This window comes from Brucella sp. NBRC 14130 (assembly GCF_040371715.1).
In the GTDB taxonomy this organism is placed as follows: Bacteria; Pseudomonadota; Alphaproteobacteria; order Rhizobiales; family Rhizobiaceae; genus Brucella; species Brucella intermedia.
This window is the reverse complement of sequence record NZ_BAABTE010000007.1, coordinates 227106-269047: the sequence shown is the minus strand read 5'-3', so window position 1 is coordinate 269047 and position 41942 is coordinate 227106. Positions and strand designations below refer to the sequence as shown.

Genomic DNA, 41942 nt, shown 5'->3' with positions numbered 1-41942 from the left:
GTCGACAAGCGCGGCCTTCTTGTCATGCAGCTTCAACTTGATCCCGCCGGTAGAATTCTGGCTGATCTCTGCGATAGCCGCCGCCGTGTCGTCGTCAATTTCGTCGCTCGATACGAGCTGCACGTTATTCGTGACCACATTCTTGACGACGAGCACGTCACCGCCATCGGGATTGTCTTCCTCGGTTACGAGCGAACCATGCCATTTGATGGCTTTCCGAATGTCCGAAAACCCGATCTTTGCCAGCTCTGCTAGAACTCGCTCTTTGGTGATCGCGAGCTTGTCGATGGCCTTTTCAGTGGCCTTGCGCTCTACCGTTTGTTCCCATTCGAGAAGCTCACTCACCCGTTTTGAAATGCTTTGTTTCCGCTTTAACGTCGCAGCATTCCCGCGGTTCGGTTTAAAGCCTGCAATCCTGTATGCTTCATCCGCAGTCTTTCCCTTTGCGAGCTCTTGCGCAAACGCTTCATGACGGGCATTTTTCAGAACAGGCATCGGCTAACCTTGGGGATTCGAGTATGGCGAAATGCGGACATTGCAATCATATCGGGACTAAGCTAACGGAAATATCTCCGTCAGGTGGCCGCTATAAAATGATGGCTGTTTGCTGTTCTAGCTGTAGCGCTATTCTTGGTGTTACCGACTACTTTAATTCCGGGACGCTGATACAATCCGTTGAGAAGAAGGTCGACACATTGAGATCAGAAGTTGGCTTTGTTAAATCCGCAGCGAATCAAATCCTGGACCTCCTGCGCAGACGCTAAACGGCCGCGAGGCTGACCCAGAGGCACAATCGGCGGCATAGCGATGCTACCGCCAAAGAACCCACGAACAGACGACAGCAGAGCCATCGCCGCGGCAGCAAAACCAAAGCGCATATCGTTCTCCGATTGTTGAAATGAAAAAGCCGCCACCCGAAGGCGACGGCAAGCCGATCTTGCTGACCGGGGAGGAATGTTAGATTTTCTAACTTTGCTCAGAACGGGCCGGACGCTATCCCGGCTATCGGGTTCTAGTGCTACCCGCAACTGCTCTCTGCGCTTCTGCGACTTTCAGCGCCGCCGTTCTGATTAGTTTGCGAGATACCCATCTCTAGGCCTGCGATGCGCTTTCCGCCATTTCTTGCACCGTTCCAGCTTGAAGATGACGAGATCATCCCAGCATCTGCTTTTCAGCAATTTACGGTTCTTGGCGACATAACGCTTTAACTCTCGCGGTCCCTTCATGGCTCTCCGCTGTCTCAATCCCTCATGTCTCGCGCTACCCGGATAAGTGGGGCGGTACTGCATGAGGGCTGACTATTGATCCTGCATTTAGATATTTGCATTATCCTGATGGGAACAGGAGGCAGCAATGTATCAGATCAAGGTATTGGAACTCTTAGAAGACGGAACTTCACGGCCATACGAGTTCACCGAACTCGAAACCGCTCAAGAGTTTGTCCGACATGCCACGTTTGACCTTAAGGTATGGATCGAAGGCTACAATATCTTTGATCGTGACGACTTCTTGAAACTCCGGTCAATGCCGCAGGATGAGGCCATCCCGTTTTGATTGGTGCGCTAGTCGGACCCTTTCGGGCGAGGCTCTCACAACATCTTTACGCCACCATTAACCGACTACGGCTATCTTCGCTGGCCGTCAGCTACATGCGAGGAACGGACGGGGCTTCCCCATCCTTCACGGCTTTCACCGCCTCGCATTCTGTGCGAGCCTATCCGTAGACAGGGCGGGAATGAGTGTCTCCCTCTCGCATTCCGTTGAGGCGTTGCCTCGAATAAGTTTCACCGGGATCACTCTAAACTATCTGGCAACAGCTTCTGAGGCTAACCCGGTGCCTCCGGTTCCTTGCTGACTACTCTGTGGATTTGCCAGCCACAGCTACCCTCAGCAAAGCATCAGGCGTGGAGGAACCGCCCATTCGTGCCGCTCTCGCGGTATCTGGCGCTGTGGGAGGATTTGCACCTCCCGGCAACCGGTTGGACATTCGGTCGCCTGCTACTTGCACTCGCATAAAATTAAAACCAATGATCCTGCATTCGTTTCAGGAAGCCTACTTCGATCGGATGGCCGGATGCGTCACCAATCACTGAATCAATGTTGCAATGGGGACAAAGGGCCGTGTCATCGTCATCAACCCATTCTGTGATTGCACCCGGTTCGAATATTTCCAGACAGTAGAAGCACCCGCACTTCCCGCTGGCCTCAATCTCAGGTCGGTGATGAATGGAACGCTTATGAGCTTCGATAATATCCACTTTTGCACTCATAAAAAAACGGCCCGAAGGCCGCCTTGCAGAGTGGGCGCGCCTTAAGCGCAAATCACCACATTACAAAATATAGTGTAATTCGCTTAAGCGGGCAACTACCTATCGCGTTTTATAGCCCCAATGCACAGCCAATTCTTCGAGGCCATCTTTGATATAATCGCTGAATGTCGTTTTCTCGCGCTGCGTCGTTGCTATATCGGCAATTTCCATGCCCTGCCCTACGACTTTGATCATGATATCGAAGGTGCGTTTGCCGAGAACCGGCAGGCAACTATTGAGATGTTGCGTTGCCTCGACCACACGATCAGGCAACGGATCAATTGCCTTGCCGCCGTCAACCTGAACCCGGCCGTAGTCGATAGCAATGGCACCCTTTGCTCCTGACTGCTCCCAGTACATACGGAAACGTCCGGCAGCAGCCCACTGCGCGTCATTGATATGACCACGAGCATAAAGAGTGCCGACCGCGCTTTCCCGGATATTGACCAACGCTTCAACCTTGATCGGATTCGACCTGGAAGGGTGATGCGCCGGGTTGAAATGAGGGTTCGGAGCTTCGCGTACACGTACTGTTGATTTCAGGCTGCCCGGCTCATCATGCTTACGCCGCGCCACTTTAAGCGCATCGCGCAATCTCTTGTCTGCAATCTTTCGCTGTTCAGTTATCGCCGCCATGTCTGTTCCTCGTTGACCTGGTTATGCTTGAACGGGATCGTCTCGGAACTCGCCGCACCAATGATCCCGTTTTGTCAGATTTGATGTTGAGCGCGGCAATGAGCATGAAGTCATGCCGAGTCCTGCCGCCGCGTCATGGTTCTGGTTAGGAGGGAAGCGGACACACTCGCCAACTGTCGCGCTCACCCAACGCCAGTAATCGCAGCCAGCACAGCAAGGGCCAGTCTTTGCATAGAAAGCGTCGATGCTTTTCTGTGTCTGGACTTTCGCCGGTACGTTGCTGACCACGTAGAGCATCGCCTGTCCTATGCTGCTTGCTTGTGCGCCGCGCTGAAGGGTTGAAGCCCCTGCGCAATGCGGATTTCATCTGCCAGCGCGATAAGCCCCGGCATGGACATACGTCTCCACTGGCCTTTGCCACGACGAACCTTGACGCCTCCGTGGGGCACGCCGGCAACCTCATAGCCATATTCAGCCAAGAAAGGTGCAAGCCCGTGGATTCCGGAAGACGTTCCCTGCTCGAACCGGCGGGCGCCATGCTTGGCGAGGTATTCATTGATCAAAACTGTTTCAGGCTTCATACGAGTTCTCCATGCGGAATGAATGTTGCCTTCCGGCGCTTTGAATGGCTGATTGCGGTGGAAACGAGCTTGTGAGCATCCGCTTCGGCAATCCCCATGATCTGGGCAATTTCCAGCGTGTCCTTGCCCGATTGCCATAAGCGAAGAGGCTTTCCGTAAATGGCGTCCTTCTCTGCCAGGTATCGGCTGACTGACTGGTCTGTGTGATTGTGGTAAGCGGCAATCATGCGGCCCTCGCCGGTCCGTAAACTGTTGCGGTTTTTGCCACCCAGAGAGAGCCAGCAGGATATTCATGCTTCGCTCTGGAAACCCATGTCCCGTGATCAATGCCAACTGCCAGCACCTCACGGCCCTGTGTTTGGTCGGTCTTTGTGTGGGATTTGCTGTAAGCAATCGCTTCGGCCCGAGCCTTCTCGACTTCCCTGACATAGGCCATGTTGTCGAGGATCGGCTTCATTACCCGCTCGCATTCCCGGCGAAGCTCTGGCGGCGACGGCATGAACCCGTGCTGTAGATCGGAATGCCCCTGGATGATGTTCTGGACGGCCACTTCGAGGCTGTGCCGCGAAACACCATGCAGCGCCCGGAAATAGACCTCTTTGAACAGTTTCCGGTCACTTTGAACCCGAGAAGGCAACGCGGAGAGGACGTACATTGCCTTCGAAATATCGTCCTCCGTCACCAACATCGAGTAGGTCTGATGCGTAGCTATCTGGTTCATCTCGTAGAATTCCTCGTTCGCGCAGTTCGTCGGCCCAAATGTCTGTGGCTGTCTCACCACGTTTGGGAGGAGGCTCGCGTCGGGTTGAAGATTTGCGGTTTTCCAGCCATTCAGGCTCAAACCCCTGCCAGCCGGAGGAAATCATCATGTCCACAGCGGCATTCGGGTTCTGACATTTGGCGAATTTGCCAGCGAGAAGCTGCGCTGCTCGCACGGTCATTGGCTTTTTTATCGCCTTGCGATGCTCGATCACGGCTTGAGCGTGATCTTCGTCAACTACCTTCATCAATTCGCTTTTGACGGAAGGCTTCTCGGGCGCTTGCGCCTTAACATCTGAACGAAGTGAAGATGTATTATCTGTATCTGTATCTGTATGGTCGCACGGTGGAGATTTTAAGCCGTTGTTTTTATTGGGCTTGGACCTGTTTTCGGCCTGTTTTTCCGTGAATTTTCTCGTAGTTTCGAGTTCGATAACTGCGCGTTTATTCGTCACAAACTCGCCGTTAATTTCGATTTTGCCCATGGCAATGAGTTCACCGCGCAGTGAGTTCCACTTGCGAAGCGTGCAACCGAGAAGGCCTGAAATGTAACGGGCGTCATCGGGAAGATTTCCGCCCTGCATGTAGATCAGATCGAGGACAAGGCGATAAGCTGCCTTAAGCTCGAAAGGCATGCCAATGGTGCCTTCAATGAAGTCTCGCGGATATGCCTTGTAATATGGAAGACCGTTCATGCCGCTTGCGCCTCCTGGGCGCGCTGCAAGATAACGACGCATTCCTCTTTCAAACCCGCATCCCACGTCATTGTGAGGCGTTCGCAGAGGCTGTCGTTTTTGATGACCTTGTAATGCTGGAGAACGTCCAGAAGCGCTTTCATTCGGTTGTCGAGGTCCATGCGCTTATGCGGACGCTTCAAGGCAACCTGAATGCTGAATGGGCCTTCGATGAATTCGTTCTTGCCATTGAGGAAATAGCCGCAGTCACTGCGCCACTTCGCATATTCCGGCGATAGGCGGCGTGTTTTGCCCCAGCCGACATAAATATCCCAGACAGAGGGAGGGAATGGGAGCGCGAGCTTGATCATGCCGCCTCGCCTTCTGCCTTACGGGCGATGGCATTCCGGTAGTCCTGAGCAACAGCTTCAAGGATTTCAACGTCAACTCGGCGGTTCTCAAGCTCATGATCTGGCCGCTTGCTCTTACCTTCGCTGAAGTCAGCGAGCCACCAGACCTTTTCATTCTTGATCTTTTCGACGCGAGCAAGTTTGTCTTGAAGGGTAATCGTCAAAGTTCACCTCCAAAAAGTTCGCCCTGTCTGGCGTCCTTGCGATCAAGCATGCGCAGGATGGTTTCGCCGCGATGCCCCTTGTCCCAGACGAACCAAGCGTTGAGCATTGGTGGAGAGCCTTGGCCGGTGAAATCGATCTTCCAACGCATGAGGTAGACCCGAGCGGCGGGGAACCGGCCCCAGAATGATGCAAGACCGCCAGCACCGGGCCACGTCCAGTTGAGCAGCAGCGCCATATAATCGACATCAAGCGTATCCAGCGCGTGGTAAAGCCATCGTGCTTTGCCATTGCCCCAGCCGCATTCTTGAAATGGCGGGTTCGTCACGATGGCCGGAGCCGGAGCTACCGGGAACTCATAGAAGGACCGGATATCCGCATCGCAGCCTCGGTCTATCAAATCCGATGCACGAACGACCAGCCCGAGCGATTCCATTTCTCGGACCATTGCGCCGTCGCCTGCTGCTGGCTCCCAAATGCAAGGAAAGTCGCGCAGTCGCTCAATCTCCGCATGGAGAAATGCGCGTGTAGGTTCCGGGGGCGTCGGATAAAAATCGTCTTTTTCACGAACAAGGGAATCGGCCTTAACAATCTCGCCATCGAGCATGATGTGAACTGGCTTGGCCTTATTGCCCGTCGCTCTGAAAAGTCCGCGTGCTGTAGCCGTCATTACATCCTCCATGCGAAATAGAGGCCGATCAAACAGACCAGCAGGATTGTCAGGAGAGTTGAGAGAACAGCGGCGGCGAAAGGGTTCATCGTTCACCCTTCTCTATTCGCGTCGGGAAGGTCTTTTCGTCCCTCTGCCGCTGCGTCAGCCTTAACCAGTACTGGCGCAATTTCTGCCACGCTGCTTGCAAAAGGCGTTCCAGCCAGAGCATCCGCGATGCCAAGAAGTTTCGAATTGCGCGCATGGGCTAGTTCCCTCTCAGCCGCATAGGCTTTTTCTGATGCTTCAAGCGCCGCTTTGTAGGCGCGAGCGATGGCCGCATATGCGGAAACAGGCATATCTTTGATTGATCGATAGCGGAGGCGATGCATCCAAGAAGCTGGAGCGCCATACATGCGCTCAGCCCGGTGCATTGCAGCGTCAACGGTATCACCCGGCCCCCGGTAGGTGCTTTGAAGGATGAAATCACTCATCCCTCTGGCGCTGCTGACAAACTCGACACTCATTTTGTCAGATCCTTCAAAACCTTTGTCGGACATTGCAAAGCTCTCCAGCTACGTTTCAGGACAGCAAAGAGAGGCTGAGACGAAACGAGAGCAGGAGTTGAGGTTTGGAGCACATCGGGCATGCCGCATGGCGCGTTTTGCAGAACGCACGAAAAGCAGCGATTGCCCGAAAAGAAAAAGGTGCGGGTACCGAAATGCACAGCGCAGAGGGGGTTCCAGGTATTTCTGCCTTGAACGCTGCGCTTCGCCCGGAGGCACCCGCTACCGTCGAATATCCGGGCGAACGGAAAAGATCGCGACACAAAGGACGCTCGACGGGTTCTTGAATTGGAGATTGAGCGAGGCTTGTTCCTCATCGCCGCCCCTCGCTCGAAAAGGGAGCCTCACCGCGCTTATTGAAGGCGGTGAGGCTTTCTTCGTCAGTGTGGGAGGAGTTCACCAACGAATGAAAATTCTGCAATGCATGTGCGTGCGTGCGACCGCTCGCGCTCCTGCCGGTCTTACGGCAAGAGGCGATGAATGTTCCATCATGGGTTGGGAAAACGGTCGCGGTCATGGCTTACGACATCCCCAAAGCGTCCATGTAGAGTTGAAGCATGGCTTCTTCCTCTTGACGCTCGTGGTCTTCCTTGCGGCGGAGGCGGACAATTTCGCGGACAATCTTCTTATCGAAGCCGCTGCCATTGGCTTCCGCGTAAACTTCCTTGATATCTTCGCCTATGGTTCTTTTTTCTTCTTCGAGGCGTTCAATTCGCTCAATGAATGCCCGAAGCTGGCCAACGGCAATCGTCTGCGCTTCCGATGTGATATCGTCGCTCATTATAGGGTTCCTGATAGGGTTGATGGTTGCGGTTGTCGCGCAGAGGCTCGGACCTCCTTGCGGGATCGGTGTGAGGCGAGCCACACATACGTGACGCCCTTTAACCCTCGCTTTGAGCACGCTGAGACGACCTTATCCCAATGCTCGGGAGCGATACTGTCGCGCCGTCGCATTTGCCTTGCTGCCTCGTATCCGCAGCCAACATCCCGGGCGAAATCTGAAATTTTGCCCCAGCTATCAATCAGGTCGGTAATGGTGTCTGGCGTGTTCATCATGATTGCATCGTACATAACGTACGACCGTTTTGCAACACAAATCGTACACTATGAACGACAATAGTAAGTCATAATGTACGAATGGAACCGAAAGACCGTTTGAAAGAAGCGCGAATTAAGGCCGGGTTTGAAACCCCGAGTGACGCCGCGCGCGTACTTAAAGAAATCAACAAGAACACCCTGATTAGCAACGAGAACGGCAATCGTCCGATCTCGCGCAAAGCTGCCGAAAAATACGGGGAATTGTTTGGCGTCGATCCCGGTTGGATACTTTTCGGTGAAGGCGGCTCACCTGAAGATAAAATTAGCGGGGCAACACAGATCGAAGCCATGTTGCGCCGCATTAAAGGGTTGAACGATCAAGACATTCTTGTCGTGATGAGCGTCATAATGAACGCAATTCGCGTGAATGGCGACGAACAAGAACAAATTCAGCTTGATGATCAATCTGGACAGACCACTGACCACCATAAAGTGAAGCCATAGTCTCAGCTAACTCGTTAGCCTTGAACTCAGCCTTTCTCATTGCGGTGAGAAGACCACCATTCAGCGTGGCAACGCGCAATAATTCCAGCCTATCACCTTCCTTGCCCGGCTGAATGGTTACGAATTTAATCATTCATTCCTCCCGCCGCTATATCTTTTCCATTTCTTCGACTTCTGGCGGCAGTCTGTCGCCATGAGCGAAGATGAGCTTTGGTTCTTCATAATCGCCGGTATCTGCATCACCCTTATTCACAAAGGCAATGACAGCAGGCTTGATCGAAGCCAGCTTCTCAGCAACTCGGCGCGCGTGTCCTAGGTCTTTTGCCAGAAAAGGTGCATCGGCGTTGAGTTTGCCCTTCGGTGCCTTGCTATAGGCTTGCACCACATACTGCGTTTGCATGCTCATACTCGTTACTCCCTGTACGCTTGTTATGTGCGACAGGATGACTCAGATATGAGAACGAAACAAGAACATTCTTGACGAAGCGTTAACGGCGTTTTGTCGCCGCTAGATCTTGTGTGAGGGCCAACCGGACCTACACAACAAGATAGCAAAGTTACGCCATCATTGATGTAGGATGCATCACATTAATGAGTCGGGGGGACGCACATGAATGATCACGAGTTTGGAAATCATTCTACAGATCTCAAGTTATCACTTGTCGAGGGCTACCTGAAAGCCTTCACTACGGCCTTGCGAGAAAAGTTTCCTGAACTCTGGTATATTGACGCTTTTGCCGGAACTGGTGTGAGGACGGTGAAACATGAAGCCATAGATGGTGGCTTTTTCCCATCTACAGATGAGCGGATCGAACACCGTAGAGGCTCTGCACAGATAGCGATAGATATAAAACCCGCCTTCGATCGCCTCATATTTATCGAACAAAAGAAACGCCATTATCAGGCTCTCTGTCAACTTGCGAGCCAATATCCCAACCGCAAAATTGATGTAGTGCGTGGAGAAGCCAATTCGATGATATTGGAGGAGCTCAAGTTACGCGATTGGCTGGGAAAACGCGCAGTTATGTTTCTCGATCCCTATGGAATGGCCGTAGACTGGGCAACATTAGAGGCAATTCAAAAAACTGAAGCGATCGATGTATGGTACTTAGTATCTCTGTCTGGCATTTTTCGCCAGGCGACTCGAGACCCTGACAAGCTTGATGCCGGAAAGAAACGCGCCCTCATTCGCATGCTGGGAACAGATGATTGGATGAATGAATGGTATCAACGCCCAAAGGTAATGGATTTACTAGGCGAAATTGACCCGCGCGTCCAAAGAACGGCTGATGTGGAAGCGATTGAGTTGTACGTCAGAAACAGATTATCAAAGCTCTTTCCAAAAGTCTTGAAACCCAAACGTCTGTACAACGACCGGGGCGCCCCGATCTTTTCCTTATTTCTGGCAATCTCTAATCCAGAGCCTAAAGCTATTGGACTTGCTACTAGGATCGGCAACCATCTGCTAAAGCCCAACGTTTGAAACAGGAAGCTCATCCCACGTTTTATTTCGATAGGTTCGACCGGTCGCTTTCTTGTTCTTTCCGCCCCACTGCTTAAAAAAGAATGCTGCATCAGCATCGGTGCACTGATCAAATATTTCGTCAATCCAAGACGGATGCATCGGGCGAGAGTTTGGACCGCTTTCCCCACCGACAATAGCCCAATGGATTCCTTTGAGATTACCGCCGGCAACAGAGCCTATAAGCGGCTCGTAAGATACAAAACGCACAGCCGCTGGAACTTCCCGAAGTTCATCAAGACGATGCAGGACACGCGCATCTTCCACGCTTGTTCCCAGCCAGACATTGGGCAGGATTTTAAACCCGTCTTTACTCAGTATCTCAGCCATGCGATCTGGGCGCTTGGTGAGTATCTGATATGTGTGACGACGAGTACGCGCCATTACACTCCACACTTTTTGTATAAAATCTTCTGGCACATCAGTATGGAACAGATCAGACATCGAGTTCACAAAGACGCGGCGAGGCTTTGACCACGTTTCAGGGATAGACAAAGCCTTATCGTCTAGAACGATTTTACCAGTCCATTTTGCACGTCCGCCTGACTTCCGCGTGGTGCCGACATACTTCTCAACACCCATGGCCTCCAGACGCGCCGCCATCCGCATTGCGTAACAGTTGGTGCACCCAGCGGTAAGGATTGTGCACCCAGCGACTGGATTCCACGTTGCGTCCGTCCATTCAATCGAAGTGTCAGCCATCACCCGCTCCTATCATTGCTTTATGGTTAACCGATGGCGGTTGACGAACAGTAAATTCGACCACCTTGGGTGCACTGATTCTAGCACCACCGCTACTCACTTCAACGCAATTCGTACAAATTGCACGCTGATCGTACATTTTGTACTTGACGCGTGCTCGTACGTTTTGTACGGTTATCCCAACAAACGAGTTGGGAGTTTCCAAATGAACATTGCAGTTCGACTTACACATACCGACTTTGCCGATGCCCTTTCTGGGCTGACGAACTCCGTCAAGAAGCCGCGTTTCCTTTCTGACGTACTGGAAATTAAGCAGGCTCGCGGCGATGACGATATTGCCTTCTTCAAGCTGCAATGCCGCATGTTTCAGTCCCGCTTTGGCGCGACGATTGAAGGCGCTCACAAAACAGCCCTCAAAGGTGACGCGGCCCTGCGCATCTTCGCTGAAATGCTTGAGGAGTTCATGTGATGCCGGACCACCTGACAGAAACCGAGGTCAGGCGGCTGATCGCTGAAATCGAGTATCGTCTCAAGACTGATCCCCACGTCCCGACCCGTCGCTATCTCGCTGAAAAGCTTTTCGAACTCACCGACCTTCTACAGGAACAGGAAGGGATTGCAGCATGAGCAATGTTTCGCACGCCCTTCTACGCCAGAAAGATGCGGCCAAGATCATCATCGCTCAACTCCGCGAAGCTGGAGTGGATGACGAGGAAAGCGTGGGGCTCGCTATCGAAAGCGAAACCAACCTTTTGGAGGCCATATCCGAGGCTCTCAACAAGATCGATGAGAATGATGTTCTTGATGCCGGACTGACTTCAAAGATCAACGAATTCACAGAACGCCGTTCCGCGATCCGTAAGCAAACCGATTTCCTACGCGCTTCCATCGAGCAAGCAATGCTTATTGCCGAACAGGAAATGATGCGTCTGCCATCAGCTACGCTGACGTTGCGAAAGGTAAAACCGGCCCCGGTTATTGAGGCTGAGGCGGATATCCCTTCTCGGTTCTGGACGCCGCAAGAGCTTCCAGCGCCCAAGCTCAACAAGAAATCACTGCTCGAAGCGCTCGAAGCTGGAGAAATTATTCCGGGCGCGCGCCTCGACAACGGCTCTGTGAGCCTGACTGTACGGAGGAAATAATGGGAAACGTTACCGTTCTCGAACATACGCCGAAGCAGATCGCACTCGTTAAGCACACGATTGCCAAGGACTGCAATGACGACGAATTCAATCTGTTCATGGAGGCAGCGCGGTCTTATGGCCTCGACCCTTTCCGCAAGCAGATTATGCCGCTCGTTTTCGGCAAGAATGCCAAGGATCAATCCAAACGGCGCATGTCGATTGTCGTCTCTCGCGACGGTCTCCGCGTCATTGCTCAACGCTGCAAAAACTATCGGCCAGCATCGGAGCCGGCTGAAGTTGTCTTCAACGATGAACTGAAATCGGCAACGAACCCAAAGGGCATTGAATACGCCCGCGTTTATCTCTGGCAGCAGGACAACAAGGGCGAGTGGTTCAAGGTCGTTGGCGAGGCTTACTGGGATGAATTTGCCCCGCTCAAAGATGAGTGGATTGATAATCCCGAAACTGGTCGCGGCGAAAAGACTGGACGCCAGATGCTCGACACTTCGGGCAACTGGGCAAAAATGCCGGTCGTCATGATAACCAAATGCGCCGAAGCTCAGGCTTTGCGTGCTGGCTGGCCAGATCAATTCAGCGGCATCTACGTTGAGGAAGAACTGGACCGCGCAAAGACGCTTGATCTAACGGCCTCTGAAATTGTCGCTCATAATGAGCAGGAAGAACGCGCAAAGCGCATCGGCGCTCACAACGCAATCACCGTCACTTGGGGCGATGGCTGGCAGCTGGAAAATGTCCCAGTAGGTGAGTTTGCAGACCGTGCCGCTGACTTCATCCGATCTTCCAATCCGGAAGATGTTCGACGCTGGCAGGACGCAAACAAGCAGCCTTTGCAGGCGTTCTGGGCTAAAGCCCCCTCCGACGCGCTTGAATTGAAGAAAATCATCGAAGCGAAGCTGGCCGAAAAACCTGCTCGTAAGACGGGAGAGGCAGCATAATGTCCAGCGCTCCTATTCTCCTGTCATGGGATGGAGAGGCCTTCTACCCGGCCTCCCCTTACTGGGCATCCCGCGCAGATCGCCAATTTGTCGTTGGTGAAACTTACAAGCTTGTCGAGCACCACGACCGATCAGAAGCGAGCCACAATCATTATTTCGCTGCCATCGGTAACGCTTGGAACACACTGCCTGACCACCTTCTGGCTGAATACCCGACTGCCGAGCATCTGCGCAAAAAGATGCTGGTCAAATGCGGATATGCCGACGAACGCACAGTCGTGTGCGCCAGCAAGGCGGAAGCCGAGCGCGTAGCCGCATTTATCAAGCCGATGGACAACTACGCTGTCGTGATTTTCCACGAAGCCGTTGTGAAGGTCTACACCGCGCAGAGCCAAAGCCTCAAGGCCATGGGCAAGCGTGAATTTCAGGAAAGCAAAGAAGCCGTTCTCGCAGCAATCGATAGGTTGCTGGGCGTGGAACCCGGCGCAACCGCGAGGGCTGCAGCATGATCCCCTCTTTCATTGCAAAATTCTTCAACTGGCTTTTCCCCGAACCGGAGCGCCGCGACCTTCAGGCCGAGATTAACGCCAAGATAGCGGAAATCGAGACGGCCAAGCGCCAGCATCGCCCGCGAAGCCACCTTTACGACGAACTCAACGGCCTGATGGCCGAGCAACTGGCCGAAGAACTCGGCTATGCGAGGCATTGACATGGCCCGGAAAGAGTTCACTCGAAAAATCCGCACCGCCGCCATCGAACGCGCTGCCGGTCACTGTGAGAAATGCAAGGCCGCTCTCAAAAAGGGAGAGGCCGAAGTAGACCACATCCTGCCTGACGTTCTCGGCGGCGAGCCGGTATTGGCCAATGCGCAGGTGCTTTGCCAGCAGTGCCATGCGGAAAAGACAGCAAACGATATTCGCCGCACCCGTAAGGCCGACCGCCAGCGCGACAAGAACAACGGCGCGATCAAGCCTTCTTCCAAGCTGGCGAAAACCATCAAAGAGCCGAAGCGCCTCACAAAACAACTCCCTCCCCGTAAGCGCGACATATTCGGTCGCCCTGTTAGCGAAGGTGCGCGAGCATGAAACTCTCATCTGATTTTGCACTTCTTGATGTGAAAAACGGCAGGAAGAAACTCGCCAAGCATTTTAAACAGCGCCCCCGCCTTGGTGAATGCCCTGAAACAATGCGCGTCCCTGTGATCATCCATGGGTATATCGATGGCGTATGGGGCAACGATGATGGTGTGAGCCAAGAGTTTGAAGTCATTGTTCAAAAGCTTGAGGTCCAGCCATGACCACAGTACCTGACGCAGCGGTAGAGGAAAAGGCTGCACTGAAATTCAAAGATTATTTGCGCGTATGGATGGCAAGCGAGCAGTCAGAGCTTGGTACTCGTATCAACGATCTGCGTAGCAAGGCGTTCAAATCTAATTCAAAGGAAGATCGAGAAGCCTACTTCGAGGCGTTGAGCCTTTCTTTTCAGCGCGGCGAAATCGTTGTTGCTGATGCCCTCACAGCCGCATTGCCTCACCTACCTGGGGTGGGTGTGAAGAAGCTGGAGTGGCGGAAATATCGAAATGGTGATGCCGAAGCAGTGACGCCGTTCGGAGAAATCTACACAGCATATGTGAACGGATATTGGCGCATTACCCGCAACGGGAAGGCAGGGAAGTTCATCAAGGCAACCGGGTGTGAGGATGTAGACGCGGCGAAGGCAGGCGCACAGGCCGATTATTCCGCTCGCATCCTCTCCGCGCTTGAGCCATCCGCAGCGCGTGAGCTGGCGTTGGAGGAAGACTTCGCCACGATCCGGGTGGTGATATATTGCTACGAGGGTGATAGCGCACAAGCGTTTGAAGCTCAGAAGGCACTCACCAAGATCGAGAACGCCATCCGCGCCCTATCCTCCCCGGACCATGCCGACGCCGGTAAGGTCGAGGGGGGTGGGTGGTTGCCGATAGAAAGCGCGCCTGATCATGAACAGGGGCCGTTTCTAGTCACGAACAATCCGAAAGCACTGAACGCCTTTGGCCGTCCGAGCCATGTTTGGTGCGTCGGCAGCATTCATAAGGAAGACGATGGTTCCTTCTGTGCATTTGATGGCTACCGGAAAATACACGATTTGAAGATGTTCGCGGTTGTTTCTGCACCTTCTCAGGAGGTGGCATGATGTACGTACTCATTATCTGCGCTGGAATTTCAGCTATGGGCTGCGGTGTTTATGAGCGCACACAGCCGATGACCCGCGAAGATTGCCTTCTCGCACTCGATCATCTGCGCTTTGATGTAGACAACCCCGGCTCAAGTCGCCGCTCTGCCTATGCCTATTGCGCACCTACCAGCCCATCAGGAGACGACCGTCATGGCGAGTGAACTGAAGCCGTGCGGCGGCTGTGGTGCAACCAGTGACCGCGAACGCTGCATAGGATGCTTGCACGATTTCGGAACTCCTGAGAGCGCATGGGTTCGCCCCACCCCCGTTGCTCCCGTATCGCCGGATGCTAACGGCAAGTGCGGGGAGTTGGTGACGGTGGCGTGGTTTCAGCCATCACAGCGATGTTGCGATAATGGTTGGATGGAAGCAATGGCGTGGCAGGAAGGTGAATTTAGCGCGCCAGTCGTCCTCCGCTCGCAGGCTGAGGAGCTATTAGCATCTGAAATCAGGCGTGAACGTGATCTTGCTGCAAAGCAACTTTCCGAGGTCGTTGACCGTATGTCAGACGACTACCTCGCCTTGAAAGCCGAACTTGACCAAGCTGTTGGCGTCATAGAGGACAGATCGTCTGAGTACGAAGCCCTCGAAGCCAAGCTCGCGGCGGCTGAAAAGGCGCTGGAGCCGTTCGTGTCGTTCTTCAATGAAGCGATGAAGGGCTTCACCGAAGGATACGCAGAACGAACACCGTCCGATAAGCCCGTGCTCGGATGGAATAATGCTTATCTGCTCATGCAGCATTTCATCGAAGCCCGCGCAACGCTGGGAGGGAAGCCGTCATGAGCCAGCCGAGCGAAACGGAAATCCAGAACGCCATCGAATATGCGATGCGCCGCGAAGGTGTGACTGAAATCGTGCCTTCAGAAGACGGTGAATACGAGGTGGAAATCTACGAAGCCTCCAGCCTGACGCCGTTCGTCATGTGCCTACTTCGAGAATTGAAGGTGATTTCATGACCCAGCCCCTCATTACCCGCCTCTCCAAGCTAGACGCGCCTGACAGGGGGGTGACGGAAGCCGAGCGTGAGCAGTATCGTAAAGAGTACCGTGAAGCCGTCCGCAACTGCTGGAAGGATGACGCCGCCCTCTTGCGCGCAAAGGAGGCCAGCAAATGACACCCAAACCAGGCAGCAAGGAAGCAACCGAACTGGGATGCACCTGCCCTGTAATCGATAACGGCCATGGGAAAGGATACATGGGCGGCGTGAAGGACAAGGACGGGAACATCATGTTCGTCATCAATGCTAGTTGCTCGATCCATGGCGAGGAGGCCGGCAATGCCGAGTAAGGAACACCTAGCGCTCAAGTTCGACATTTGCACGATCTTGCAAAGCGCCAAACCAGATGAAACGGTGAAAACCGCCGGTCTCATCCTATCCACCATCCGCGCCGCTCTACAGGAGCCGACAGCGAGCTTCGACCCGGAAAAGGTATCATATCATAATGGCATGACACGGCTCGACTGGTGGCGCGCCATGCTCGCCGCCTCCGCACTTGGGGAGCAGAGCGAATGAAGCTGACAGCACCAAAGAAATTTTCAGACAGGCTCAACGGTCTCCCTGACAATGCGCAAAAGGCTTGGGAAGACGCCTTACAGGCCTTCCGTGAGGCTCAGACCATCGGCCACCCAGCCTATTTTTATCCAAGTGAGGGGTCATGCCAAGTCCTGAAAGGATCGAGCAATGTTTGATCTTCCTTGGGTGATAAGCAAGCCGTGGAATATGGCTGTAGCTGGCTGCATAGGTCAGGCGATGACCGGACCATGGGCCTTCAACAACAAGTTCCTATTCGGTGTGTGCGCTCTGATGGTCTTTCCATTCGTCATCGGAGTTGTTCGCCAAGCCCTGAAAGGCGGAGACCATGGCTAAGCTGACGGAAGCAGAATTTGCGCAACAGTGTGCATTCATCGCTAAGAACGCGGCAGATTGGGCATCGTCAATCTTAGAGATCGGAGAAGCTCTGAATGATCCTGCCCGGTTAACAACTGTGTGTCGCTTCACAGACGAAATGCGTCAACGGCTTGATCATCTTGACCGGAAAGCAGGCCGCGCCGCACTGCGGGAAAGAGAACCGAAATGAATAAAGATCAGCAAGAAAAGTTCGCAAAACTGTTAGCATTGAGCGCAGTCCGCGAGGCGCAGATTAAAGCCAACCCGATCCCCTTCCTCAACAAACTTGCTGCTGAGAATAGCCGTTTGCGAAAGGCCATTGAAGAGGCAGTGTACCATCTCAACGGCGCATCATCGTTTGACCTTGCACAAGACATTGCGCCGACACGCCCGGCGTCAATGGTGGAGACTGCGCTAGAACGAAACCGAAAAGCGGAAGAAATTCTTGCTGAGGCACTGCGGGAAAGGGAGTGAGGATGTCACGTTCCGCCCCAGTTGTTGCCGCCGCCCGTTACTCGGTACGCGTTGATGTGCGAGACGAGAAGCTGAACCTTCTTCGCTCCGCATTTCGAGCAACGCAACTTATGCGCAAGGTCTTTTCTGAGCGCGCCATGATCTGGGCCGAGCTTTTCAATCAGGGTATCAATGTCAAGCCGCTTACTGTGGTGGCACCCGTTGCAGTACGCGGTAATCAAATATCCATACCGTTTGCAATCTCCCAATGTCGCGTTCGTGCTGAATATCCGCATGACAGCCTCCAAGGCGGCACGGATTACAGCAAGAACATTCAGAGAACAAATCACATCTTTCAGGAGGTGCGAAAATGAGCCTTCTCACACCGGAGCAGGCAGCAGAGGCGCTTTCGATATCTCACCGCCAGCTGATCTATTTGACAGACGATGGCGAACTGCCGTTCATTAACATTGGTCGTGGTGCGCGGAAAATCCGCCGCTACGATCCGGCAGATATCGAGGCATTTAAGAACCAACGGAAGAAAACAGAATGTCAGTCTACATCCGAAAAGACAGCAAGGACGGAACGTACACCTACGAGTTCCAGATACGCGGTCGTAGATTTTCGGGCAACACTGGCAAAAAGTCGGAGCGAGAAGCGCGCCAGATAGAAAAAGCTAAGAAAAAAGAGGCTGAACTTCAGTTAGCAGAAGAAGCCTCTTTCAGCGCAGACGATCCGACATTTGAGGTCGCCGCGTCCAAATACTGGCACGAGGTCGGCCAGCACCACACCAACTCGGACAATACGCTTTGGACGCTGGATTGGTTGAGCAGCGCTATCGGGCGACGGACGCGCCTGAGTAAGATAACTGATAGAACGGTAGCCGAGCTTGTCGCGAAGCGGCGTAATGAACTGGTTCCCAATCGAAAGGTAGCGCAAAGGATATCGCCTGCGACCGTCAACCGGACGATGACCCAGCCCTTGCGGGAAATCATGCTTCGCGCGGCGAACGTCTGGCGCGTCAAAACCAATCCTATTGACTGGTCAGAGCACTTACTGAAAGAAGAAGGCGAGCGCATCCGCGAGGCTTCGCATGTCGAGGAAGCCCAGATCATGAGCGAGCTTGAGCGTGGCTATGATGTAGCCGTTCGCTTCGCGTTTCTAACGGGATGCCGGCGAATGGAAATACTCGGCCTCACATGGGATAAAGTTGATTTCTTCGGCAGGACATTCACTGTTTTGGGGAAGGGAAAGAAAGAACGCATAATCCCGATGTCATCGGCAGTTTTCGAACTGCTATGGGGAGAGCGCAACTATCACGAGGCAAAGGTTTTCACCTTCGTGGCGAAAAGGACGCTGAAGAAACCGGGGCTTATCCGGGGGCAACGATACCCACTCTCAGAGTCCGGCTTGAAATCAGCTATGCGCAGAGCGATTGCTGATGCTGGTGTGAAGAACTTCCGGTTCCACGACACGCGGCACACGGCAGCTACCCGCGCCTTGCGCGCAAGCAATCTGAAGGTTGTTCAAAAGCTACTCGGGCACTCGGATATCAAGACGACAACCAAGTATGCTCACGCCATGGTCGAGGATATCCGTTCAGCCATGGATGCTATGAAACCGGCTGGCGACGAATCCTCAATCAAGCCGAAAGAACGGAAAGCAGAATAATACTGAGAGGCGCGGAACAGAACGAGAAAACCCGTGGGGATTTCCGTGGGACTTTTGGTGCCGAACTGTTTCACGCCGTGCATATGTGTGCATTTTGTTCTTTTTTGAGGTTTTTAGACCTTGCGGGAAAATCCTTTATATTCTAAGGCTTTCCCCGGCTCGGAGCGTAGCGCAGCCCGGTAGCGCACTTGACTGGGGGTCAAGGGGTCGTGGGTTCGTTATACGGAGTCAACGAAAGTGTTCATCACTGAGCTTTTTTCCTTCGGGCAGTAGCGCAGCCCGGTAGCGCACTTGACTGGGGGTCAAGGGGTCGTGGGTTCGAATCCCGCCTGCCCGACGGAAAGAAGCTCAGTGATATCAATTATTTACCCAATTCGTTGATGCTCATCTTTACGTTACCCTAAAAAGAATGCTCGACTGTCGAACGACTATCTGCACGTGTCCGACTGAACGGAATATCCGGAATCCGGTTGGACTGTACACTTGCGGATAACTTATTGATAAAAAGAGATAATTTTTATTCTTCGTCGCCCAAAAACAGTGACTTGTTCTCTGTTGAACACTTTATTGCGTTATTGGACGGGCTACAACCAACAATTGGGCATTGCGCAGGCTCTGATGCAGTTCCGTTTTGATGGTCTATGCTATTTCTACTATTAGATCCCATCGAAATCCGTTCAATCCTTGTTCCCACTTATAACCAAATGGATTGCAGATAATTCGGCTTCGTCCAATTTGAATGTCGAAAGCATGATGCGTGTGCCCGCAGATCCATAGAGCGGGTGCTAGTTCAGAGTGGAGGATGTCATCGAAGGCATCTGATCCGCACGCAAACAAATAGTTGCCGATTGAGTGTGCATAGACTGGTGGTGTGCAATCAGAGTGTGGCATGTGATGTGTGAGAACAACCGTGGGACCAGTAAAATGTTCTGTTAGTTTTTGCCGAATGTAAGCGGCATCTGACAGGTGTAGATCGAGCATATTTTCGGGCGTGAATGACTTCCCGTTTTTCATGCGGATCGCACGGAAGTCATTCAGTATTGCTCGCGCTTCTTGCATTCGCCGCGCTAGATCAGACTTTAGGGAGAGATTCATCTGAAAATCTACCCATAAGCTAGCCCCAACGAATCTGATGTCGTCGATAATCACCTCGTCCTGATCAAGGCAGTAAAACCGCTGCGGCCACTCCAAAGAGAGGGCTTCGATTGTCTTGATCGTTTGCCTGTCACTCTCCAAAGACCGTTCTCGATCATTCATGAGCCATTTGTTCTGATAGAATTCGTGGTTGCCGGGGACATAGATGATGGGCTTCTCATAGTGCCTGATCAAGAATTCCAGCGTGATGTGAAGGTCAGGCGCTGCATTGAGATCGCCCGCAATGATGATCATATCGCATTCTGGCGCGTTCTCACGCGACGGATAGTCGACTTCTTGCAGTTCATGGTGGACGTCAGACCAGATCCAAAGTTTCATTCCCTTATCCCTTTGTTGTCCGCAATTGCCGACAGTTCTCATGCCAGATTTCCTCTGGCAGGCGCTGACGTCTTTCAGCTTGTACGCAGCGAAACTCAAACTGCGATGTCAGTCGGCGACGTGCAGCACGATGTACGTTTTTCTCAATTACCGATGTCTTTTTGGCCCAGTCGGTAAAAGCGGCTGAATGTGCGAGCGTAGTTTCTGTCGAGATCGAGAAGCCAAAGTTCTGAAGTGATGCCATTAGGCACGATTTGTCCGAGCCGAGGATGTTCGAATAATACACCCTCTAAGCAAGTTGCGCGGCGTGCGCTGAGCTTCCAGCATGTTATGGCTGGAGAATTTGAAAGTTGGCGCTCATCTGGATGTTCACCGTTGAATATGCGTTCAAGATCCGTGACCAAGGCCTTCAGCATATCGATTTCGATTTCCAGTTGTTCGCGATTGTATTTTCCGTTTTTGATTATGACAGCCATAATAAGATCCTGAAGAATGAAGAAATGAGGGGCCATTCGGGCGCGCTACAACGCGCCCGTGAAATGGCGTTTCTTGTTCAACGTGTTTGATTAATGTTGCGAGCAAACGCTGAACCGTTCAGCGTGGAACATGCAACAGTCGGAGAATGGCTCAGGAGCCCCGCTTACTGGGTTTGATCTGGAACGAGTGTGTGGAAGTGCAATTGTTTCGCTCGTGTCAGTTCTTCGTGCGCCAAGCGATGAAAGATCGAATTGAGCTGTCGATGCTTTTCCATCTCACTGCCGGAAAGGCTGTTACTAAACCAAAAGCTCAGCATGTGTCTTTGCTGTCTCTGTATTTCCAGCACGTGTTGTGCAGTACCCGATCTACCGGTTAGCTGGTCTAAATCGTGAAGCGCCCAAACGCCTTCCAGATATTTTGTCTCGCTGAGTAACGGATCTATAATGACGAACTCTGTTCGTTCTATCTCAACGCCAAAGTACTGTGCCGCCAAGCGAGGCAAAAAGCCTGCGAGCCTCGCCTTGTCTTCTTCGTACTGAATTAGCGCAATTCGTTCAGCGCCAATACCGTAGGCGATATGAATATAACGCAAGCATTTTTGTTGCTTATCGTAAACGATGAGATCGAATGCAAAGCCGCCTGATAAATAAGTCGGCGTCAGAGTAGGCTGATAGTGCATAATGCCCTCGGCTTCTTCCGAAAGAGCGCCCACCAATTTTCTCATGCTCCTGGATGATATTGGAATTCCTGACGTTGTTGTGGAAGTTCTTTCATCAGCTACCGAAATTATACTCTCAAGGTAACCAATGATTTTTTCTCCTTCGCTCCAGATTGCGTAACGAAAATATTCGTCGACACGCTCCGTACTCTGAGGATCGCGTTCTTGCTTGTTAATGCGATTGTGAAGTTCACTTAGCTGCAATGCCGCATTCAATCCACGTCCTGGATGCCGTCGTGGAACTTCATTTTTCATAAGAATAACATGACCGATTGGGGAGTTTTCAGGCATAAGTTCTCCTGTCCGGCACATGGGCTACATGCGCCAAATTCGATGTGAAACCAGTTTAAACGATGACGTCATCGACGGACAAAAAGGGGCAATCCGCCTAATCATCAAATCTTTAACTCACTGATTCGGTGTCTGTGTGAGCAATAATCTGGCTTATGTCAGAATTGCCAGAAATAGGCAATTAAATTCCTAAATATGGCAAATAAATACCGATTTAAGGCAAATTAGGGGGTGTAGCAGTTGCATACTCCCTGAATTAAAAGAAAAGGATGGATATACCGATTGCACTTTTGCGAGCCGCAAGACTCGCACTCGATTTAAGTCGAGAAGAGCTCGCCGCAGAAGCGGGGGTAAGCGTGCGGACTATCGGAAGCTTTGAAAGAAATGCAGGCGTAAAAATTGAAACTCAGCGAAAAATCCAATCAGCCTTAGAACGAAAAGGTGTAACCTTTATTTATAGAGATAAATCCAAGGGCTTCGGTTTAATAATGCCGAAAAGCTGGCCTACATAAATTTTAATTTATTTTAGCTTTTTCATAAAAGATCGCCGCCCTTAACTTTTATGGGCCGCCAAACATAATGCTCGTGAGTACGTTCAAAATCTGGCCATTCCAATGTCGAATTGCAATTGGAGGAGTCGCAGGTCGTGCATTTAAACTTGAGGGTATAGGGGTTGCTTCCGTGGCCAAAGATCGATGCGAGATCGCTGGCCAGAAACCGGGCACTCCGTTTGCAGGTACGGCACTCGGCCATTTCGAACAATCGATGCCGTGAAGCCTGTCCAAGTGTTTTAATCGTGCTTGTCATGCCCTAGGTATAGAACAAAACACGAACACCGATAAAGGACTATTTCGACGAACCAATTAGATCTGCGACCAATCGCGGTACAAATTCGCGAGCTGTCCGACCTGCACCGATTAATGTCGCAGAAGCCGCACCCGTCCAGTTGCCATAACCAGCAAGCCATAGCCGAGGCTCTTTGATGGATCGTTGTTCAATGACTTGAACCCGTCCGTTCGGTTCAACAACGCCGAGGGCTTTCAGGTGATCCGTTGCAGGGCGAAATCCTGTGCACCAGATTACCGCGTCGATTTTGGTCTCTGTTTGGTCAGCCCAAACGACACCATCTTCTGTAAATTGCTTAAAGGGGCGTACGGCGTTCAATACGCCTCGGTCGCGCGCGGCTTTTACCGGAGAGACCATAATAATGTCCCCAATTGTTGTATTGGCGTCGACATCTCCCCGTACGCGTGCACTGGCGTTTTCAAAAAGCACTCGGCCGTCAATTTCGTCAGGCAGAAACACTGGCGGCGTCAGTGTCACCCAAATTGTTTCTGCGACGGTACTTAAATCAGCGAGAATTTGTGCCCCTGAATTGCCTCCGCCAACAACAAGCACACGCTGGCCAGCAAAATCATCGGCAGTTTCATAATGTGCAGAATGAATCTGAACGCCTGAGAACAGGTCCTTGCCGGGGTAGTCGGGGACAAACGGTTTCGACCATGTCCCAGTGGCACTGATAACCGCATGGCAGGTTCGGCTCGATCCATCCGCCAATGTAACCCGAAGAATATCATTTTCACGGGTGACAGATTCTACCTTGTGTGGGCGTTCGACAGGAAGCTTATAGCGTTCCTCATAACGCTGAAGGTAGCTGATCACTTCATCGCGCGTAGGATAACCATCTGATTCCCGACTGGGAGGCATCAGCCAGCCAGGGAGCGAACTGAAACTGGCAGGTGAAAAAAGGCGCAGAGAATCCCATCCATGCACCCATGCCCCGCCTGGTTCGTTGCCGTCATCCAGGATAGTGAATTCTACCTCAGCACGGCGGAGATAGTACGCAGCCGCAAGCCCGGTTTGACCTCCACCGATTATGATCACATCGTGATCGATTTTCGGGCTAACCATGGGTACCGGAGTATTCAGATTTAATGTCACGCTACCTATCCCCGCCAATGTACCATTACAAAGACAATCAATTGCAAAACGGCTTATGATGCCACCTTGGCTAATCGGGCTTTTTCAGCCTCATTTTCCAGTCGGACCAATAACCCGAAGGCAATGAGCGAGGATACGCTACAAACAATAACGATTGCGAGCGCCGCCTTTACACCCAAATGCCCCATTGCGAATGCCATCGCAAATGGAGCCATTGCTGATACAATAAGCCGTGCCGACATTATTTTACCTTGCAATGCGCCATATCCTTCGCTTCCGAACAGCGAAAGAGGCAGCGTCCCTGACACTATACTGAAGAGGCCGTTACCAAAGCCGAACAGACAGGCAAATATTAACGCCGCAGCTATGAATGGAGCGCCGAGCATCAGGCAGGTGACTGCAAGCGCCATTAGTGAGGAAGAAATGATCGCGAGTTTGATCGGAGCAAGGTTCTTGCCGCCGATCATGTTTATCAGACGGCTGGTCACCTGGGATGGACCAAACATCGCCCCTATCAAGGCTGCCGATCCTGCAAGACCAAGGCCTTTCAACATCGGAATCATATGAACGAGGATAGCTGCTGCGATCAACGATTGAAACGAAAGACCGATTAGCAGGTACATCAGACCTCGCCGACGAAAAAGCCTTGGCAGCGTCCCTTCAGTTATCGTGCGCGATCCATTCGCCGAACTTGTACGAGCTTTCGACGCGAGATTTCGCGCTAGCCAAAAGTGAACTGGCATACAAAGAGCGAAATGAAGACATGCGAACAGCAGATAAATTTGCTGCCATGTCAGCCATTGCTGAAGAGAGGTGGTGATCGGCCAAAAGATTGTCGAGGCAAATCCTGCAATCAAAGTCAGGTAAGTGATGCTGCGCTGTGCAACCGTTGGTGCAAGTTGCACCAGAAGAACAAAGGCCGCGCCGTACTGCACGAGGTTCGCGGCCACTTCGATAAGCGTCAGGGTTGCTGCGAATGTGACCGCATTGGGTGAAAAGGCACTGGCGACCAACGCAGTGGCCGCTATTATTGAGCCAACGGTCATCACGCGACCTGCACCGAGGCGATCAATGAGACGTCCCATCCAGGGTGCTAGGAAGCCCCCCGTCAGGAGAGCGACCGACAACGCTCCGAATATCCATTCGTTCGAAACAGAGAAATCTTGCGCCATAGAGGGCGCAAGAATGCTGAAGGAATAATATAATGTGCCGTAGCCAATATTCTGGGTCAGTCCTAGACCGACAATGGCGGCGATAGGAAGCCGTTGGACGCTCATGATGATTTTATCGCCATAGTTTTACAGTTTAACGGCGTCAAAAAACTAAACCCGCATCATGCGCAACATTGTGAGTTAGTTGGGCCACAGCAGGAACTGGCTCCTTTTATTTGCTCTGCCAGCCACCGATCTCTGGGTTTGCAGCTGGAAGGACGTGCCGTTAAAGCCACTTCAAAGGTACCGTTGGTCAGAAGCGGTGCAGTTGCGTAATAAAGTGCCATGGGCTGCTTTCCATCGCTGACTTCAAATGTGAGCCTGGCACCGGGTTCCAACTGGACGTGCTTCGATACTTTGTGAATGATTGCTGCGAATTTCGCCGCTGGCATATGGCTTCGGTCGTCTTCGTCTATGTCCCAGAGCTGAACAAACATCTCTGACCATGCTTCCGGATTAGCGCCACAATCCAGAGCAGAGAACTGACCTGCCTTGACTTCGGTAACATGATAGCCGGGTTTCGTTGGATGTCCTTCATAGAAGAACACCAAAGGTGCCTCTGGTGCTTCTTGCAATCCATTGAGGAGATCGTCGAGGCTGATTTCAGGCGATACGCTCTTGTCGATTACGTTCATGTTCGGTATCCTCGATTCAATAATTCAAGGATTGTTGAAATATGGATGACCGTCAAGCTCTTTTATCATTTGCAGCACTCTCACAGGAAACGCGTCTTGGCATTATCAGGACATTGGTCGTTGCTGGACGAGAGGGACTGGCCGCAGGAGCAATTGCGGAACGCATGGGCGTATCTCCGTCAAATGTCAGTTTTCATTTGAAAGAACTGGAAAGGGCGGGATTGATATCGCAACGGCGTGAGTCACGCTCGCTCATCTATGTCGCCAATTATCAATCCATGGCCGATCTCATCAAATTTCTGATGGAGGACTGTTGCGCGGGCGATCAGATCATTAAGGCGACTGTGGAGGAACCAGATGGCTGCTGTACTTCTGGGCAGGAAACGGAAGCTGGGTCACTTCGCTGAAGCAGACCCATTTGTTTCAAAATGGCTGGCATATTGAGCGCTCGCGCAACAGGATGTCTTGCGAGACGCTCAATCTTTTTCTGAATTCATATTGATTTCAACGAAACACGCTTTTCGAGTTTGGCCGCTTCTTCCTTACGCTCGCTATAACGGTCTGTGAGATGATCCGAGATGCCACGCGTCAGAAGTGTAAACTTCATCAGTTCTTCCATTACGTCCACTACGCGATCATAGAAGGATGAGGATTTCATCCGTCCAGCGTCGTCGAATTCCTGCCACGCCTTTGCGACGGATGACTGGTTTGGAATGGTGATCATTCGCATCCAGCGCCCCAGAATGCGCATCTGATTGACAGCGTTGAAGCTCTGCGATCCCCCTGAAACCTGCATCACGGCCAGAGTTCGGCCCTGCGTCGGACGAATTGCTCCACCTGGCAAAGGAATCCAGTCGATCTGCGATTTCATGACAGCGCTCATGGCTCCATGACGTTCTGGACTGGTCCAGACTTGCCCTTCTGACCAAAGCATTGCCTCACGCAATTCCTGAACCTTCGGATGCTCTGCCGAACCATCGTCTGGCAAAGGAAGACCATTGGCATGAAAGACACGCGTTTCAGCACCCATCGCATCGAGAAGGCGCTGCGCTTCCAGGGTCAGAAACCGACTATAGGAACGATCACGAAGTGAGCCATAGAGCAAAAGGATACGAGGCTTATGCTTTGGAAAGTCGGCACGTAGAGCATCGAGGTCTGGCAATGCGAAGGAATTCTGATCGAGGTTCGGCAGGTCCATGTCAGCGGGACTTTCTTTCATAGGTGATGACTTCTCCGTCCTCTTTGGTGAATGACGACACCGGGTTTTCCAGAATGTCGAGAACCAGTTCTGACGGACGGCACAGTTTGATGCCAAGCGGTGTTTCCACGATTGGGCGATTGATCAGGATAGGATGCGCCATCATGAAGTCGACCAGTTCATCATCGGTCCATTTGGGATCGGACAATCCCAGTTCGGCATATGGTGTGCCCTTCTCGCGAAGGAGTTGGCGAGGCGTCATCTGCATTGCTCGAAGCAATTCAACCAGTCGTTCTCGCGACGGCGGATTTTGCACATATTCGATGACGACAGGCTCTTCGCCGCTGGCACGGATCAACGCCAATGTGTTGCGTGACGTGCCACAGTTCGGATTGTGATAGATCGTAACTGACATCAGAGTTTTCCTGTTTCGGTGACTGGCTTTTGATTGGAACCGCGTTCGTACCAACCCTTTGAGCGGTTCACGATCCAGACGACCGAGAGCATGACGGGCACTTCAACAAGAACGCCAACCACTGTTGCGAGCGCCGCGCCAGATGAGAAGCCGAAAAGGCTGATTGCTGCTGCTACTGCCAGCTCGAAGAAGTTGGATGCACCAATCAAAGCTGAGGGACCGGCGACGCAATGTTGCTCGCCTGAAATGCGATTCAACAGATAAGCGAGGCCAGAGTTGAAATAGACCTGGATGAGGATCGGGACGGCCAGCATCGCAATGATCATAGGCTGTGCGATGATCTGCTCTCCTTGAAATGCGAATAGCAGAACAAGTGTCGCCAAAAGCGCAATCAGGGACAGAGGCTGTAGTGTTCTGAGCATTACATCGAAAGCTCGTTCTCCACCGCTGGCGAGAATACTTCTGCGCAGGATTTGCGCGATAATCACCGGAATGACGATATAGAGGACAACCGACAGAACGAGCGTATTCCACGGGACAGTAATTGCCGACAGTCCGAGCAGTAGTCCGACGATAGGGGCAAATGCCACAACCATGATCGCATCGTTCAGTGCGACCTGCGACAGCGTGAAATGCGGCTCGCCCTTGGTCAGGTTGGACCAGACGAACACCATTGCCGTGCAAGGGGCGGCTGCCAGAATAATCAGTCCAGCAATGTAGGAATCGATCTGGTCTGCAGGAAGATAAGGGCGAAACAGCCAGCCGATAAATAGCCAACCGAGAAGTGCCATAGAGAACGGTTTGACGGCCCAATTGATAAAGAGCGTGACGCCGATGCCACGCCAGTGCTCAGTGACCTGTCTCAATGCGCTGAAATCGATCTTCAGCAACATGGGAATGATCATGAGCCAGATGAGAATGGCGACTGGAATGTTGACTTTGGCGACTTCAGCAGAGCCGATTGCATGAAATAGTGTCGGAAAGAAATGTCCAAGAGCTACGCCTGCAACAATGCAAAGAGCCACCCAGATAGTCAGATAACGTTCGAATGTGGACATCAGTTATTCTCCACATTTGTCTGTGTGCTACCTTCCATGGTGCCGATTTCTTTCAGATGATTTTGAAGCGCCATGCGGTCTATCATGGCGTGGGGAAGGCTCAGGAATGCTGATATTCGGTTCTTCAGAAAACGGGCCGCCTGTGCAAAGGCGCGCTGTTTTTCTGCTTCATTACCTTCGACAGCGGCAGGATCCTCAATGCCCCAGTGGGCTGTCATCGGATGGCCAATCCAGACAGGACAGGCTTCTCCGGCAGCGTTATCACAAACCGTGAAAATGAAATCCATCTGAGGGGCGTCGGTACCTGAAAACACGTCCCAGCTTTTTGAGCTCAGGTTCTCGATGGAATAGCCGAGAGCGTCCAGTTCCTTGATTGCGAGAGGATGAACGTCGCCTTTTGGCCGACTACCAGCAGAATAGGCGTGAAAACGTCCTTCGCCGTCTTTGTTCAGAATTGCCTCGCCCAAAATTGAGCGTGCGGAATTGCCCGTGCACAAGAAGAGCACGTTGTAGACCCGATCCGTCATTTTATCAGTCCGTTTGTGTAAGGCCGAATTCAGCGGCCTTGTGTTACTGGGTGGCCGTTTTTGGTTCGCAACAGGGTGTCAGGCTTTTTATAAGAGGTGCGCAGAGCTTGGCACTGCCGCCACAGCAGTCCTTGATCATGAAAAGGGTCAGTTCTCGAAATCGGTCGAGATCAGCGCGATAGATGATCGAGCGGCTCTGACGTTCGCCCCTTACGAGGCCTGCACGCGACAACGTCGCAAGGTGCGCAGACATTGTGTTCTGCGGAACATCCAGAATGCGTGCCAGTTCCCCTGCCGGAATACCGTCAGGTTCATGCTTCACCAGCAGGCGGAATGTGTCGAGCCGTGTTGACTGAGCGAGGGCAGCCAGTGCTGCAATTGCGTCTTCGTTTTCCATATATCTATAATACCGGATATATGGAAAAGGTCAATAACCGAGTTCACGCATTAAGGCTGCAACTATAGTCAGAGCATCGCCAACAACCGGAATCCAACTGAAGAGCAATGCTCGTCAATTTTGCTCATTATGCAGCCGCCTTGGAGGGCCGAATCTTATTCCGCCTGAGTGCAACTTGTCTAAGAGTGATCGATTTTCATGCCCGAACGGTAGCGTTTGAGTTAGAAATACACTCAACAGATTCGAATCGCGCGCGGGATTGCGGTGGAAACAAGTAAAAATAAGCAGCAGGAAAAAGCGGGCAGCATGGCGGTTTTCCATGGAAGAGCAACTGGAGTTTCTCCATGGAGAGTACATTGGAGGTTCTCACGACCAGGAAGTCTGGACGTGAGCCGCATCGGCATTGGCCGGACGACGTCAAGGCCCAGATCGTTTCCGAGAGTCTTCGGCCCGGAGCGCAGGTAAATGAAGTCGCAGAACGGCATGGCCTGAAGCCGAACCACCTGTCCACCTGGCGAACGATGGCGCGGCAGGGTAAACTGGTTCTGCCTGCGCCCGAGGATGCGGTAGAGTTCGCAGCGGTAATCGTCGATCCACCCGTTGTGGAACCGCCCATCAAGAAAGCCAGCCGTCCCGAGATCATCGTCGGGTCCGTCACCATTCGGCTGGAAGAAGGCGCATCTGCCGCCCGCATAGCCGCTGTCGCGCGTGCCTGCGCGGTCCCGGCATGATCTTTCCATCGAACCGCGTTCGGATCATTGTGGCGACAAAGCCCGTCGATTTCCGCAAAGGCCACGATGGACTGGCGGCGCTGGTCAAGAACGAGCTGCACAAGGACCCTTTTACAGGGACGGTCTTCGTATTCCGGTCCCGCAAGGCCGACCGATTGAAGCTGATCTACTGGGATGGCAGCGGTCTAGTAATGGCCTACAAGCGGCTCGAAGAACACACCTTCATCTGGCCGGGCATCAAGGATGGCCTAATGACGCTGGGCCACGCACAATTCGAGGCGCTGTTTGCGGGGCTCGACTGGCGTCGCGTCCGTTCCGTAGAGGCGAGATCGCCGGACGCTATCGAATAGATGCGGCACGATGACTCGGGCGGCAAATTCCAACGGCGAAGCGACGCTGATTTTGATAGACTTCGATCATGTTGGACGCCACCGATCTTCCCGACGATATTGCTGCGCTGAAGGCGATGCTGATCGCGGCGCAAGCGCGTGAAGTTCGCAAGGATGACCGGATCGAGCGTCTGGAGAAGCTGGTCGCCGCTTTCAAGCAAGCAGCATTCGGCCGCAAATCCGAGAAGGCCGATCCTGAACAATTCGATCTCGCATTGGAGGACCTGGAAACGGCCATCGCGGCCATCCATGCCGAAGATGAAGCCGATAGCCCCTCTGAGAAGCCGCAGCCTAAACCCCGTGCCACCAATCGCGGCTCCCTTCCTGCTCATCTTCCTCGCGTCGAGGAGATCATCGAACCAGAAAGCCTGATCTGTGCTTGCGGCGGAGGCCTGCACTGCATTGGTGAAGACGTCTCCGAGCGGCTGGATGTCATTCCGGCGCAATTTCGCGGCCTCGTCACGCGTCGTTCTAAATATGCTTGCCGTGCCTGCACCGACGGCGTTTCTCAGGCTCCAGCGCCTGCAAGATTGATCCACGCCGGGTTACCGACGGAGGCGACCATTGCGCATGTGCTGGTCGCAAAATATGCCGATCACTTGCCGCTTTACCGACAGGTCCAGATCATGAGCCGCCAAGGCGTTGATCTCGACCGCTCCACGCTCGCCGACTGGGTCGGCCGAGCAGCATTCGAACTCCGCCCGGTCTTCGACGCTCTGATCGCCGACCTGAAGCGGTCCACCAAGTTGTTCATGGACGAGACCCGTGCGCCAGTCCTTGATCCTGGCTCCCGCAAAACCAAAACTGGATACTTCTGGGCGCTGGCCCGCGATGACCGACCGTGGGGCGGAGGTGCTCCGCCTGGTGTCGCCTTCACCTATGCTCCAGGTCGCGGCGGACAGCATGCCGAACGGATATTGCAGGGGTTCACGGGCATCCTTCAGGTTGACGGCTACGCGGGATATAATCGGCTGATCGCGCCGGATCGTCTCGGTTCCGACGTCAAACTCGCCTACTGTTGGGCGCATGCAAGGCGGAAGTTGGTCGAGGTCACCCGCACCGGTTCGACGCCGATTGCAGAGGAAGGGGTGAAGCGGATTGGCGAACTCTATCGCATAGAAGCAGAGCTGCGTGGTCTCGACGCCGACGCTCGTTTGGCTCGACGGCAGGAACGATCAGCGCCATTGATTGCAGACACGCGGGACTGGCTCACGCATCATCGTGCCCGCGTCGCTGGCAAATCGCCGCTTGGCGAAGCGCTTTCCTACATCGCCAAATACTGGGATGGCCTTTGCATCTTCCTGACCGACGGTCGGATCGAGATCGACAACAATACCGTTGAGCGGACCATTCGGCCGATAACATTAAATCGGAAGAATGCTCTATTTGCGGGACACGATGCAGGAGCGGAGAACTGGGCGACAATCGCCTCGTTGATCGAGACGTGCAAGCTCAACGCTGTCGATCCGTTCGCCTATATGACCGCCACGCTCACCGCCATTGTCAATGGTCACAAGCAGGGCCGGGTTGACGAACTCCTGCCGTGGAGTTTCACCGCAAGGTGAGATTTGCCGAAGAAGTCATCCCTCGGCAAAGGCCGATGAACTCAGCTTGAGATCACCCTACCATGGCGTCGTGTTCTCCGGTTCGACGAACGTCCCCGATGTCGTTGCAGTCAGCGCATACTGCACTGGCAGCCTTGCTCCTTCCTCGGGAGTCATATTGCCGTAGCCGGTCAGGTCGGTCTTGACGAAGCCGGGGCTGACCGAATTCACGATAACGCCGGTCTCTTTCAGTTCCTGGTGCAACTGGATCGTCAGCATGTTCAGAGATGCCTTCGATGCGTTGTAGCCGATGAACTGCTGCGAATAGTATGTCGATGTCGGATCGCCGTTCAGTGTTAGCGAACCAAGCGAGCTGGACACGTTTACGATGCGCCCGGCTGGTGACGTACTCAGCAGCGGCAGCACCGCCTGTGTCACAGCCAATGCGCCGATGAAGTTGACTTCCATCACTCTGCGAACAGCATCAATGGCCGCACGGCTGGGAGGAGCGTCTGCAAAATCAAAGATGCCAGCATTATTGACCAGGATGTCCAGGCGGCCATACGTCTCTGCAATAATCTGGGCTGCAGCAGTGATGCTCCGTTCGTCCGTGACGTCGAGCTGGACGCAGAAGGCATCAATGCCCTGCGACTTCAATTCTGCGGCCGCCGTAGTGCCACGATCCACATCCCGTGCACCGATCACGACCCTGACACCAGCCATGCCGAGTTGACGCGAGACTTCCAGACCAATGCCCTTATTGCCGCCAGTTACGAGCGCGACGCGTTCTTCCTTCATGCCTAAAGCCTTTCTTAATCTGCATTTTCAGTCATGATATGAAGAATTGTTCAGTTTGAGGATTCGCTTTTGATCTCTTCCGCACCACAAGCCTTGAAGCCCCGGAAACGACCGCAGCAACGACGCGCTTCGGCCACCCTCGACGCAATTTTCGAGGCAACCATTCAGCTTTTGGTAAAAAACGGTCTTTCGCAACTTACCACCACACGCGTCGCCGAGCGGGCGGGAGTGTCGGTCGGCACGATGTACCAATATTTCCCCCACAAACAGGCTCTGATCTATGCCGTCAACGAACGTTATCTGGAGCTGCTGGCCGAAAGGATCGAAGCCACTTGCCGCGAATGTCAGGGCAACCGTTCAGGCGACATGATCGAAGCGCTAATCGAAACCTACTGGAAAGCCAAAACCGATAAACCGGATGTTACGCGGGCCCTGTACCGATCTGTCGTGGAGATGGACAACGAGGCATTGATATCTGCCTTCGCGGCACGGACCGACGCGGCAGTTACCACCATGCTCGCAAGCGCTTCCGACAACGACGGTTCCGATGCAAGGTCGAATACGCGCACGCTGGTCACCATCATCTTCGGAGCGGTGCGAAATTCCTTCGAGCGAGGCCATTCCGGCGATGTTGCCGAGGACCTACGCCGACAGCTCGTGATCATGTGTCGAGGTTACCTTGAGAGGCATGTGAGATGACTTCCTCCAGACACCCCTAAATGCGACTTCTGGGCGAGATACGGTCAAGGTGATACCGAGACATCGCTTACGCTGATCCTGCATCGCCTTGTCTATGGTTCGGGTACCCGCAGTCTCGCGATGGAGACTTAGGAGGGCGCTCGCCATGAAATGTGCAACGTTGCTATTTCGGCTGGCATAGTTTGCACACGCCGTAGTTTTTCCGATACCGGACACACCGAATACAATTATAAGTTTCGTATTGAGCATTACCAGAACGCTAGTTGATCATGAAATCCGGCTTTTCTCCGCTCGTCCTTCATGTACATATAAGATTGAGGGGGCGTGAAATTATCCAAAACTTCTTTTGGATCAATGTACTCCTCATATTCACGAACTTCCCCTATTTTTAAAGCGTAAGCAATCTTTCGTTCAGAAAAATACTGATCGAAAAAATCTTTTGTGATGCCAGAACCTGAATGAGTTTTCTCCCAGATTTCATCGGGTGCGTCCTCCAATATTGTATCAATATCAAATTCTCCGACAATTCTCCCGACGGGCATTGTGCAATAAACGACCACCGTTGTAACATCTTTTCGTGCGAAGACTTTTCTTCTAAATTCGAATGTTTTCACGCCCTTGAAGATGTTTTCAACGTGCTCTGGATTAATCGATAACAATACCTTCATGGACTTTCCCCAATTCGATGATCTTTTGGAATTGAGCCTCACTCAAAGGCTTTAAATCCCAACGCGGCTGCTCTGGTACATCGGCCTGCTCCATGAGGTCTCCGCGTGTGATCCGCTTATTAAATGCAACATTATAGGTCATCTTCACTGTATAGAGCCTGCTCCATGAGACGTACATGTCTTTAAGCTCGTCCTCAGTAAAGACGCTGTGCGGTTTGGTGTACTCAAGGAAATCATCGAGGGAAGCAAAATCTTTTCGTCGATGGGTTTCCTCCACAACGCAAATTGAAGTCGCGACCGAACGGTAAAATGCTGGTCCCTTGTTGTCCGATGTCCTGTACATAATAACCGCATCTCCCTTTTTCATACGAGTTAGCGGCAACTTTGCGACATAGATTTTGTGAATGGTGTTTGTATAGGAAACGTCCTGAACGATCTCTTTGGGTTCATTGTTAAGAATAGAATCTGGCAAGAAACGTGAATGAAATTCTGGATAAACTGCTAGAAGCCATAGCTTTGCATCCGAAATTCTAATGAATGGGTAGGATTTCAACGTATCCGGTGAGTGGTCTGTTAACGAACGAGACAAAACCAGTTCGACGCCGTTTTTTGTTGTTTTAGTACCAGTCTGTTCAAAGCCATAACGAGTAAACAAGTTTATCAGGCTTTCGTGTACATCGAACACTGTCACATAAATTCCGGTTGCCCCGACATCTAAAGCCGTGTCGAATATTTTCTTGATGACTCGTTCGCCGAGCTTAGTCCCCTTGCCCTCAATTTTCAGCGTACCCACTTTCAGCCAGTGACCATCGGAAAGATGCGGATCAACGTCGGTAACAGCGCCGTGTTCCGACTTCAGATAGATCATGCCGCTAAGATGATCATGCTCATCTACAACGACATAAACGTCTTCTTCTGCCTTGGCGTTAAACCAAACCGGGAATTCGTCGTAGCCCGCCTTCAGACTGTCGAAGAATGGATCGTTAAGCGATAAATTTTTGAATTTTGTCAGTAAAAGCGTCCGCGCCATGAATCCCCCCGTGATCGACGCCAGTGGCGAATAGCATTAATTGTGAGTCTATCGGCCTATTCTATAGCAGCAGCACCTTGCAGGACCCTTGTCCACTATATATTGCGTTAAAGTTGTAACGCTGAGGCCGTCACTACGAGAATAAGATAGAACGCGGATAGCGAAGACAACAGGATCTTTTTGCGACGCACGGTTCAGCCACACCATGGATGTAAAGACCAGTTCCGTCGCCTAAAGCGGCCATCATAAAATTGACGCCATACATAAAATGGGGCTGAAAAATTGGGGTCCGGGTTATCAGCCGTTCGCCATTTAGCTCCCCCAATGCTTCTGATAATCTGGTCCTTTCGATTGTGGCTGCTGAGCCTTTTCTGGGTGAGTTATAATTACTGGTAAAGGTGCAGGAAGATCGGGGCCGACAATGATTGCCTCACCTTGAGCCAGCGATGGAATGAACGCGGCCGCATCACGATCTAGATCGCCGCATGCTCTTTCAATTGTCTCCCGGTCGCGATCATTGGTGAGGCGATGTACAAAAAGTGTTCCTAACTGGCTTAAAACGTCGGTCGGAACATCTCTCGGTCGTTGCGTGGCAATCGCAGCCGTTAGACCATATTTTCTGCCTTCTTTCGCAATCAAGCCGAATGCATCCAGTGACACACGATTAGTCTCATCGCCTATTGAACGGCCCACAAATTGATGAGCCTCGTCCAGGAAACAAATAAGCGGGCACTCTTTAAACGCTTCTTCTCGCGCCAAATTGAGGAGATATCTACCGATGGTATTGAGCAATATCTCGCGAGTATTATATTTGAAACTAACGTGTTCAAACGATAACAAAAGCGCGTTCTGTTTTGGATCTTGAATGAAATTCTTAATAATTTCGCACACATCTTCTCCTTCGTTGGAGAAGATGCACTTCATTTCTGATGATGAAAGATAATTTTCGATTCTGACATTCAACGAGTTACAGAACCCTAGTGCCGCATCATCTACCTTGCCGTAGAATCCATTAGCGTTAGCGTCCTGAGAACTGTGCTTGACGCATTCCTCTCGCACTTGGGCAGAAAGTAGGTGAATATCGAAATCGCAGAATTGCGAGTCCAGCTCGGAAGAATAATTGATCAGGGCCTTGCTGATGACGTTCCGACTTCGCCCAATTTTTCTGATCGTTCCACTTTCCCTTATTTCTATGAAATGATTGTTCTCTTCTAAGTATATTGTGTTGCCATTATCCTGCTTTTTTGCACTAAACCTTAGCGGATTACGCTGTAATAGCGCCGCTAGTCTGAGATTCTTAATGGCGCTTCGTAAATTTGGACCTTGCATTTGTGTTGATGGCGTCAAGAGACCATACAAATCAGTTTCCGAAAGATGTTTGTAAGGAAATCTTACAAGCGGGTGTTTTGCATCGCCCTTCGAGAAACGGTATTCTTTTGCACCAGTAATTTTCCCCTCAAACTCACCAGTTGGGTCGAACAATATACATTTGCCTTTGAGGCGCACCACTTCGTTGACTAGCCGCGATACTGTCCAGCTTTTCCCACCACCTGTTGCTCCAAATATGCCGCAATGCCTGCCAAACAGTTTTTCCGGCGGGATCATAATATGGGCGTCATTTAGTCCAGAAAGGCGTCCCAACTCGATGAGGCGTTCTGCTCCTTTCCCTTCTTTTGTCTCCCCTGAAAGAGCACATTGGATTGCTGACGCGAGCGCTTGCCCCTCGGCCAAATAAGCGCTGTCTCCGATCCTCGGCTGGGTATTAATGCCGCGAGACACCTCTTTCGTCGTTTTATCAATTGTGGCCAACAACTGGGCGCGGCCTTGAGGATCGGTAACGATTTCCTGGTCCAGTTGACGCTCTAACGCTGAGCGTTGTCGCTCCGGAACGATGACTTCAGTCAAACGACCGAACACTATGGCTGCATCGCAATCAATAAAAAGGAAGTCACCTGTAGTTCCTTTGGCGAGTCCCCGTTGTCCGCTAATGGCCAAACCAAGCGGAACCGTCAGTTCAACAGACGCGGCCCCCACCCGGGTTACGGTTCCGACACGTTTATTGGGATCGATCAACGCATAATCGTTTGTTGCAATCATTACACGCCACCCAGTTCTTCCAAGCGCATTAGAAGCCTCTGGCGGTCGGTTTCACCGGATACGGAAGGAATCGCGTCTATCATATCTTCGAAGCGACCGTTCAGTATAGTTAGTCTGGTGTCTCCCTGCTGGACCAAGCGCATCAATCGCGCTTGATATTTATTCAGCTGCGAACCTACTGCTTTCAAAGCGTGTTCTGGTTGAATGTCATCCAACTGCTGCTCTGCGACAAACCTAGGGTCAACGAGTATTAACTTCAGCGAAAGGTTGGATTCTACGGCTGACCAGATCGGTGAGCTTATATGATCGTCTGCGAAGCCAAAACCTGCGATGAAGATAGTAGTATCTGGCTCTCTTAATGCAGATTGAAACGCGGCAAACATATCCAGATAAGGAGTTTCGAAAGCCTCTTGATACTTTGTAGACCTCGGATAGATCAGAACCGGAGTTAGGTCATTTCCTTCGCCTTTAGCTCGCCGAATAACTGCACCATCTGATCGTCGCCTCCAGTCGACGGAGCCATGCATTTTGTACAAATGAAAAACGCTGTCGATGTAATCGGACTTTGTCCCAGACGATGACCTTCGTACGATATCTGTTTGAAAATAATCTCTATTGAAACGTTGTTCGGCACTATGTGAAAATCCGTCAATAAAAACAATGCCTAGCCGCGCTCCAGCTTCTTCCAGACAAAGATCATAGTTGGTTGTAAACAGCTTTACGCGCGGTTTCTCAGCACTTCGCTTTGAAAACTTTCTCAGCAAATTCGAATGAGCGGGCAGGGATGTTTTCTCATCCACGAAACCAACCTCGTTCAGAATAGCGGTTTCGGCTTTCGAAATGAAATCTGTAAGTATCGAGACTTCAGAATCCGGCTGCTGAAATTGTTCGTCAGTGGCCCTAACGCTTAGCAACTCCAGCTTCATTTTGCAGAGACTGAGCAGCTTTTCGATATTGCCTGCACTTGTGTCATCCGGTTTAGGCGGCGGCATGCCGAGTAATTCTTCGGCGATGTCGTCGAAGCTTTGGCCGTTTTTAAGTTTTTCTTTGTCAATTTTATCGCGGACAGCTCTCCACAGTGTCGCCATGCCAGGGGCTTGCCCCTCAGCGCCGCTAGAATTCACAGCGGAGAAAGATGCGCCCGACCCCAAGAGAAATACGACATTTGTAGAATTGAAGGCATTGCGAAGCGTCTCTCCAACCCTGTTCTTCGCTCCAGGGATTGTCCTGCTACTTGGTTGGTTGGGATCCGCAGGTAGGTCTTCCCAAGCGAGCCACCTGTCTTCGCGCGTGTATAAACGCAAATACTCGGCCATACCCGTCTTTTTTTTCCAATAACCGGTCATGCCCCCTCCGATTCGATCACGCAAACTGGACGCCATCTTCCATCATTTATTCGGGCTTAGTAAGGCGCAAAGAGCCTTCCTGTTCGCAACCCAAGCAACAGATAAATGAAAATAGCAAATCTTATTAGCGCCGAGCAAAGGGCCTCATGATCATTCTCGCAACTGGGCGCGAATGATCATTGATTATTAAGAAGGGGAATGATTTAGGAACTCTAACGAAATCACGTGAACGGTTTATCTAGAGTTTCACTTCGGACAACGAGTTCCTTTTACCCAACTTCACACATGCTTGGGCGAGTTCATGTTCCAGCCGTTCGCAGCGCTTTTCCAGCTCCCAAACGTGTAACGATGCATCGTGCAAGCGTGTAGCCAGAACGCTAACATGACGCTCAAGGATTACCTTATCCTCACGAAGAAGTTTGACGAGTTCTGCAGCTGATGGTGGACGCTCGTCCAAAAGACCCTTGTTCATTGCCGCCAATACTGCTTCCCGAACTTCGGGAAACCGGCAATTTGCGGAGCCGATTAATGTTCTGCTTCTACCTGCTTCGCGCGCAACTGTAGCAATAGTAACGCGCAAACAGCCCCGGTTTGCAAGCGCAACATTTCGGTCATCTCTCGGGTTACCACTTTTTATCCGATTAAGAGCCTGCATTAATGCAATCTCGGCATCAGACTTTTGTTCCTTTACTTTCTTAGTGATTCTCATTGTGGATCCCCATTCCGACTTCATCGAAAGTCCCGTTCGCTTCGACGCCGAACCTTTGAAGGATTACCATCGAAGTGAGGACCGCTTTCGCAGCCACTGCGGAGGCTGCGAACTCACCGGCATTTCTATTCGCTTCGTACACGACCAAATTTCTTTTATATCTCGCGTGCCAGAAATCGAGATTATCGGAGAAAACCAGGAAATTTGCACACTCACAACACACTCCTGGCCGTCTCTCGCCGTAATGAGGATGTCGTGCACTGAGGTCGAAGCTCCCTTTTGCCGCGTAGTGGCAACGGGCGCGTTCACAAAGAAATAAGCAATTTCCCCATGGTGACGGCCAGACACGGACGTCATCCTCCTTCAGCAAACGCGCTAGTCTTGAGATACGCTCGTCTTCGGTACCATCAGTACCAATTAATTGTTCAATTACATCCCGCCTTTCATAGATTTTTTCAGTCATGTTTCCGGCCGCTGGACGACCGTTCACGACATCAATTATGAACTTTGAGGCTGCATGGGTGGCTTCATCATCAATAAGCCCGAGCATCTCAGGATCTGTACCCAAATAACCCCGCTCTGTCATTGCAATCGACATATGCTTAAAATGGTCGCGCACACCGTGGATCAAACGAGCGTCTGTGCGAACCATATAATTAGCGAAACTCTTACGCCATTGATGCGTCGATACCCGCCACGACCGTAATTCGGGAGGAATTTCTACATTCTCTTTGATCCACCGGTTCTGAGAAGCACGCAGATGTCCACTTAAGACCCGATCAATCGAATCTGCATTTCGTGGGAAACCCCGACCGTTTTTTAATGAAACAAGCAGCTCCTTACGATTAGCCAAGTCTCGCCAAGGTTGGAAAAGTCTCCATAATACTGTGATGGCTCTAACTGCTGGTGGGATATATTTCGACCCCATAGGCCGAGAACCAGCGAGCCAAGTAGCATCTACAAACTCATCTTGCTGCTTAAATACCCGTCCGCGCAAATGGAAGAGTTCGGTCAGCCCACTTATAGAAGGAGATGTGTTGACACAACTCGGCCAAAGGGCCCCTTCTTTCATATCGCCAGCGAGAATTCCGCAAATCTCACTAATTCTGAGCCCGAGCATTCCCTGAATGGCTATTATCGCCGCATCTCTGACTTTTCCAAATAAATCTCGAAGCTCATCTATAGCTGTATTTTTCGAGAGAGTTCGTGACCAGCTTTCGTGAGGAGCATAAGGCCAATCGAACTCATACTTCGATAGCTCCTTGTTTATATGAAAACTGTAGGAGTTGGATGCTAAATGTGCAACATCCGCTCTTTTTCTCAGATGGATCTCTTGCAATTCAATAACATCAACGGATCGAATATCTAACCATTGTAAAGTTACATTCATACTACCTAGAAAAATAGGATCTGGCACCGGCGGTATGAACCCTCGATCACCATAGCGCCCAGAAATATTCATCACCGCTTCATTAGCAGTTCTCCCGCCAAAAGGGTGATGCAGCATTACTAAATCTGGGGTTTTCGAAAAAAGAACAGACTGTTCATATACTCGACAAAGTATATCCACATAACCCGCTAAGCTGCTTTTGGCTGATCTGCATTTTCTTTGTTCAACATCAGAAATATCATCCAAATAATCAGCGCATACGGTCGGATTAAGCTCCGAGAATTTACTTATACCATTTTCTGCCATCCACCTTATCAGATAATTTATTGCGCTAAAAAGATTGGGATATGTGGCAACTTTAGGATTTTTACCTCTCTGATTATATTTTATTATTGACCAGAATAAGCATTTCGCTTGCTCCAATAGCTCTCTGTTCTCTTGATCCGTCAGAAATCCCCTTTCTGCAAGAGGCAACTTCCAGTGTAGAGCAACGTCTCTACATCCGGCTGTAGTAGCATCAAAATACCATATAGTTTCTACCCAACGACTTTTCTTTGAGACAAATAAATCTTTAAAGAAAGGCAATTTCAAAGGTGATTTATTCTTTTCATCAACTATTGCGTGTGAGATTTTCATCCGTTCACTCCAATTCTGGGAAAGGAGGTAATGCTGGATTATCTCCATTTCTTACTGCCTCAGTAAATTTCGGCAGCCAATACTTCTGAAGAGAATTTAACTGGTGTGCCCAATTCTCGAGATAGCGGACCGGTTCAAGTGCGATACGAGCTTCGTCAAGACGATTTTTGAATTGAATCAAACGTGCATAGGCCCGGGGACTTTCACTATCGATGTATGCGAGTGGACACGAGGCGCAGGCACCGAAAGCCGTACACAGTTTTCCCGATTGCTGGTGCCTAACCGGGGAATTAAAAGGATCAACACATCCAAACCCAGGCGTTGCCGCACTCTGTCCTCCTTCCATTAGCAAGCCGTTTCTCGAATCTGACTTACCGTATGTAAAGATATAGCGGTCCCGCCAAGCCATCGCATTGGAGAGCGCTTCCTCATCCCGCTTTTTTGCTGCTGTTCCTCGATAATGTTTAGCTGTAACATCAAGGTTTGCGTGACCCAAAGCCAGTTGCTGCGACTTCATATCGCCCGTAACCTTATGAACAAAGTCACCGCCACTCGCACGTAAAGTTCTTAGAGTAAAATGTGGCAATTCATTATCGTCAATGAATGATTGTAATGCATTTCTCCATAGAGAATCAGCTGATGACGTCGAATTATTTGTAATCCTGAACGCTCGATGCTTATTTATATCTTTCTTATTGTTTCCATGAGCATAGAAAATGAATACTTTGTCCACATCTCGCGGCTCC

Annotated in this window: 61 protein-coding genes, 1 tRNA gene and 2 pseudogenes (1 of these 64 only partly in view); 31 read left to right on the top strand and 33 right to left on the bottom strand. The window is 51.6% G+C overall.

Annotation, left to right across the window (positions count from 1 at the left end; genetic code table 11):
• Nucleotides 1-495 (bottom strand): terminase small subunit (locus tag ABWW28_RS17270; protein ID WP_353391582.1); only part of this gene is annotated, 495 nt, incomplete at its 3' end.
• A gap of 858 nt (nucleotides 496-1353) precedes the next feature.
• Between ABWW28_RS17270 and ABWW28_RS17265 the strand changes: the two genes are divergently transcribed.
• Complete coding sequence (locus ABWW28_RS17265; RefSeq protein ID WP_112701460.1) at nucleotides 1354-1554, top strand: hypothetical protein; 201 nt, start codon at nucleotides 1354-1356, stop codon at nucleotides 1552-1554.
• Between the two features lie 464 nt (nucleotides 1555-2018).
• Here the strand turns inward: ABWW28_RS17265 and ABWW28_RS17260 are convergent, their stop codons facing one another.
• From ABWW28_RS17260 to ABWW28_RS17210, 11 genes are all read right to left on the bottom strand, one after another.
• Complete coding sequence (locus ABWW28_RS17260) at nucleotides 2019-2258, bottom strand: cytoplasmic protein (protein WP_353391580.1); 240 nt, start codon at nucleotides 2256-2258, stop codon at nucleotides 2019-2021.
• Between the two features lie 111 nt (nucleotides 2259-2369).
• Nucleotides 2370-2945 (bottom strand): hypothetical protein, encoded by a 576-nt coding sequence (locus ABWW28_RS17255; RefSeq protein WP_179504128.1) that lies wholly within the window; start codon nucleotides 2943-2945, stop codon nucleotides 2370-2372.
• 305 nt (nucleotides 2946-3250) lie between these two features.
• On the bottom strand, nucleotides 3251-3526 hold the full coding sequence (locus tag ABWW28_RS17250; protein ID WP_353391577.1) for a hypothetical protein: 276 nt from the start codon (nucleotides 3524-3526) through the stop codon (nucleotides 3251-3253).
• Nucleotides 3523-3753 carry a hypothetical protein gene (locus tag ABWW28_RS17245; protein ID WP_353391575.1) on the bottom strand — a complete coding sequence of 77 codons (231 nt, stop codon included), beginning with the start codon at nucleotides 3751-3753 and terminating at the stop codon, nucleotides 3523-3525. The genes ABWW28_RS17250 and ABWW28_RS17245 overlap by 4 nt, the downstream gene beginning before the upstream one ends.
• The gene (locus ABWW28_RS17240; RefSeq protein WP_353391573.1) at nucleotides 3750-4181 is read right to left on the bottom strand and encodes a hypothetical protein; all 432 of its coding nucleotides are present in this window, start codon (nucleotides 4179-4181) and stop codon (nucleotides 3750-3752) included. The genes ABWW28_RS17245 and ABWW28_RS17240 overlap by 4 nt, the downstream gene beginning before the upstream one ends.
• A complete protein-coding gene (locus ABWW28_RS17235; protein WP_353391572.1) occupies nucleotides 4141-4980 on the bottom strand; it encodes a phage replication initiator YdaU family protein in 840 nt (279 codons plus the stop codon). The genes ABWW28_RS17240 and ABWW28_RS17235 overlap by 41 nt, the downstream gene beginning before the upstream one ends.
• Nucleotides 4977-5330 (bottom strand): RusA family crossover junction endodeoxyribonuclease, encoded by a 354-nt coding sequence (locus ABWW28_RS17230; protein ID WP_353391570.1) that lies wholly within the window; start codon nucleotides 5328-5330, stop codon nucleotides 4977-4979. The genes ABWW28_RS17235 and ABWW28_RS17230 overlap by 4 nt, the downstream gene beginning before the upstream one ends.
• Nucleotides 5327-5533 (bottom strand): hypothetical protein, encoded by a 207-nt coding sequence (locus ABWW28_RS17225; RefSeq protein WP_151599584.1) that lies wholly within the window; start codon nucleotides 5531-5533, stop codon nucleotides 5327-5329. Before ABWW28_RS17225 ends, ABWW28_RS17230 begins: the two co-directional genes overlap by 4 nt.
• Entirely contained in the window at nucleotides 5530-6201 is a 672-nt protein-coding gene (locus tag ABWW28_RS17220; protein ID WP_151599586.1) for a hypothetical protein, read from the bottom strand. The genes ABWW28_RS17225 and ABWW28_RS17220 overlap by 4 nt, the downstream gene beginning before the upstream one ends.
• Nucleotides 6202-6293: 92 nt before the next feature.
• Nucleotides 6294-6740 carry a hypothetical protein gene (locus ABWW28_RS17215; protein ID WP_305400668.1) on the bottom strand — a complete coding sequence of 149 codons (447 nt, stop codon included), beginning with the start codon at nucleotides 6738-6740 and terminating at the stop codon, nucleotides 6294-6296.
• A 526-nt stretch (nucleotides 6741-7266) separates the two neighbouring features.
• On the bottom strand, nucleotides 7267-7527 hold the full coding sequence (locus ABWW28_RS17210; RefSeq protein ID WP_063621016.1) for a DUF2312 domain-containing protein: 261 nt from the start codon (nucleotides 7525-7527) through the stop codon (nucleotides 7267-7269).
• Between the two features lie 356 nt (nucleotides 7528-7883).
• Between ABWW28_RS17210 and ABWW28_RS17205 the strand changes: the two are divergent.
• Nucleotides 7884-8099, top strand: a pseudogene (locus ABWW28_RS17205) (peptidase S24); the annotation flags it as partial.
• A gap of 337 nt (nucleotides 8100-8436) precedes the next feature.
• On the opposite strand, the gene ABWW28_RS17200 reads toward ABWW28_RS17205, so the two are convergent.
• Complete coding sequence (locus ABWW28_RS17200) at nucleotides 8437-8694, bottom strand: hypothetical protein (protein WP_151599590.1); 258 nt, start codon at nucleotides 8692-8694, stop codon at nucleotides 8437-8439.
• Between the two features lie 204 nt (nucleotides 8695-8898).
• On the opposite strand from ABWW28_RS17200, the gene tcmP reads away from it, so the two are divergent.
• The gene (gene tcmP / locus ABWW28_RS17195) at nucleotides 8899-9771 is read left to right on the top strand and encodes a three-Cys-motif partner protein TcmP (RefSeq protein WP_231193235.1); all 873 of its coding nucleotides are present in this window, start codon (nucleotides 8899-8901) and stop codon (nucleotides 9769-9771) included.
• Here tcmP and ABWW28_RS17190 read toward each other — a convergent pair.
• Nucleotides 9754-10512, bottom strand: a complete 759-nt coding sequence (locus ABWW28_RS17190; protein ID WP_353391566.1) for a DUF5131 family protein — start codon at nucleotides 10510-10512, stop codon at nucleotides 9754-9756. The genes tcmP and ABWW28_RS17190 overlap by 18 nt on opposite strands.
• 205 nt (nucleotides 10513-10717) lie before the next feature.
• Between ABWW28_RS17190 and ABWW28_RS17185 the strand changes: the two genes are divergently transcribed.
• From ABWW28_RS17185 to ABWW28_RS17080, 22 genes and pseudogenes are all read left to right on the top strand, one after another.
• Nucleotides 10718-10981, top strand: coding sequence for a hypothetical protein (locus tag ABWW28_RS17185; protein WP_353391564.1), 264 nt, complete (start codon nucleotides 10718-10720; stop codon nucleotides 10979-10981).
• Nucleotides 10981-11139, top strand: coding sequence for a hypothetical protein (locus ABWW28_RS17180; protein ID WP_353391562.1), 159 nt, complete (start codon nucleotides 10981-10983; stop codon nucleotides 11137-11139). Before ABWW28_RS17185 ends, ABWW28_RS17180 begins: the two co-directional genes overlap by 1 nt.
• Before the next feature lie 74 nt (nucleotides 11140-11213).
• Entirely contained in the window at nucleotides 11214-11654 is a 441-nt protein-coding gene (locus tag ABWW28_RS17175) for a siphovirus Gp157 family protein (protein ID WP_353391560.1), read from the top strand.
• Nucleotides 11654-12592, top strand: a complete 939-nt coding sequence (gene bet, locus ABWW28_RS17170; protein WP_278388437.1) for a phage recombination protein Bet — start codon at nucleotides 11654-11656, stop codon at nucleotides 12590-12592. Before ABWW28_RS17175 ends, bet begins: the two co-directional genes overlap by 1 nt.
• Nucleotides 12592-13101, top strand: coding sequence for a hypothetical protein (locus tag ABWW28_RS17165; RefSeq protein ID WP_353391557.1), 510 nt, complete (start codon nucleotides 12592-12594; stop codon nucleotides 13099-13101). The genes bet and ABWW28_RS17165 overlap by 1 nt, the downstream gene beginning before the upstream one ends.
• On the top strand, nucleotides 13098-13301 hold the full coding sequence (locus ABWW28_RS17160) for a hypothetical protein (protein WP_022570408.1): 204 nt from the start codon (nucleotides 13098-13100) through the stop codon (nucleotides 13299-13301). The genes ABWW28_RS17165 and ABWW28_RS17160 overlap by 4 nt, the downstream gene beginning before the upstream one ends.
• Before the next feature lies 1 nt (nucleotide 13302).
• Nucleotides 13303-13677, top strand: coding sequence for an HNH endonuclease (locus ABWW28_RS17155; protein WP_353391555.1), 375 nt, complete (start codon nucleotides 13303-13305; stop codon nucleotides 13675-13677).
• Nucleotides 13674-13889, top strand: coding sequence for a hypothetical protein (locus ABWW28_RS17150; RefSeq protein WP_100648405.1), 216 nt, complete (start codon nucleotides 13674-13676; stop codon nucleotides 13887-13889). Before ABWW28_RS17155 ends, ABWW28_RS17150 begins: the two co-directional genes overlap by 4 nt.
• Nucleotides 13886-14764, top strand: a complete 879-nt coding sequence (locus ABWW28_RS17145; protein WP_353391552.1) for a hypothetical protein — start codon at nucleotides 13886-13888, stop codon at nucleotides 14762-14764. Before ABWW28_RS17150 ends, ABWW28_RS17145 begins: the two co-directional genes overlap by 4 nt.
• Nucleotides 14761-14967 (top strand): hypothetical protein, encoded by a 207-nt coding sequence (locus tag ABWW28_RS17140; protein WP_353391550.1) that lies wholly within the window; start codon nucleotides 14761-14763, stop codon nucleotides 14965-14967. The genes ABWW28_RS17145 and ABWW28_RS17140 overlap by 4 nt, the downstream gene beginning before the upstream one ends.
• The gene (locus ABWW28_RS17135) at nucleotides 14957-15589 is read left to right on the top strand and encodes a hypothetical protein (RefSeq protein WP_353391548.1); all 633 of its coding nucleotides are present in this window, start codon (nucleotides 14957-14959) and stop codon (nucleotides 15587-15589) included. Before ABWW28_RS17140 ends, ABWW28_RS17135 begins: the two co-directional genes overlap by 11 nt.
• Entirely contained in the window at nucleotides 15586-15762 is a 177-nt protein-coding gene (locus tag ABWW28_RS17130) for a hypothetical protein (RefSeq protein WP_157808267.1), read from the top strand. Before ABWW28_RS17135 ends, ABWW28_RS17130 begins: the two co-directional genes overlap by 4 nt.
• Nucleotides 15759-15920, top strand: coding sequence for a hypothetical protein (locus ABWW28_RS17125; RefSeq protein ID WP_176026491.1), 162 nt, complete (start codon nucleotides 15759-15761; stop codon nucleotides 15918-15920). The genes ABWW28_RS17130 and ABWW28_RS17125 overlap by 4 nt, the downstream gene beginning before the upstream one ends.
• Nucleotides 15917-16093: a hypothetical protein gene (locus ABWW28_RS17120; protein ID WP_162929037.1), complete on the top strand. Its 177-nt coding sequence runs from the start codon at nucleotides 15917-15919 to the stop codon at nucleotides 16091-16093. Before ABWW28_RS17125 ends, ABWW28_RS17120 begins: the two co-directional genes overlap by 4 nt.
• Nucleotides 16083-16319, top strand: a complete 237-nt coding sequence (locus tag ABWW28_RS17115) for a hypothetical protein (RefSeq protein ID WP_113368980.1) — start codon at nucleotides 16083-16085, stop codon at nucleotides 16317-16319. Before ABWW28_RS17120 ends, ABWW28_RS17115 begins: the two co-directional genes overlap by 11 nt.
• On the top strand, nucleotides 16316-16495 hold the full coding sequence (locus tag ABWW28_RS17110; RefSeq protein WP_353391545.1) for a hypothetical protein: 180 nt from the start codon (nucleotides 16316-16318) through the stop codon (nucleotides 16493-16495). Before ABWW28_RS17115 ends, ABWW28_RS17110 begins: the two co-directional genes overlap by 4 nt.
• 170 nt (nucleotides 16496-16665) lie before the next feature.
• Entirely contained in the window at nucleotides 16666-16884 is a 219-nt protein-coding gene (locus ABWW28_RS17105; RefSeq protein ID WP_353391543.1) for a hypothetical protein, read from the top strand.
• On the top strand, nucleotides 16881-17168 hold the full coding sequence (locus tag ABWW28_RS17100) for a hypothetical protein (protein ID WP_182506839.1): 288 nt from the start codon (nucleotides 16881-16883) through the stop codon (nucleotides 17166-17168). The genes ABWW28_RS17105 and ABWW28_RS17100 overlap by 4 nt, the downstream gene beginning before the upstream one ends.
• 2 nt (nucleotides 17169-17170) lie before the next feature.
• Nucleotides 17171-17521 (top strand): hypothetical protein, encoded by a 351-nt coding sequence (locus ABWW28_RS17095; RefSeq protein WP_353391541.1) that lies wholly within the window; start codon nucleotides 17171-17173, stop codon nucleotides 17519-17521.
• Nucleotides 17518-17673: pseudogene (locus ABWW28_RS17090) on the top strand (helix-turn-helix domain-containing protein); the annotation flags it as partial. The gene ABWW28_RS17095 and the pseudogene ABWW28_RS17090, both read left to right, overlap by 4 nt.
• Nucleotides 17674-17696: 23 nt before the next feature.
• Nucleotides 17697-18818, top strand: coding sequence for a tyrosine-type recombinase/integrase (locus ABWW28_RS17085; RefSeq protein ID WP_113463049.1), 1122 nt, complete (start codon nucleotides 17697-17699; stop codon nucleotides 18816-18818).
• 263 nt (nucleotides 18819-19081) lie between these two features.
• A tRNA-Pro gene (locus tag ABWW28_RS17080) sits at nucleotides 19082-19155 on the top strand.
• Nucleotides 19156-19457: 302 nt separating this feature from the next.
• Here ABWW28_RS17080 and ABWW28_RS17075 read toward each other — a convergent pair.
• The 3 genes from ABWW28_RS17075 to ABWW28_RS17065 all read right to left on the bottom strand — a co-directional run bounded on the left by ABWW28_RS17075 (nucleotide 19458) and on the right by ABWW28_RS17065 (nucleotide 21777).
• The gene (locus tag ABWW28_RS17075) at nucleotides 19458-20333 is read right to left on the bottom strand and encodes a metallophosphoesterase (protein ID WP_353391538.1); all 876 of its coding nucleotides are present in this window, start codon (nucleotides 20331-20333) and stop codon (nucleotides 19458-19460) included.
• A 101-nt stretch (nucleotides 20334-20434) separates the two neighbouring features.
• Complete coding sequence (locus ABWW28_RS17070) at nucleotides 20435-20767, bottom strand: hypothetical protein (RefSeq protein ID WP_235909067.1); 333 nt, start codon at nucleotides 20765-20767, stop codon at nucleotides 20435-20437.
• A 164-nt stretch (nucleotides 20768-20931) separates the two neighbouring features.
• The gene (locus ABWW28_RS17065; protein WP_353391536.1) at nucleotides 20932-21777 is read right to left on the bottom strand and encodes a hypothetical protein; all 846 of its coding nucleotides are present in this window, start codon (nucleotides 21775-21777) and stop codon (nucleotides 20932-20934) included.
• Between the two features lie 269 nt (nucleotides 21778-22046).
• Between ABWW28_RS17065 and ABWW28_RS17060 the strand changes: the two genes are divergently transcribed.
• Nucleotides 22047-22289, top strand: a complete 243-nt coding sequence (locus ABWW28_RS17060; protein ID WP_182520242.1) for a helix-turn-helix domain-containing protein — start codon at nucleotides 22047-22049, stop codon at nucleotides 22287-22289.
• 334 nt (nucleotides 22290-22623) lie between these two features.
• On the opposite strand, the gene ABWW28_RS17055 is transcribed toward ABWW28_RS17060, so the two are convergent.
• Genes ABWW28_RS17055 through ABWW28_RS17045 form a run of 3 tightly spaced genes read right to left on the bottom strand, consistent with a single transcriptional unit; the run spans nucleotide 22624 to nucleotide 25564 of the window.
• Nucleotides 22624-23718, bottom strand: coding sequence for an ArsO family NAD(P)H-dependent flavin-containing monooxygenase (locus ABWW28_RS17055; protein WP_353391534.1), 1095 nt, complete (start codon nucleotides 23716-23718; stop codon nucleotides 22624-22626).
• Nucleotides 23719-23771: 53 nt separating this feature from the next.
• The gene (gene arsK, locus ABWW28_RS17050) at nucleotides 23772-24995 is read right to left on the bottom strand and encodes an arsenite efflux MFS transporter ArsK (RefSeq protein WP_182520241.1); all 1224 of its coding nucleotides are present in this window, start codon (nucleotides 24993-24995) and stop codon (nucleotides 23772-23774) included.
• Nucleotides 24996-25051: 56 nt separating this feature from the next.
• Nucleotides 25052-25564 (bottom strand): DUF6428 family protein, encoded by a 513-nt coding sequence (locus ABWW28_RS17045; protein WP_353391532.1) that lies wholly within the window; start codon nucleotides 25562-25564, stop codon nucleotides 25052-25054.
• Between the two features lie 41 nt (nucleotides 25565-25605).
• Here ABWW28_RS17045 and ABWW28_RS17040 point away from each other — a divergent pair, with 41 nt between their 5' ends.
• A complete protein-coding gene (locus ABWW28_RS17040; RefSeq protein WP_024897570.1) occupies nucleotides 25606-25971 on the top strand; it encodes an ArsR/SmtB family transcription factor in 366 nt (121 codons plus the stop codon).
• A gap of 86 nt (nucleotides 25972-26057) precedes the next feature.
• On the opposite strand, the gene arsH is transcribed toward ABWW28_RS17040, so the two are convergent.
• From arsH to ABWW28_RS17015, 5 genes are read right to left on the bottom strand one after another with little or no spacing between them, the layout of a single operon-like run.
• Nucleotides 26058-26783, bottom strand: coding sequence for an arsenical resistance protein ArsH (gene arsH, locus ABWW28_RS17035; protein WP_182520239.1), 726 nt, complete (start codon nucleotides 26781-26783; stop codon nucleotides 26058-26060).
• Nucleotides 26764-27177 carry an arsenate reductase (glutaredoxin) gene (arsC, locus tag ABWW28_RS17030; RefSeq protein WP_182520238.1) on the bottom strand — a complete coding sequence of 138 codons (414 nt, stop codon included), beginning with the start codon at nucleotides 27175-27177 and terminating at the stop codon, nucleotides 26764-26766. Before arsC ends, arsH begins: the two co-directional genes overlap by 20 nt.
• On the bottom strand, nucleotides 27177-28235 hold the full coding sequence (arsB, locus tag ABWW28_RS17025) for an ACR3 family arsenite efflux transporter (RefSeq protein ID WP_256886524.1): 1059 nt from the start codon (nucleotides 28233-28235) through the stop codon (nucleotides 27177-27179). The genes arsC and arsB overlap by 1 nt, the downstream gene beginning before the upstream one ends.
• Nucleotides 28235-28762, bottom strand: coding sequence for an arsenate reductase ArsC (locus ABWW28_RS17020; protein ID WP_182520236.1), 528 nt, complete (start codon nucleotides 28760-28762; stop codon nucleotides 28235-28237). The genes arsB and ABWW28_RS17020 overlap by 1 nt, the downstream gene beginning before the upstream one ends.
• Nucleotides 28763-28805: 43 nt before the next feature.
• The gene (locus ABWW28_RS17015) at nucleotides 28806-29159 is read right to left on the bottom strand and encodes an ArsR/SmtB family transcription factor (protein WP_182520235.1); all 354 of its coding nucleotides are present in this window, start codon (nucleotides 29157-29159) and stop codon (nucleotides 28806-28808) included.
• 344 nt (nucleotides 29160-29503) lie between these two features.
• Here ABWW28_RS17015 and tnpA point away from each other — a divergent pair, with 344 nt between their 5' ends.
• From tnpA to tnpC, 3 genes are all read left to right on the top strand, one after another.
• Complete coding sequence (tnpA, locus tag ABWW28_RS17010) at nucleotides 29504-29890, top strand: IS66-like element accessory protein TnpA (RefSeq protein WP_151558787.1); 387 nt, start codon at nucleotides 29504-29506, stop codon at nucleotides 29888-29890.
• The gene (gene tnpB, locus ABWW28_RS17005; protein ID WP_151558789.1) at nucleotides 29887-30240 is read left to right on the top strand and encodes an IS66 family insertion sequence element accessory protein TnpB; all 354 of its coding nucleotides are present in this window, start codon (nucleotides 29887-29889) and stop codon (nucleotides 30238-30240) included. Before tnpA ends, tnpB begins: the two co-directional genes overlap by 4 nt.
• A 68-nt stretch (nucleotides 30241-30308) precedes the next feature.
• Nucleotides 30309-31844 (top strand): IS66 family transposase, encoded by a 1536-nt coding sequence (gene tnpC, locus ABWW28_RS17000; protein ID WP_353391527.1) that lies wholly within the window; start codon nucleotides 30309-30311, stop codon nucleotides 31842-31844.
• Between the two features lie 57 nt (nucleotides 31845-31901).
• Here tnpC and ABWW28_RS16995 read toward each other — a convergent pair whose 3' ends face one another.
• Nucleotides 31902-32621, bottom strand: a complete 720-nt coding sequence (locus tag ABWW28_RS16995) for an SDR family oxidoreductase (protein WP_151558793.1) — start codon at nucleotides 32619-32621, stop codon at nucleotides 31902-31904.
• Between the two features lie 69 nt (nucleotides 32622-32690).
• Between ABWW28_RS16995 and ABWW28_RS16990 the strand changes: the two genes are divergently transcribed.
• Nucleotides 32691-33320 (top strand): TetR/AcrR family transcriptional regulator, encoded by a 630-nt coding sequence (locus tag ABWW28_RS16990; protein ID WP_151558795.1) that lies wholly within the window; start codon nucleotides 32691-32693, stop codon nucleotides 33318-33320.
• Between the two features lie 248 nt (nucleotides 33321-33568).
• On the opposite strand, the gene ABWW28_RS16985 is transcribed toward ABWW28_RS16990, so the two are convergent.
• The 7 genes from ABWW28_RS16985 to ABWW28_RS16955 form a co-directional block, all read right to left on the bottom strand.
• On the bottom strand, nucleotides 33569-33988 hold the full coding sequence (locus tag ABWW28_RS16985; RefSeq protein WP_182520231.1) for an ASCH domain-containing protein: 420 nt from the start codon (nucleotides 33986-33988) through the stop codon (nucleotides 33569-33571).
• Nucleotides 33966-35018 carry an N-acetyltransferase gene (locus ABWW28_RS16980; protein ID WP_182520230.1) on the bottom strand — a complete coding sequence of 351 codons (1053 nt, stop codon included), beginning with the start codon at nucleotides 35016-35018 and terminating at the stop codon, nucleotides 33966-33968. The genes ABWW28_RS16985 and ABWW28_RS16980 overlap by 23 nt, the downstream gene beginning before the upstream one ends.
• Nucleotides 35019-35330: 312 nt before the next feature.
• On the bottom strand, nucleotides 35331-37115 hold the full coding sequence (locus tag ABWW28_RS16975; RefSeq protein ID WP_353391523.1) for an ATP-binding protein: 1785 nt from the start codon (nucleotides 37113-37115) through the stop codon (nucleotides 35331-35333).
• A complete protein-coding gene (locus tag ABWW28_RS16970; RefSeq protein ID WP_353391522.1) occupies nucleotides 37115-38461 on the bottom strand; it encodes an SIR2 family protein in 1347 nt (448 codons plus the stop codon). The genes ABWW28_RS16975 and ABWW28_RS16970 overlap by 1 nt, the downstream gene beginning before the upstream one ends.
• A gap of 238 nt (nucleotides 38462-38699) precedes the next feature.
• On the bottom strand, nucleotides 38700-39170 hold the full coding sequence (locus ABWW28_RS16965) for a hypothetical protein (RefSeq protein ID WP_353391520.1): 471 nt from the start codon (nucleotides 39168-39170) through the stop codon (nucleotides 38700-38702).
• Nucleotides 39157-41196, bottom strand: a complete 2040-nt coding sequence (locus ABWW28_RS16960) for a site-specific integrase (RefSeq protein ID WP_182520226.1) — start codon at nucleotides 41194-41196, stop codon at nucleotides 39157-39159. Before ABWW28_RS16960 ends, ABWW28_RS16965 begins: the two co-directional genes overlap by 14 nt.
• Nucleotides 41197-41200: 4 nt before the next feature.
• On the bottom strand, nucleotides 41201-41942 hold the 3' portion of the coding sequence (locus ABWW28_RS16955) for a hypothetical protein (RefSeq protein ID WP_182520225.1). It continues 1178 nt past the right edge of the window; 742 of the gene's 1920 nt are visible here — the last part of the coding sequence; its start codon lies beyond the right edge, outside the window; the stop codon is at nucleotides 41201-41203.

Coding starts and splice junctions, on each gene's coding strand:
- ABWW28_RS17095 (WP_353391541.1), top strand. CDS start 17,171: ATGTCACGTTCCGCCCCAGTTGTTGCCGCCGCCCGTTACTCGGTACGC.
- ABWW28_RS17240 (WP_353391573.1), bottom strand. CDS start 4,181: ATGTACGTCCTCTCCGCGTTGCCTTCTCGGGTTCAAAGTGACCGGAAA.
- ABWW28_RS17115 (WP_113368980.1), top strand. CDS start 16,083: ATGCCGAGTAAGGAACACCTAGCGCTCAAGTTCGACATTTGCACGATC.
- ABWW28_RS16960 (WP_182520226.1), bottom strand. CDS start 41,196: ATGAAAATCTCACACGCAATAGTTGATGAAAAGAATAAATCACCTTTG.
- ABWW28_RS17210 (WP_063621016.1), bottom strand. CDS start 7,527: ATGAGCGACGATATCACATCGGAAGCGCAGACGATTGCCGTTGGCCAG.
- ABWW28_RS17065 (WP_353391536.1), bottom strand. CDS start 21,777: ATGCCTGAAAACTCCCCAATCGGTCATGTTATTCTTATGAAAAATGAA.
- ABWW28_RS17265 (WP_112701460.1), top strand. CDS start 1,354: ATGTATCAGATCAAGGTATTGGAACTCTTAGAAGACGGAACTTCACGG.
- ABWW28_RS17235 (WP_353391572.1), bottom strand. CDS start 4,980: ATGAACGGTCTTCCATATTACAAGGCATATCCGCGAGACTTCATTGAA.
- ABWW28_RS17135 (WP_353391548.1), top strand. CDS start 14,957: ATGGCGAGTGAACTGAAGCCGTGCGGCGGCTGTGGTGCAACCAGTGAC.
- ABWW28_RS17125 (WP_176026491.1), top strand. CDS start 15,759: ATGACCCAGCCCCTCATTACCCGCCTCTCCAAGCTAGACGCGCCTGAC.
- ABWW28_RS17245 (WP_353391575.1), bottom strand. CDS start 3,753: ATGATTGCCGCTTACCACAATCACACAGACCAGTCAGTCAGCCGATAC.
- ABWW28_RS17155 (WP_353391555.1), top strand. CDS start 13,303: ATGGCCCGGAAAGAGTTCACTCGAAAAATCCGCACCGCCGCCATCGAA.
- ABWW28_RS16980 (WP_182520230.1), bottom strand. CDS start 35,018: ATGGCGCGGACGCTTTTACTGACAAAATTCAAAAATTTATCGCTTAAC.
- tcmP (WP_231193235.1), top strand. CDS start 8,899: ATGAATGATCACGAGTTTGGAAATCATTCTACAGATCTCAAGTTATCA.
- arsH (WP_182520239.1), bottom strand. CDS start 26,783: ATGAAAGAAAGTCCCGCTGACATGGACCTGCCGAACCTCGATCAGAAT.
- ABWW28_RS17190 (WP_353391566.1), bottom strand. CDS start 10,512: ATGGCTGACACTTCGATTGAATGGACGGACGCAACGTGGAATCCAGTC.
- arsC (WP_182520238.1), bottom strand. CDS start 27,177: ATGTCAGTTACGATCTATCACAATCCGAACTGTGGCACGTCACGCAAC.
- ABWW28_RS17230 (WP_353391570.1), bottom strand. CDS start 5,330: ATGATCAAGCTCGCGCTCCCATTCCCTCCCTCTGTCTGGGATATTTAT.
- ABWW28_RS16985 (WP_182520231.1), bottom strand. CDS start 33,988: ATGAAGGTATTGTTATCGATTAATCCAGAGCACGTTGAAAACATCTTC.
- arsB (WP_256886524.1), bottom strand. CDS start 28,235: ATGTCCACATTCGAACGTTATCTGACTATCTGGGTGGCTCTTTGCATT.
- tnpA (WP_151558787.1), top strand. CDS start 29,504: ATGGAGAGTACATTGGAGGTTCTCACGACCAGGAAGTCTGGACGTGAG.
- ABWW28_RS17140 (WP_353391550.1), top strand. CDS start 14,761: ATGATGTACGTACTCATTATCTGCGCTGGAATTTCAGCTATGGGCTGC.
- ABWW28_RS17160 (WP_022570408.1), top strand. CDS start 13,098: ATGATCCCCTCTTTCATTGCAAAATTCTTCAACTGGCTTTTCCCCGAA.
- arsK (WP_182520241.1), bottom strand. CDS start 24,995: ATGAGCGTCCAACGGCTTCCTATCGCCGCCATTGTCGGTCTAGGACTG.
- bet (WP_278388437.1), top strand. CDS start 11,654: ATGGGAAACGTTACCGTTCTCGAACATACGCCGAAGCAGATCGCACTC.
- ABWW28_RS17180 (WP_353391562.1), top strand. CDS start 10,981: ATGCCGGACCACCTGACAGAAACCGAGGTCAGGCGGCTGATCGCTGAA.
- ABWW28_RS17145 (WP_353391552.1), top strand. CDS start 13,886: ATGACCACAGTACCTGACGCAGCGGTAGAGGAAAAGGCTGCACTGAAA.
- ABWW28_RS17120 (WP_162929037.1), top strand. CDS start 15,917: ATGACACCCAAACCAGGCAGCAAGGAAGCAACCGAACTGGGATGCACC.
- ABWW28_RS16995 (WP_151558793.1), bottom strand. CDS start 32,621: ATGAAGGAAGAACGCGTCGCGCTCGTAACTGGCGGCAATAAGGGCATT.
- ABWW28_RS17130 (WP_157808267.1), top strand. CDS start 15,586: ATGAGCCAGCCGAGCGAAACGGAAATCCAGAACGCCATCGAATATGCG.
- ABWW28_RS17200 (WP_151599590.1), bottom strand. CDS start 8,694: ATGAGCATGCAAACGCAGTATGTGGTGCAAGCCTATAGCAAGGCACCG.
- ABWW28_RS17185 (WP_353391564.1), top strand. CDS start 10,718: ATGAACATTGCAGTTCGACTTACACATACCGACTTTGCCGATGCCCTT.
- ABWW28_RS17250 (WP_353391577.1), bottom strand. CDS start 3,526: ATGAAGCCTGAAACAGTTTTGATCAATGAATACCTCGCCAAGCATGGC.
- ABWW28_RS17070 (WP_235909067.1), bottom strand. CDS start 20,767: ATGGCTGTCATAATCAAAAACGGAAAATACAATCGCGAACAACTGGAA.
- tnpC (WP_353391527.1), top strand. CDS start 30,309: ATGTTGGACGCCACCGATCTTCCCGACGATATTGCTGCGCTGAAGGCG.
- ABWW28_RS17045 (WP_353391532.1), bottom strand. CDS start 25,564: ATGAACGTAATCGACAAGAGCGTATCGCCTGAAATCAGCCTCGACGAT.
- ABWW28_RS17255 (WP_179504128.1), bottom strand. CDS start 2,945: ATGGCGGCGATAACTGAACAGCGAAAGATTGCAGACAAGAGATTGCGC.
- ABWW28_RS17015 (WP_182520235.1), bottom strand. CDS start 29,159: ATGGAAAACGAAGACGCAATTGCAGCACTGGCTGCCCTCGCTCAGTCA.
- ABWW28_RS17085 (WP_113463049.1), top strand. CDS start 17,697: ATGTCAGTCTACATCCGAAAAGACAGCAAGGACGGAACGTACACCTAC.
- ABWW28_RS16975 (WP_353391523.1), bottom strand. CDS start 37,115: ATGATTGCAACAAACGATTATGCGTTGATCGATCCCAATAAACGTGTC.
- ABWW28_RS17110 (WP_353391545.1), top strand. CDS start 16,316: ATGAAGCTGACAGCACCAAAGAAATTTTCAGACAGGCTCAACGGTCTC.
- ABWW28_RS17220 (WP_151599586.1), bottom strand. CDS start 6,201: ATGACGGCTACAGCACGCGGACTTTTCAGAGCGACGGGCAATAAGGCC.
- ABWW28_RS17215 (WP_305400668.1), bottom strand. CDS start 6,740: ATGTCCGACAAAGGTTTTGAAGGATCTGACAAAATGAGTGTCGAGTTT.
- ABWW28_RS17040 (WP_024897570.1), top strand. CDS start 25,606: ATGGATGACCGTCAAGCTCTTTTATCATTTGCAGCACTCTCACAGGAA.
- ABWW28_RS17060 (WP_182520242.1), top strand. CDS start 22,047: ATGGATATACCGATTGCACTTTTGCGAGCCGCAAGACTCGCACTCGAT.
- ABWW28_RS17165 (WP_353391557.1), top strand. CDS start 12,592: ATGTCCAGCGCTCCTATTCTCCTGTCATGGGATGGAGAGGCCTTCTAC.
- ABWW28_RS17020 (WP_182520236.1), bottom strand. CDS start 28,762: ATGACGGATCGGGTCTACAACGTGCTCTTCTTGTGCACGGGCAATTCC.
- ABWW28_RS16970 (WP_353391522.1), bottom strand. CDS start 38,461: ATGACCGGTTATTGGAAAAAAAAGACGGGTATGGCCGAGTATTTGCGT.
- ABWW28_RS17105 (WP_353391543.1), top strand. CDS start 16,666: ATGGCTAAGCTGACGGAAGCAGAATTTGCGCAACAGTGTGCATTCATC.
- ABWW28_RS17150 (WP_100648405.1), top strand. CDS start 13,674: ATGAAACTCTCATCTGATTTTGCACTTCTTGATGTGAAAAACGGCAGG.
- tnpB (WP_151558789.1), top strand. CDS start 29,887: ATGATCTTTCCATCGAACCGCGTTCGGATCATTGTGGCGACAAAGCCC.
- ABWW28_RS17100 (WP_182506839.1), top strand. CDS start 16,881: ATGAATAAAGATCAGCAAGAAAAGTTCGCAAAACTGTTAGCATTGAGC.
- ABWW28_RS16965 (WP_353391520.1), bottom strand. CDS start 39,170: ATGAGAATCACTAAGAAAGTAAAGGAACAAAAGTCTGATGCCGAGATT.
- ABWW28_RS17075 (WP_353391538.1), bottom strand. CDS start 20,333: ATGAGAACTGTCGGCAATTGCGGACAACAAAGGGATAAGGGAATGAAA.